The 57,265-nt window shown below is 68.2% G+C and carries 49 protein-coding genes and 1 pseudogene (1 of these 50 cut by a window edge); 29 read left to right on the forward strand and 21 right to left on the reverse strand.

The window, feature by feature from the left end; genetic code table 11:
* The first annotated feature begins 405 nt into the window (after positions 1–405).
* On the forward strand, positions 406–2,001 hold the full coding sequence (locus BDO18943_RS32265) for an ABC transporter substrate-binding protein (RefSeq protein WP_175025473.1): 1,596 nt from the start codon (positions 406–408) through the stop codon (positions 1,999–2,001).
* Between the two features lie 199 nt (positions 2,002–2,200).
* The gene (locus tag BDO18943_RS32270; protein ID WP_175025474.1) at positions 2,201–3,847 is read left to right on the forward strand and encodes an ABC-F family ATP-binding cassette domain-containing protein; all 1,647 of its coding nucleotides are present in this window, start codon (positions 2,201–2,203) and stop codon (positions 3,845–3,847) included.
* A gap of 16 nt (positions 3,848–3,863) precedes the next feature.
* Here the strand turns inward: BDO18943_RS32270 and BDO18943_RS32275 are convergent, their stop codons facing one another.
* The gene (locus tag BDO18943_RS32275) at positions 3,864–4,943 is read right to left on the reverse strand and encodes an MBL fold metallo-hydrolase (RefSeq protein WP_175025475.1); all 1,080 of its coding nucleotides are present in this window, start codon (positions 4,941–4,943) and stop codon (positions 3,864–3,866) included.
* A gap of 304 nt (positions 4,944–5,247) precedes the next feature.
* Between BDO18943_RS32275 and aceK the strand changes: the two genes are divergently transcribed.
* From aceK to bioB, 9 genes are all read left to right on the forward strand, one after another.
* Positions 5,248–7,065 carry a bifunctional isocitrate dehydrogenase kinase/phosphatase gene (gene aceK, locus BDO18943_RS32280; protein WP_175025476.1) on the forward strand — a complete coding sequence of 606 codons (1,818 nt, stop codon included), beginning with the start codon at positions 5,248–5,250 and terminating at the stop codon, positions 7,063–7,065.
* Between the two features lie 55 nt (positions 7,066–7,120).
* On the forward strand, positions 7,121–7,888 hold the full coding sequence (gene can / locus BDO18943_RS32285) for a carbonate dehydratase (protein ID WP_043187092.1): 768 nt from the start codon (positions 7,121–7,123) through the stop codon (positions 7,886–7,888).
* Between the two features lie 109 nt (positions 7,889–7,997).
* A complete protein-coding gene (locus tag BDO18943_RS32290) occupies positions 7,998–8,675 on the forward strand; it encodes an SDR family oxidoreductase (protein ID WP_175025477.1) in 678 nt (225 codons plus the stop codon).
* A 37-nt stretch (positions 8,676–8,712) separates the two neighbouring features.
* Positions 8,713–9,150 carry a YchJ family protein gene (locus BDO18943_RS32295; protein ID WP_175025478.1) on the forward strand — a complete coding sequence of 146 codons (438 nt, stop codon included), beginning with the start codon at positions 8,713–8,715 and terminating at the stop codon, positions 9,148–9,150.
* A 106-nt stretch (positions 9,151–9,256) separates the two neighbouring features.
* A complete protein-coding gene (locus tag BDO18943_RS32300; protein ID WP_175025479.1) occupies positions 9,257–10,531 on the forward strand; it encodes a dienelactone hydrolase family protein in 1,275 nt (424 codons plus the stop codon).
* Positions 10,532–11,047: 516 nt separating this feature from the next.
* The gene (gene bioA / locus BDO18943_RS32305) at positions 11,048–12,394 is read left to right on the forward strand and encodes an adenosylmethionine--8-amino-7-oxononanoate transaminase (RefSeq protein ID WP_175025480.1); all 1,347 of its coding nucleotides are present in this window, start codon (positions 11,048–11,050) and stop codon (positions 12,392–12,394) included.
* Positions 12,391–13,677, forward strand: coding sequence for an 8-amino-7-oxononanoate synthase (gene bioF / locus BDO18943_RS32310; RefSeq protein WP_175025481.1), 1,287 nt, complete (start codon positions 12,391–12,393; stop codon positions 13,675–13,677). The genes bioA and bioF overlap by 4 nt, the downstream gene beginning before the upstream one ends.
* Positions 13,674–14,393 carry a dethiobiotin synthase gene (gene bioD / locus BDO18943_RS32315; protein ID WP_175025482.1) on the forward strand — a complete coding sequence of 240 codons (720 nt, stop codon included), beginning with the start codon at positions 13,674–13,676 and terminating at the stop codon, positions 14,391–14,393. Before bioF ends, bioD begins: the two co-directional genes overlap by 4 nt.
* A 55-nt stretch (positions 14,394–14,448) precedes the next feature.
* Positions 14,449–15,468 carry a biotin synthase BioB gene (bioB, locus tag BDO18943_RS32320; protein WP_175025483.1) on the forward strand — a complete coding sequence of 340 codons (1,020 nt, stop codon included), beginning with the start codon at positions 14,449–14,451 and terminating at the stop codon, positions 15,466–15,468.
* A 51-nt stretch (positions 15,469–15,519) separates the two neighbouring features.
* On the opposite strand, the gene BDO18943_RS32325 is transcribed toward bioB, so the two are convergent.
* The 5 genes from BDO18943_RS32325 to BDO18943_RS32345 form a co-directional block, all read right to left on the reverse strand.
* The gene (locus BDO18943_RS32325; RefSeq protein ID WP_175025484.1) at positions 15,520–16,608 is read right to left on the reverse strand and encodes a suppressor of fused domain protein; all 1,089 of its coding nucleotides are present in this window, start codon (positions 16,606–16,608) and stop codon (positions 15,520–15,522) included.
* A 74-nt stretch (positions 16,609–16,682) separates the two neighbouring features.
* Complete coding sequence (locus BDO18943_RS32330) at positions 16,683–17,408, reverse strand: copper homeostasis protein CutC (RefSeq protein ID WP_175025485.1); 726 nt, start codon at positions 17,406–17,408, stop codon at positions 16,683–16,685.
* Positions 17,409–17,502: 94 nt separating this feature from the next.
* Positions 17,503–17,907: a hypothetical protein gene (locus tag BDO18943_RS32335; RefSeq protein ID WP_175025486.1), complete on the reverse strand. Its 405-nt coding sequence runs from the start codon at positions 17,905–17,907 to the stop codon at positions 17,503–17,505.
* Complete coding sequence (locus BDO18943_RS32340; protein WP_175025487.1) at positions 17,904–18,287, reverse strand: hypothetical protein; 384 nt, start codon at positions 18,285–18,287, stop codon at positions 17,904–17,906. Before BDO18943_RS32340 ends, BDO18943_RS32335 begins: the two co-directional genes overlap by 4 nt.
* Before the next feature lie 156 nt (positions 18,288–18,443).
* Positions 18,444–19,730, reverse strand: a complete 1,287-nt coding sequence (locus BDO18943_RS32345) for a sensor domain-containing phosphodiesterase (RefSeq protein WP_043187059.1) — start codon at positions 19,728–19,730, stop codon at positions 18,444–18,446.
* 296 nt (positions 19,731–20,026) lie between these two features.
* Between BDO18943_RS32345 and BDO18943_RS32350 the strand changes: the two genes are divergently transcribed.
* Complete coding sequence (locus BDO18943_RS32350; protein ID WP_175025488.1) at positions 20,027–21,694, forward strand: Na+/H+ antiporter; 1,668 nt, start codon at positions 20,027–20,029, stop codon at positions 21,692–21,694.
* A gap of 89 nt (positions 21,695–21,783) precedes the next feature.
* Here the strand turns inward: BDO18943_RS32350 and BDO18943_RS32355 are convergent, their stop codons facing one another.
* The 3 genes from BDO18943_RS32355 to BDO18943_RS32365 all read right to left on the reverse strand — a co-directional run bounded on the left by BDO18943_RS32355 (position 21,784) and on the right by BDO18943_RS32365 (position 28,866).
* Positions 21,784–25,356 (reverse strand): indolepyruvate ferredoxin oxidoreductase family protein, encoded by a 3,573-nt coding sequence (locus BDO18943_RS32355; RefSeq protein ID WP_175025489.1) that lies wholly within the window; start codon positions 25,354–25,356, stop codon positions 21,784–21,786.
* 1,093 nt (positions 25,357–26,449) lie between these two features.
* Entirely contained in the window at positions 26,450–26,914 is a 465-nt protein-coding gene (locus BDO18943_RS32360; RefSeq protein ID WP_235996247.1) for a GNAT family N-acetyltransferase, read from the reverse strand.
* A gap of 1,094 nt (positions 26,915–28,008) precedes the next feature.
* Entirely contained in the window at positions 28,009–28,866 is an 858-nt protein-coding gene (locus tag BDO18943_RS32365) for a hypothetical protein (RefSeq protein ID WP_175025490.1), read from the reverse strand.
* Between the two features lie 589 nt (positions 28,867–29,455).
* On the opposite strand from BDO18943_RS32365, the gene BDO18943_RS32370 reads away from it, so the two are divergent.
* Positions 29,456–30,070 carry a glutathione S-transferase family protein gene (locus BDO18943_RS32370; protein ID WP_043187053.1) on the forward strand — a complete coding sequence of 205 codons (615 nt, stop codon included), beginning with the start codon at positions 29,456–29,458 and terminating at the stop codon, positions 30,068–30,070.
* A gap of 31 nt (positions 30,071–30,101) precedes the next feature.
* Here BDO18943_RS32370 and BDO18943_RS32375 read toward each other — a convergent pair whose 3' ends face one another.
* Positions 30,102–31,067: an ion channel gene (locus BDO18943_RS32375; RefSeq protein WP_175025491.1), complete on the reverse strand. Its 966-nt coding sequence runs from the start codon at positions 31,065–31,067 to the stop codon at positions 30,102–30,104.
* Between the two features lie 194 nt (positions 31,068–31,261).
* A complete protein-coding gene (locus BDO18943_RS32380) occupies positions 31,262–32,281 on the reverse strand; it encodes a sulfate ABC transporter substrate-binding protein (RefSeq protein ID WP_175025492.1) in 1,020 nt (339 codons plus the stop codon).
* A 451-nt stretch (positions 32,282–32,732) separates the two neighbouring features.
* Here BDO18943_RS32380 and dapA point away from each other — a divergent pair, with 451 nt between their 5' ends.
* Positions 32,733–33,626: a 4-hydroxy-tetrahydrodipicolinate synthase gene (gene dapA / locus BDO18943_RS32385; RefSeq protein WP_175025493.1), complete on the forward strand. Its 894-nt coding sequence runs from the start codon at positions 32,733–32,735 to the stop codon at positions 33,624–33,626.
* 21 nt (positions 33,627–33,647) lie between these two features.
* Here the strand turns inward: dapA and BDO18943_RS32390 are convergent, their stop codons facing one another.
* The 3 genes from BDO18943_RS32390 to BDO18943_RS32400 all read right to left on the reverse strand — a co-directional run bounded on the left by BDO18943_RS32390 (position 33,648) and on the right by BDO18943_RS32400 (position 35,403).
* Positions 33,648–34,028 carry a type II toxin-antitoxin system VapC family toxin gene (locus BDO18943_RS32390; RefSeq protein ID WP_175025494.1) on the reverse strand — a complete coding sequence of 127 codons (381 nt, stop codon included), beginning with the start codon at positions 34,026–34,028 and terminating at the stop codon, positions 33,648–33,650.
* Positions 34,028–34,267 carry a type II toxin-antitoxin system Phd/YefM family antitoxin gene (locus BDO18943_RS32395; protein WP_175025495.1) on the reverse strand — a complete coding sequence of 80 codons (240 nt, stop codon included), beginning with the start codon at positions 34,265–34,267 and terminating at the stop codon, positions 34,028–34,030. The genes BDO18943_RS32390 and BDO18943_RS32395 overlap by 1 nt, the downstream gene beginning before the upstream one ends.
* Before the next feature lie 83 nt (positions 34,268–34,350).
* Positions 34,351–35,403 carry a LysR substrate-binding domain-containing protein gene (locus tag BDO18943_RS32400; RefSeq protein ID WP_175025496.1) on the reverse strand — a complete coding sequence of 351 codons (1,053 nt, stop codon included), beginning with the start codon at positions 35,401–35,403 and terminating at the stop codon, positions 34,351–34,353.
* A 106-nt stretch (positions 35,404–35,509) separates the two neighbouring features.
* Here BDO18943_RS32400 and BDO18943_RS32405 point away from each other — a divergent pair, with 106 nt between their 5' ends.
* Positions 35,510–36,784, forward strand: coding sequence for an MFS transporter (locus BDO18943_RS32405; RefSeq protein WP_175025497.1), 1,275 nt, complete (start codon positions 35,510–35,512; stop codon positions 36,782–36,784).
* A gap of 55 nt (positions 36,785–36,839) precedes the next feature.
* On the opposite strand, the gene BDO18943_RS32410 is transcribed toward BDO18943_RS32405, so the two are convergent.
* Positions 36,840–37,478: a glutathione S-transferase family protein gene (locus BDO18943_RS32410; RefSeq protein ID WP_175025498.1), complete on the reverse strand. Its 639-nt coding sequence runs from the start codon at positions 37,476–37,478 to the stop codon at positions 36,840–36,842.
* Positions 37,479–37,590: 112 nt separating this feature from the next.
* Here BDO18943_RS32410 and BDO18943_RS32415 point away from each other — a divergent pair, with 112 nt between their 5' ends.
* The 3 genes and pseudogenes from BDO18943_RS32415 to BDO18943_RS32425 form a co-directional block, all read left to right on the forward strand.
* Positions 37,591–38,511 carry a LysR substrate-binding domain-containing protein gene (locus BDO18943_RS32415; protein ID WP_175025499.1) on the forward strand — a complete coding sequence of 307 codons (921 nt, stop codon included), beginning with the start codon at positions 37,591–37,593 and terminating at the stop codon, positions 38,509–38,511.
* A 266-nt stretch (positions 38,512–38,777) separates the two neighbouring features.
* Complete coding sequence (locus BDO18943_RS32420) at positions 38,778–39,062, forward strand: hypothetical protein (protein ID WP_043187035.1); 285 nt, start codon at positions 38,778–38,780, stop codon at positions 39,060–39,062.
* 47 nt (positions 39,063–39,109) lie between these two features.
* Positions 39,110–39,388, forward strand: a pseudogene (locus BDO18943_RS32425) (phospholipase domain-containing protein); the annotation flags it as partial.
* Positions 39,389–39,447: 59 nt separating this feature from the next.
* Here BDO18943_RS32425 and BDO18943_RS32430 read toward each other — a convergent pair.
* A complete protein-coding gene (locus tag BDO18943_RS32430) occupies positions 39,448–40,071 on the reverse strand; it encodes an RBBP9/YdeN family alpha/beta hydrolase (RefSeq protein WP_175025500.1) in 624 nt (207 codons plus the stop codon).
* Between the two features lie 362 nt (positions 40,072–40,433).
* Here BDO18943_RS32430 and BDO18943_RS32435 point away from each other — a divergent pair, with 362 nt between their 5' ends.
* The 4 genes from BDO18943_RS32435 to BDO18943_RS32450 are packed head-to-tail and all read left to right on the forward strand — an operon-like array spanning position 40,434 to position 43,070.
* Positions 40,434–41,375 (forward strand): 2-hydroxyacid dehydrogenase, encoded by a 942-nt coding sequence (locus tag BDO18943_RS32435; protein WP_175025501.1) that lies wholly within the window; start codon positions 40,434–40,436, stop codon positions 41,373–41,375.
* A gap of 26 nt (positions 41,376–41,401) precedes the next feature.
* A complete protein-coding gene (locus BDO18943_RS32440) occupies positions 41,402–42,334 on the forward strand; it encodes a hydroxymethylglutaryl-CoA lyase (RefSeq protein ID WP_089451378.1) in 933 nt (310 codons plus the stop codon).
* Between the two features lie 26 nt (positions 42,335–42,360).
* Entirely contained in the window at positions 42,361–42,867 is a 507-nt protein-coding gene (locus tag BDO18943_RS32445; RefSeq protein ID WP_043187025.1) for a YbaK/EbsC family protein, read from the forward strand.
* The gene (locus BDO18943_RS32450) at positions 42,864–43,070 is read left to right on the forward strand and encodes a DUF1289 domain-containing protein (protein WP_175025502.1); all 207 of its coding nucleotides are present in this window, start codon (positions 42,864–42,866) and stop codon (positions 43,068–43,070) included. Before BDO18943_RS32445 ends, BDO18943_RS32450 begins: the two co-directional genes overlap by 4 nt.
* A 219-nt stretch (positions 43,071–43,289) precedes the next feature.
* Here the strand turns inward: BDO18943_RS32450 and BDO18943_RS32455 are convergent, their stop codons facing one another.
* Positions 43,290–44,192 (reverse strand): DMT family transporter, encoded by a 903-nt coding sequence (locus tag BDO18943_RS32455; RefSeq protein WP_175025503.1) that lies wholly within the window; start codon positions 44,190–44,192, stop codon positions 43,290–43,292.
* A gap of 112 nt (positions 44,193–44,304) precedes the next feature.
* Here BDO18943_RS32455 and BDO18943_RS32460 point away from each other — a divergent pair, with 112 nt between their 5' ends.
* Complete coding sequence (locus BDO18943_RS32460; RefSeq protein ID WP_043187021.1) at positions 44,305–44,796, forward strand: Lrp/AsnC family transcriptional regulator; 492 nt, start codon at positions 44,305–44,307, stop codon at positions 44,794–44,796.
* Positions 44,797–44,829: 33 nt separating this feature from the next.
* Here BDO18943_RS32460 and BDO18943_RS32465 read toward each other — a convergent pair whose 3' ends face one another.
* Positions 44,830–45,726 (reverse strand): alpha/beta fold hydrolase, encoded by an 897-nt coding sequence (locus BDO18943_RS32465; RefSeq protein ID WP_175025504.1) that lies wholly within the window; start codon positions 45,724–45,726, stop codon positions 44,830–44,832.
* Positions 45,727–45,992: 266 nt separating this feature from the next.
* Between BDO18943_RS32465 and BDO18943_RS32470 the strand changes: the two genes are divergently transcribed.
* Entirely contained in the window at positions 45,993–46,952 is a 960-nt protein-coding gene (locus BDO18943_RS32470) for an NAD(P)H-dependent flavin oxidoreductase (RefSeq protein ID WP_043187018.1), read from the forward strand.
* A gap of 113 nt (positions 46,953–47,065) precedes the next feature.
* Here BDO18943_RS32470 and BDO18943_RS32475 read toward each other — a convergent pair whose 3' ends face one another.
* The 3 genes from BDO18943_RS32475 to BDO18943_RS32485 form a co-directional block, all read right to left on the reverse strand.
* Positions 47,066–48,028 (reverse strand): LysR family transcriptional regulator, encoded by a 963-nt coding sequence (locus tag BDO18943_RS32475; protein ID WP_175025505.1) that lies wholly within the window; start codon positions 48,026–48,028, stop codon positions 47,066–47,068.
* Between the two features lie 180 nt (positions 48,029–48,208).
* Complete coding sequence (locus BDO18943_RS32480; RefSeq protein WP_043187014.1) at positions 48,209–49,285, reverse strand: porin; 1,077 nt, start codon at positions 49,283–49,285, stop codon at positions 48,209–48,211.
* Positions 49,286–49,630: 345 nt separating this feature from the next.
* Positions 49,631–50,113 carry a hypothetical protein gene (locus BDO18943_RS32485; RefSeq protein WP_043187012.1) on the reverse strand — a complete coding sequence of 161 codons (483 nt, stop codon included), beginning with the start codon at positions 50,111–50,113 and terminating at the stop codon, positions 49,631–49,633.
* A gap of 346 nt (positions 50,114–50,459) precedes the next feature.
* On the opposite strand from BDO18943_RS32485, the gene BDO18943_RS32490 reads away from it, so the two are divergent.
* The 5 genes from BDO18943_RS32490 to BDO18943_RS32510 all read left to right on the forward strand — a co-directional run.
* Entirely contained in the window at positions 50,460–51,491 is a 1,032-nt protein-coding gene (locus BDO18943_RS32490) for a bile acid:sodium symporter family protein (protein ID WP_011353419.1), read from the forward strand.
* A 389-nt stretch (positions 51,492–51,880) separates the two neighbouring features.
* Complete coding sequence (locus BDO18943_RS32495; protein WP_175025506.1) at positions 51,881–53,719, forward strand: EAL domain-containing protein; 1,839 nt, start codon at positions 51,881–51,883, stop codon at positions 53,717–53,719.
* A 362-nt stretch (positions 53,720–54,081) separates the two neighbouring features.
* The gene (locus BDO18943_RS32500) at positions 54,082–55,101 is read left to right on the forward strand and encodes a LacI family DNA-binding transcriptional regulator (RefSeq protein WP_175025507.1); all 1,020 of its coding nucleotides are present in this window, start codon (positions 54,082–54,084) and stop codon (positions 55,099–55,101) included.
* On the forward strand, positions 55,098–56,378 hold the full coding sequence (locus BDO18943_RS32505) for an AGE family epimerase/isomerase (protein ID WP_175025508.1): 1,281 nt from the start codon (positions 55,098–55,100) through the stop codon (positions 56,376–56,378). The genes BDO18943_RS32500 and BDO18943_RS32505 overlap by 4 nt, the downstream gene beginning before the upstream one ends.
* Positions 56,375–57,265, forward strand: partial view of a carbohydrate kinase family protein gene (locus BDO18943_RS32510; protein WP_175025509.1) — the 5' portion only. It continues 18 nt past the right edge of the window; the window shows 891 of its 909 coding nt (coding positions 1–891); it begins with the start codon at positions 56,375–56,377; the stop codon falls past the right edge of the window. Before BDO18943_RS32505 ends, BDO18943_RS32510 begins: the two co-directional genes overlap by 4 nt.

A 57,265-nucleotide genomic window follows, 5' to 3' on the forward strand; every position in this document is an offset into this window, starting at 1 on the left:
TCCGCTTCTCCGCTTCTCCGCTTCTCCGCTTCTCCGCTTCTCCGCTTCTCCGCTTCTCCGCTTCTCCGCTTCTCCGCTTCTCCGCACCGACGCCTGGCCGCTTCGACGCTTCGATTCGCGACACACCCGCACCGCTCCCGCGCCGTCCTCGACGCGCCGCCGTCCTGCTTGCCCAGCGCCAGCTCTCCGCCGTCCGCAGCCTCCTCCGCCCCGCCCGTCGCCCCAACACCCGTTCCGTCGCGAACGCAGCCGTTTTTCGGTCAATTCGCCGCGTTCAGGCGCCTTTTTTCACGCGTCGCGCGCTTTGACGGTATGCTATTCGCCAGCCGCGCCGGCCCTGTCCGCTTCCGGGCCGCGCCCGCATCCCGTCACCCAGCAAAAAACACAAGCCACGTGGGAGATCCTATGCAGGTCAAGCTGTTCGCCGCGGCCGCGCTCGCCGCCGCCCTCGCCGTCCCCGGCCTCGTCGCCGCCAAGCCGCTCACCGTCTGCACGGAATCGAGCCCGGACGGCTTCGACGTCGTGCAGTACAACTCGCTCGTCACGACCAACGCATCGGCCGACGTGATCTTCAACACGCTCGTGTCGTACGACGAAGCCGCGAAGAAAGTCGCGCCCGCGCTCGCCGACAAATGGGACGCGAGCGCCGACGGCCTCACCTACACGTTCCACCTGCGCCCGAACGTCGCGTTCCAGACCACCGAATACTTCAAGCCGACCCGAGCGCTCAACGTGGACGACGTCGTGTTCACGTTCAGCCGGATGCTCGACGATGCGAACCCGTGGCACAAGGTGGCCGGCGCGAGCGGTTTCCCGCACGCGCAGTCGATGGGCCTCGTGAAGCTCGTGAAGTCGGTCACGAAGGTCGACGACAGCACCGTGAAGTTCGTGCTGAACGAGCCGAACGCGACCTTCGTGCCGATCCTGACGATGGGCTTCGCGTCGATCTACTCGGCCGAATACGCGGACCAGCTGCTGAAGGCCGGCAAGCAGGCCGACCTGAACGCGAAGCCGGTCGGCACGGGCCCGTTCGTGCTGAAGAGCTACACGAAGGACGCGCTGATCCGCTACGACGTGAACCCGACCTACTGGGGCACGAAGCCGAAGGTCGACCGGCTGATCTATGCGATCACGCCCGACCCGTCGGTGCGCCTGCAGAAAGTGAAGGCCGGCGAATGCCAGATCGCGCTGTCGCCGAAACCGCAGGACGTGCTCGCGGCGAAGGGCGAAAGCGCGCTGAAGGTCGTGCAGACGCCCGCGTTCATGACCGCGTTCGTCGCGCTGAACACGCAGAAGAAGCCGCTCGACAACGACAAGGTGCGCGAAGCGCTGAACCTCGCGTTCGACCGCGCGACCTACCTGAAGGTCGTGTTCGACAACACCGCGACGGCCGCGAACAACCCGTATCCGCCGAACACGTGGAGCTACGCGAAGGACGTCGCGCCGTATGCGTACGATCCCGCGAAAGCGAAGCAGCTGCTCGCACAAGCCGGCTTCCCGAACGGCTTCTCGACGACGATCTGGACGCGCCCGACCGGCAGCGTGCTGAACCCGAATCCGAAGGTCGGCGCGGAGCTGCTGCAGGCCGACCTCGCGAAGATCGGCGTGAAGGCCGAGGTCAAGGTGATCGAATGGGGCGAGCTGATCAAGCAGGCGAAGCTCGGCCAGCATGACATGCTGTTCATGGGCTGGGCCGGCGACAACGGCGATCCGGACAACTACCTGTCGCCGCTGTTCAGCTGCAACGCGGTGAAATCGGGCATCAACTTCGCGCGCTTCTGCGACGCGCAGCTCGACAAGCTGATCGCCGACGGCAAGTCGACCGCCGACCAGGCCAAGCGCGCGAAGCTGTACGAAGCGGCGCAGAAGATCATCCACGACCAGGCGCTGTGGATTCCGCTCGGCTATCCGACCGCGGCTGCGCTCACGCGCACGAACGTGAGCGGCTATCACGTGAGCCCGTTCGGGCGGCAGAACTTCACGACCGTCGCCGTGCAGTAACGCGACCCTCGCGCGTGGCGCGCAAGCGACGGTGCGTCGGGCCGTCGCTTGCGGCCCGCGCGCCGCGCTTGCTACACTGCGCGCTCATTCCTCATACCGGACGCCAGCCAAAGTGAACAACTAAGCCTTCCCAAAATGTTTTCGCCGCCGTGCCACGCACGCCGCGCGCGAAGGTCTTCACGCATTTTTGGAGGTGCTTATGGCTGCTGCCACGCCCACCGGCGCGCTCGTCGCGCTTCATCACGTTTCCTTCCGCTTCAACGACGGCGTCACGCTGTTCGATTCGCTCGACCTTTCGATCGACCGCACGCCGACCGGCATCGTCGGCCGCAACGGCATCGGCAAGAGCCAGCTCGCGCAACTGATCGCGGGGCGCTGCGCACCGAGTTCGGGAACGATCGACCGGCACACGCCAGTCGTCTACGTCGCGCAGCAGCATGACGACGACGCTGCGTCGGCCGGCCCGCGAACCGTCGCGCAGATCGCCGCGCTCGACGCGCCGCTCGGCGCACTCGCGCGTCTCGCCGACGGCCGCGCGGAACCGCACGACTTCGACCTGATCGGCGATCGCTGGGATCTCGCGGAGCGGCTGCGCACCGCGCTCGACGCAGCCGGCCTGCACGACGTACAACCCGATACGCCCGCGCACGCACTGAGCGGCGGGCAGCTTGCGCGCGTCGCGCTGATCGGCGCGCTGCTGTCCGGCGCGGGCCTGCTCGTGCTCGACGAACCGACCAACCATCTCGACACGCCGGGCCGCGCGTGGCTGCGCGCGGCGCTCGACGGATGGCGCGGCGGCCTCGTCATCGTGAGCCATGATCGTGCGCTGCTCGCCGACGTGCAGCGCATCGTCGAGCTGACGCCGCAAGGCGTGCGCTCGTTCGGCGGCAACTACGCGCTCTACCGCGCGCAGCGCGACGCGGAACAGGATGCCGCGCAGTCTGCGCTCGACAACGCGCGTGCCGAACGTGGGCGCGTCAGGCGCAGGCTCGAACAGGAACACGACACGATCCAGCGTCACGCGGCTGCGTCGCTGCGCGATGCGAAGACGGCCAACCTGTCATCGATGGCAAAACAGAGCCGCAAGGGCGCGGCGCGCAGCATCATGGGCACGGTGCGGCGCCACCAGAACGAATTCAAGGCGACGCTCGACGAACGCGTGCAGGAAGCGGCCGCGCGCGTCGAAGCCGATGCGCCCGTGCTCGTGTCGCTGCCGGGCACCGAGGTCAGCGCACGCCGCCAGCTGTTCACGCTCGAAGGTGCGCAACTGCCGTGGCGCATCGCCAACGATGCCGACGCGATCACGTGGTCGGCCAGCGGCCCGGTACGCGTCGCATTGACCGGCCCGAACGGCTGCGGCAAATCGACGTTGCTGCGAATGCTCGCGGGCGAGCTTGCGCCGCGTTCAGGCGCATGCACGACACACGTGAGCGCCGCGTATCTCGACCAGCGGCTCGCGCTGCTCGATCCCGACCGCTCGATCGTCGAGCAACTCGGGCTGCTCGATACGCCGCTCGCCGAAGGCGACCTGCGCAGCCGTCTCGCGCTGCTGCAGCTCGACGCGGCACGCGCCACGCAGCCGGCGCGGCAACTGAGCGGCGGCGAACGGCTGAAGGCCGCGCTCGCGTGCGCGTTGTGGCGCGGCACGCCCGCGCAACTGCTGCTGCTCGACGAGCCGACCAACCATCTCGATCTCGAATCGGTGCGTGCGATCGAAGCCGCACTGGCCGGCTTCCCCGGTGCGATCGTGGTCGCGTCGCACGACACCGCGTTTCTCGCGGCGCTCGACCCGACGCACACGATGCAATGGCATCGCGACGGGTGGCGCTACGAACCCGTCGCATGAGGAGAACGACGCGGTATCAGCCGGCGGTGCGGAACCGCAGCACGCCGTCGTCGCCCTGCTCGCGCACGAGCTCGCCCGCGAGCCACAGCAGGTTCAGGTGCGCGAGCGCCTCGCCGAGCGCGAACGTCATCTGGTGGATGTCGAGTTCGCGGCGGCGGAACATGATCGGCACGATGTCCGCCGCGCTCATCGGCTTTTCCGCGCACGCGACGCGCACTTCGGCCAGGCGCGCGTCGTGGTGCTCGCGCAGTTGCGTGATGCGCGTGCGCACGCCGCGGAACGGCTTGCCGTGCGACGGCAGCACCAGCGTATCGGGCGCCATCGTCTCGTAGCGGCCGAGCGACTGCAGGTACAGCGCGAGCGGGTTCGCTTCCGGCTCGAGGTCGAACACGGACACGTTCGTCGAGATGCGCGGCAGCACCATGTCGCCGGAGATCAGCACGCCGTCCGCTTCGCTGTGCAGCGCGCAATGTTCAGGTGAATGGCCGAAGCCGGTCACGACGCGCCACGTGCGCGCGCCGATCGTCACCGCATCGCCTTCACGCAGGCGCCGGTAGCGCGGCGGCACGGCCGGCACGAGATCCGAGTAGTAGTTGCGGCGGTTGCGCAGCTTGTCGAGCGCAGCCGGATCGGTCAGCCCGTGGCGGGCGAAATGATCGGCCGCCGCCGCGCCGCCCGCGTTCGAACCGTTGCCGGCCGCCATCAGGCAGCCGAACATGTACTCGCCGAGCGTCATCCACAGGCGCACGTTCCAGCGGCCCTTGTCGCCGCCCTCGCACAGCCAGTTCGCGAGGCCGAAGTGATCGGGGTGGCAGTGCGTGACGAGCACGCGCAGCACGGGCAGGCCGTCGAGATGCGTGTCGAAGATCTGCTCCCAGTGCGTGCGGATCGCATCCGACGCGATCCCGCAGTCGACGATCGTCCAGCCGGCCTGCCCGTCGATCTCGTCGCGCAGCAACCAGAGGTTGATGTGATCAAGCGAGAACGGCAACGGCATGCGCAGCCAGCGCACGCCGGGCGCGACCTCGAACGTGTCGCCCGCGGCGGGCAGCGTGTCGGCGAAGGGATAGTCGAGTTGGTGTTCCAGTGCGTTCATCGGTGGGGCGTCTCGTCGTTATCGGTGCGGATGCGCGCCGGCGGCAGGCCGCGGCGGGCGGTGCGTCGATTCTATCGCCGTCGCGCGAAACGCGTGCCCGGCGGCGGCCGGCCCGTCAAAAAAAGTTCGTGCCAGAATCGGTTCCGTACCCGTATCTTTACGCGAAGATGCACCGAACGGTATCCAACGGCGGACAACCCGCCGCCTGCCCGCCGGCTGCGGATCGCCGCAAAGCCCTTGAACCGCCCGCTTGGGCGCTAAAATGGCGAGTGCTTACAGCCCCTCCCGAACGAGCCTGCACGCGATGAATCACTTCCCCAAACTGCTGTCTTCGCAGATCGGTTTCGACGTCGCGCAGACGATGCTCGAAAACTTCGACCGTCACTACCGGATCTTCCGCGAGGCGGCCGACGAAGCGAAGACGCTGTACGAGCACGGCGACTGGCACGGGCTGCAGCGGCTCGCACGCGAGCGGATCACGTCGTACGACGATCGCGTGAAGGAATGCGTCGAGGTGCTGGAAGACGAATACGACGCGGAGAACATCGACGACGAAGTGTGGCAGCAGATCAAGCTGCACTACATCGGCCTGCTCACGTCGCACCGCCAGCCCGAGTGCGCGGAGACCTTCTTCAATTCGGTGTGCTGCAAGATCCTGCACCGCTCGTACTTCAGCAACGATTTCATCTTCGTGCGCCCGGCGATCTCGACCGAGTATCTCGAGAACGACGAGCCGGCCGCGAAGCCGACCTACCGCGCGTACTATCCGGGCACCGACGGGCTCGCGGCCACGCTCGAGCGCATCGTCACGAACTTCCAGCTCGAGCCGCCGTTCGACGATCTCCCGCGCGACATCGCATGCGTGATGCAGGCGATCCACGACGAATTCGGCCACTTCGACGAAGCGCCGAATTTCCAGATCCACGTGCTGTCGTCGCTGTTCTTCCGCAACAAGAGCGCGTACATCGTCGGCCGCATCATCAACGCCGACCGCGTGCTGCCGTTCGCGGTGCCGATCCGCCACGTGCGCCCGGGCGTACTCTCGCTCGACACCGTGCTGCTGCGCCGCGACCAGCTGATGATCATCTTCGGCTTCTCGCACTCGTATTTCCTGGTCGACATGGGCGTGCCGTCCGCGTACGTCGACTTCCTGTGCACGATCATGCCCGGCAAGCCGAAGGCCGAGATCTACACGTCGGTCGGCCTGCAGAAGCAGGGCAAGAACCTGTTCTACCGCGACCTGCTGCACCATCTGTCGCATTCGAGCGACCGCTTCATCATCGCGCCCGGGATCAAGGGCCTCGTGATGCTCGTGTTCACGCTGCCGTCGTTCCCGTACGTGTTCAAGATCATCAAGGATCACTTCCCGCCGCCGAAGGAAACGACGCGCGCGCAGATCATGGAGAAGTACCAGCTCGTGAAGCGCCACGACCGCCTCGGGCGGATGGCCGACACGCTCGAGTATTCGAGCGTCGCGCTGCCGCTCGCGCGGCTCGACCACGCGCTCGTGCGCGAGCTGGAAAAGGAAGTGCCGTCGCTGCTCGAATACGAGGACGGCAATCTCGTGATCGAGCACCTGTACATCGAGCGCCGGATGACGCCGCTCAACCTGTACCTGCAGAACGGCACCGATACCGACATCGAGCACGGCGTGAAGGAGTACGGCAACGCGGTGAAGGAGCTGATGAAGGCGAACATCTTCCCCGGCGACATGCTGTACAAGAACTTCGGCGTCACGCGCCACGGCCGCGTCGTGTTCTACGACTACGACGAGATCGAATACCTGACCGACTGCAACGTGCGCCGCGTGCCGGCGCCGCGCAACGAGGAAGACGAACTGTCCGGCGAACCGTGGTATACCGTCGGCCCGCACGACATCTTTCCGGAGACCTACGGGCCGTTCCTGCTCGGCGACCCGCGCGTGCGCGACGTCTTCATGAAGCATCACGCGGACTTTTTCGATCCCGCGCTGTGGCAGGCCAGCAAGGACAAGCTGATCCAGGGCGAATTGCCCGACTTTTATCCGTACGACACCGCGCTGCGCTTTTGCATGCGCTACCCCGCGCGCTTCGGCGCAGCGGACCAGAACGACGGCGCAGACGACGCGCAGCGCGCCGCCTGACGTCGACTACACCGAACCGATCGCGACCCGATTTCCGCCAACGGAATCCACACCGATGAACACCCAAGACAATCCGCTTTCACACCTGTTCGACAACAACGACGCCTGGGTCAAACGCAAGCTCGCGGACGATCCGGAGTTCTTCACGCGTCTCGCCGACCAGCAGGCGCCGGAATATCTGTGGATCGGCTGCTCGGATTCGCGCGTGCCCGCGAACCAGATCATCGGCCTGCCGCCGGGCGAAGTGTTCGTCCACCGCAATATCGCGAACGTCGTCGTGCACAGCGACCTGAACTGCCTGTCGGTGATCCAGTTCGCGGTCGACATCCTGCGCGTGAAGCACATCATGGTCGTCGGCCACTACGGCTGCTCGGGCGTGAACGCGGCGCTGCACAACCGGCGCGTCGGCCTCGCCGACAACTGGCTGCATCACGTGCAGGACGTGCGCGAACGCCACGCCGCCCTGCTCGACGAATGGCCGGTGGGCGAAGCGCGCTACCGCCGCCTGATCGAGCTGAACGCGATCGAGCAGGTCGTCAACGTGTGCCGCACGACGATCGTCAACGACGCCTGGGCGCGCGGCCAGGCGCTCACCGTGCACGGGCTCGTGTACGGCGTGCATGACGGCCGGATGCGCAACCTCGGGATGGCCGTATCGAACTTCGATGCGCTCCACGAGACCTACAAGCGCTGCGTGGCCGCGCTCACCGCACGCGGCGAACATGCGCCCTACAACGACATGGTCGCCGCGGACGCCGCGCAGCTCGACGACGTCGCGCAAGCCGTCGCCGACACGCTGAAGCCGTGCGGGGACGCGAAGTAACGCCGCGGCCTCCGCGGCGGCGACCGCGCCGGCGCAGCCGCGCGGTCCATCGAACGGATCGGATACCGGCGCGGCCGCCCCGGCGGCGCCAAGCACAGGAGCGACGGGCATGAAAACCGCATTGATCGTCGGCGCATCGCGCGGCCTTGGCCGCGAATTCGTCCGGCAATATCGGCGCGACGGCTGGAACGTGATCGCCACCGCGCGCGACGACGCATCGCTCGACGCGCTGCGCGCGCTCGGCGCGCACGCGCATGCGCTCGACATCACGCAGCCCGAGCAGATCGCGGCGCTCGGCTGGAAGCTCGACGGCGAGCGGCTCGATGCGGCCGTGCTGGTGTCGGGTGTCTACGGGCCGCGCACCGAGGGCGTCGAGACGATCACCGCCGAGGATTTCGACGCGGTGATGCATACGAACGTGCGCGGGCCGATGCAGTTGCTGCCGATCGTGCTGCCGCTCGTCGAGGACGCACGCGGCGTGCTGGCCGTCGTGTCGAGCCGGATGGGCAGCATCGCCGAGGCGACCGGCACGACCGGCTGGCTGTACCGCGCGAGCAAGGCCGCGCTGAACGACGCGCTGCGCATCGCGTCGCTGCAGACGCGCCACGCCGCATGTATCTCGCTCCATCCCGGCTGGGTGCGCACCGACATGGGCGGCGCGCAGGCCGCGATCGATCCGGAAGTCAGCGTGACCGGCATGCGCCGCGTGATCGCCGAATCCGGCGCGGACGTGTCGCAGGCAAACGGCCGTTTCTTCCAGTACGACGGTATCGAGCTGAGCTGGTAGGCAGCCGACAACCTTGCGTCGTTAATTCCCGTTTCGCATGATTCTGAACCGACCTGACGCGTGCCCGTGCGGCGGCGCGTCCCCCGCTCCCGCCGGCAAAGCGCCGGCGCCCCGCTATGCGGCCTGCTGCGGCCGCTTCATCGACGGCGGCGAAGCCGCGCCGACCGCGCTCGAGTTGATGCGTTCGCGGTACAGCGCGTATGTGCTCGGCGCGACCGACTACCTGCGCGCGACCTGGGCCGCGCGCACCTGTCCGCACGATCTCGACACCGACCCCGAAGCGCCCGACGCGCCGCGCTGGCTCGGCCTCGCGGTCAAACGCCATGCGCCGCTCGACGAACGGCACGCGGAGGTCGAATTCGTGGCCCGCTACAAGGTCGGCGGACGCGCTTACCGGCTCCACGAGACGAGCCGTTTCGAGCGCGACGAGCATGGTTTCTGGCGCTACGTCGACGGCGAAGTAAGTGAACGTTGACAAATAGTTGCTGTGTCAGACGCCGGGTAATTCCCGCATTGCACAACCCCATTTTGTCCGGCTACGATGACCTCGAATTGGTCAAGTTGCATGGCAGGGCTTACGAATGGCGTTCAGCAAGGTATTGGTGGGATGGATGGCGGCCTGTGCGCTGTCGGCCGCTCAGGCCGGTACGCTGCCGAGCGCCAATACGGGGTCGGGTGCCGGCGTCAGCGGGTCGCTCGCCCACGCCGAACGCTTCGACTACGGCAATTCGAACCTGCCGCAGGTCGCCGCCGACCTGAACGAACAGATCCTCCGCATTCCGGCCGACGCATCGGGCAACGTCACGCTCGAGGCAACGCTCTTCAAGCCGAACGGCCCCGGCCCGTTCCCGCTCGTCGTCTTCAACCACGGCAAGAACACCGGCGATCTTCATCAGCAGCCGCGCAGCCGGCCGCTCGCGTTCGCGCGCGAATTCGTGCGCCGCGGCTATGCCGTGATCGCGCCGAACCGCCAGGGCTTCGCAGGTTCGGGCGGCACGTACCAGCAGGAAGGCTGCAACGTCGGCAAGAACGGCCTCGCGCAGGCGGCTGACGTCGACGCGACGGTGCGCTACATGTCGCGCCAGTCGTATGTCGATGCGTCGCGCATCGTCGTCGCCGGCACGTCGCACGGCGGCCTCGTATCGGTCGCGTACGGCACCGAAGCCGCACCGGGCGTGCGCGGCATCATCAACTTCTCCGGCGGGCTGCGCCAGGATCTCTGCGACGGCTGGCAGAAAAACCTCGTCGACGCGTTCGACCAGTACGGCGCGCACACGGCCGTGCGGTCGCTGTGGCTGTACGGCGACAACGACTCGGTGTGGACGCCCGGGCTCGTCGCGCAGATGCACGACGCGTACGTGTCGCACGGCACGCAGGCCCGGTTCATCGATTTCGGCCGCTACAAGGACGACGCGCACCGGCTGATCGTCGACCGCGACGGCGTGCCCGTGTGGTGGCCGGCCGTCAACGCGTTCCTCGCGCAGTTGAACCTGCCGACCTCGGTGCGCTACGCGGTCGCAAACCCGCACGAGCCGAAGGCGAGCGGCTATGCGTCGATCGACTCGGTCAACGCGGTGCCGTTTGTCGACGAAGCCGGCCGTGAAGGCTATCGCCGCTTCCTGAACCAGCATCCGAGCCGCGCGTTCGCGGTGTCGTCGGAAGGCGCATGGTCGTGGGCCGAAGGCGGCGACGATCCGATGGCGCTCGCGCTCGACAACTGCTCGAAGCAGGGCGCGGGTTCGTGCCGGCTGTATGCGGTCAACGACCGGGTCGTGTGGAACAACGCGACACAGACGGCCGACAACGACGACAGCAACGCAAGCGACACCGGTACGCCGGCGCTGGCTTCGCGTTGACGAGCGGCGGCCTGCGCCGCCGTTTTTCGTTTTCTCCTCCCCCCCTTTTTTTCACTTCTTCGCAGACGCGCTGCTCGTAGCGTTCGCGGCCGACGTCGCGCACGCGGCACGCACCGCATGCCGGCGTGAACACGCCTTCTAGCTGCGCCTCGCTCCGGGTGCCCTTCGTCACCTGCATGCAATCTTTCTTTCCGATCGCATGGGGGCCACATCGTCCCGCACCGCCCTTTCCCCTATCGCTCCCCGATTTCTCCCCCTGCCGCACCGCCCGACGCACGATTTTTTTCAGTTGGGGGGGCTCACTCGAACGTCGTCATCTGCGGTCATTTCGGGACATCTGAACCGTACCGTCCAGAGCCGCTCCGATCTGCGCCGAACTCCCGTCCGACAAGGCTCTGCGGCGTTTGTAACCGGTAGTGCAACGGGCCGCGGAACACGCTAATCTCAGCGCGTTTCGTGTCCCGCCGCGCGGCATCCCGTCGATGCCGCGCGGCCGTTTTATCCCCCGGAGCCGCCTTGAGTACGCCAGCCACCGACGACTGGGTCGCGCGCAGCCTGCGCGCGGTCTGGCATCCCTGCACCCAGATGAAGCACCACGAGCGCCTGCCGCTCATCCCCGTCGCGCGCGGCGCGGGCCTGTGGCTGTACGACCGTGACGGCCGCCGCTACTTCGATGCGATCAGCTCGTGGTGGGTCAACCTGTTCGGCCATGCGAACCCGGACATCAACGCGGCTCTGAAAGACCAGCTCGACACGCTCGAGCACGCGATGCTCGCCGGCTGCACGCACGAACCCGCGATCAAGCTCGCGGAGCGACTGCACGCGCTCACCGCGCGCACGCTCGGCCATGCGTTCTTCGCGTCGGACGGTGCGTCGGCGGTCGAGATCGCGCTGAAGATGAGCTTCCACGCGTGGCGCAACCGCGGCCGCGCGAACAAGCAGGAATTCGTCTGTGTCGCGAACAGCTATCACGGCGAGACGATCGGCGCGCTCGGCGTGACCGACGTCGCGCTGTTCAAGGACGCGTACGACCCGCTGATTCGCCATGCGCATGTCGTCGCATCCCCCGACGCGCGCGGCGCGCTGCCGGGCGAAACGGCTGCCGACGTCGCGAGCCGCGCGCTCGCGGACGTGCGGCGCCTGTTCGTCGAACGCGGCGACCGGATCGCCGCGCTGATCGTCGAGCCGCTCGTGCAGTGCGCGGCCGGCATGGCGATGCACGATCCGTCGTACGTGCGCGGGCTGCGCGCGCTGTGCGACGAATTCGGCGTGCACCTGATCGCCGACGAAATTGCAGTCGGCTGCGGCCGCACCGGCACCTTCTTCGCGTGCGAGCAGGCCGGTGTCTGGCCCGATTTCCTGTGTCTGTCGAAAGGCATCAGCGGCGGCTACCTGCCGCTGTCGCTCGTGCTCACGCGCGACGACGTGTTCGCCGCGTTCTACGACGACGACACGACGCGCGGCTTCCTGCACTCGCATTCGTACACCGGCAACCCGCTCGCATGCCGCGCGGCGGTCGCGACGCTCGACCTGTTCGCGCGCGACGACGTGCTCGCGAGCAACGCCCGCAAATCGGCGACGCTGCGCACGGCGCTCGCGCCGCTCGATGCACACCCGCAAGTACGCCACCTGCGCGAGCGCGGCACGCTGTTCGCGTTCGACGTCGCACTCGACGGCGACGCGGCACGCAGCTTCTCGCGTCGCTTCTTCGAACGCGCGCTGGAACGCGAGCTGCTGCTGCGCCCGATCGGCACGACCGTGTACCTGATGCCGCCGTACGTGATGAGCGACGACGACATCGCATGGCTCGCACAAAGCACGCGCGACACGCTCGATGCGACGCTCGCGGAGATCGCACGATGACGAACCGCCTGCTCGACACCCTGCAACGCGGCCTCGCCGATCTCGACGCGCAAGGGCTGCGCCGCGTGCGCCGCACCGCCGATACCGCGTGCGATGCCCGCATGACCGTCGACGGCCGCGAGATCGTCGGCTTCGCGAGCAACGACTATCTCGGCCTCGCCGCGCATCCGGCGCTCGTCGCCGCGTTCGCCGAAGGCGCGCAGCGCTACGGCTCCGGCAGCGGCGGCTCGCACCTGCTGGGCGGCCATTCGCGTGCGCACGCGACGCTCGAGGACGAACTCGCGGCCTTCTCGGGCGGCTTCTCCGACGCACCGCGCGCGCTGTACTTCAGCACCGGCTACATGGCGAACCTCGCCGCGATGACGGCACTGACCGGCAAGAGCGCGACGATCTTCTCCGACGCGCTGAACCATGCGTCGCTGATCGACGGCATGCGGCTGTCGCGCGCGAACGTCCAGGTCTATCCGCATGCGGACACCGCCGCGCTCGCCGCGTTGCTCGACGCATCGGACGCCGAAACGAAGCTGATCGTCAGCGACACCGTGTTCAGCATGGATGGCGACCTCGCCCCGCTCGCCGAACTCGTCGCGCTGGCCGAACGCCACGGCGCGTGGCTCGTCGTCGACGATGCGCACGGCTTCGGCGTGCTCGGTCCGCAGGGCCGCGGCGCGCTCGCGGCCGCCGCCCTGCGTTCGCCGCATCTCGTGTACGTCGGCACGCTCGGCAAGGCGGCCGGCGTCGCGGGCGCATTCGTGATCGCGCACGAGACCGTGATCGAATGGATGATCCAGCGCGCGCGCAGCTACATCTTCACGACGGCCGCGCCGCCGGCCGTCGCGCACGCGGTATCGGCCAGCCTGAAGGTGATCGCGGGCGACGAAGGCGACGCGCGACGCGCGCATCTCGCCGCGCTGATCGAGCGCACGCGCGCGCTGCTGCACAAGACGCGCTGGCAGCCGGTCGATTCGCACACGGCCGTGCAGCCGCTCGTGATCGGCAGCAACGACGCGACGCTCGCGGCAATGCGGGCGCTCGACGCGCACGGCCTGTGGGTGCCCGCGATCCGGCCGCCGACGGTGCCCGTCGGCACGTCGCGGCTGCGCGTGTCGCTGTCGGCCGCACATTCGTTCGACGATCTCGCGCGGCTCGAAGCCGCGCTGATCGAAGCCAGCGACGCGCAGGCCGCGCAGGAAACAGAACAGCCCCCACGCTCACTTCGTTCGCTGCCCCCCGAGGGGGCTGCAGCCTCCCTTGGGGCGGCCCGGCGGGAGACTGCAGCTTGACCGCCCCGCTCTCGCTGTTCGTCACCGGCACCGACACCGAAATCGGCAAGACCTTCGTGTCGGCCGCGCTGCTGCACGGCTTCGCGCGGCACAGCCTGCGCGCCGCCGCGCTGAAGCCCGTCGCGGCCGGCGCGTATGAACGCGACGGCGTGTGGCGCAACGAAGACGCCGACCAGCTCGACGCGGCCGCGAACGTCGTGCTGCCGCCCGAGCTGCGCACGCCGTTCCTGCTGAAAGCACCGGCCGCGCCGCATATCGTCGCCGCGCAGGAAGGCGTGACGCTCGACATCGACACGATCGTCGCGTGCCATCGCGAAGCGCTGACGCGCGCGGAGATCGTCGTCGTCGAAGGCGCCGGCGGCTTTCGCGTGCCGATGAACGACACGCAGGACATGGCCGATCTCGCGGTCGCGCTCGGCGTGCCGGTCGTGCTCGTGGTCGGCGTGCGGCTCGGCTGCATCAGCCATGCGCTGCTCACCGCCGACGCGATCGCCGCGCGTGGCCTCAAGCTCGCCGGCTGGGTCGCGAACCACGTCGATCCAGCCATGTCGTTCCCCGACGAGAACGTCGCGACGATGCACGACTGGCTCGCCCGCGAACACGGCGCACCGCTGCTCGGCCGCATTCCGCACATGAGCCCGGCCGCCCCCGAATCCGCCGCGGCGATGCTCGACATCGCCGCGCTCGTCGATACGCTGCGCGCCGCGCAGCATTGACCCAACAGAACCCGATCCCCCGATCCCTCATCCCCGTCCAGGACAGGAAAACGATATGACCCAAGCCCAGACCGCCACCGTGCAACCCGACGCGATTCCCGTGGCCGCTCCGGCCTCGCAGCGCTGGCGCGTCGCCGACGTCGTCGCGCTGTTCGAGCTGCCGTTCAACGACCTGATCTTCCGCGCGCAGCAGGTGCACCGCGAACACTTCGACGCGAACGCGGTGCAGCTGTCGACGCTGCTGTCGATCAAGACGGGCGGCTGCGAGGAAGATTGCGGCTACTGCTCGCAATCGTCGCACCACGACACGGGCCTGAAGGCCGAAAAGCTGATGGACGTCGACGCGGTGCTCGACGCCGCGCGCGCCGCGAAGGCGAACGGCGCAAGCCGCTTCTGCATGGGCGCCGCGTGGCGCAACCCGAAGGAGCGCCACATGCCGGCGCTGACCGAGATGGTGCGCGGCGTGAAGGAACTTGGTCTCGAGACCTGCATGACGCTCGGCATGCTGGAAGACGAACAGGCGCAGGAACTCGCGAACGCGGGCCTCGACTACTACAACCACAACCTCGACACGTCGCCGGAGTTCTACGGCCAGGTGATCTCGACGCGCACCTACCAGGATCGCCTCGACACGCTCGACCGCGTGCGTGACGCAGGCATCAACGTGTGCTGCGGCGGCATCATCGGGATGGGCGAATCGCGCCGCGAACGCGCGGGCCTGATCTCGCAGCTCGCGAACCTGAACCCGTATCCGGATTCGGTGCCGATCAACAACCTCGTCGCGATCGAAGGCACGCCGCTCGAAGGCACCGCGGCGCTCGACCCGTTCGAATTCGTGCGCACGATCGCGGTTGCCCGCATCACGATGCCGAAGGCCGTCGTGCGCCTGTCGGCTGGCCGCGAGCAACTCGACGACGGGCTGCAGGCGATGTGTTTCCTGGCCGGCGCGAACTCGATGTTCTACGGCGACCAGCTGCTGACGACGAGCAACCCGCAGTCGCAGAAGGACCGCGCGCTGTTCGAGCGCCTCGGGATCCGCTCGAGCGACGCGGACGCGATGTCGGCGAACGCGTAAGCGGCAGCACCGCGTAACTACGAAAAAGCCGGGGCATGCCCCGGCTTTTTTTCATCCGATCGTCTGCACCGCGTTGCCCTGCGCGTCGCGGATCACGGTCTTCTCGACCCGCCAGCGCACACCGTCGAGCCCGTCGACCGCATACTCGCCGGCACGCGGCTGCAACGTGCGCGCCAGCGCCTGCACCGTCGCATCGGTGAGCCGCAGCGTCAGCCTGCCGTCTTCGTCGGCGATGGTGTTCGCGTCGCCGCGCTCGAAACGCACCGCGGTGTCGCGGCCGACCAGCCGCAACGGCCGGTCGAACGGCAGTCGCAGCGGCAGCAGCGCGACGAGTTCGTCGACCTGCCGCGCACCCACCGTGATCTCGACGAGCGGCGCGCGCAACAGCCGCTTGCGCGTCTCCCATCCAAGCACGTCGGTGAACAGCGAGCCGCTCGACGAGCCATCGCGCCGGGTGCCCTCGTCGACCTGCGCGCGCACGTCCGCGCGCTCGAGCAACGACGCGCGGCCGAGATCGGTCACCCACAGCGGCATATGCGGCAGCAGCGTGTCGAGCAGCGCGCGCGTGCGCCAGCGCTTCGCGGCACGCTCCTCGTCGAGTGTCAGCCCGACGATCTGCAGGAACGCCAGGTGGCCGTGCGGCGTATCGATCGCCGGCAGCTCCGGATCGAACGCAAAACCCATCGAGCAAAGCTGCGTATCGGTATCGAGCGCGATCGGGCCGTTGGCCGTCATCCAGTGGCCGTCGTCGAACGCGTTGCCGCTCTGGAACACGTAGCGCGCAAGATTCTGCAGGAAGCTGAACACCCAGTTCGGCGGCTCTTCGTCGGTGGCGCCGCAGGCGACGCGCATCGTCAGCTCGAAGCCGAAGCCGCTGACGGCCGGATCGTCCGACTCCTTCACATACAGCTCGGAGAGCCCGTACGTGACGAAATGCCAGTGCGGCACGGGTTCCGCGCGCTTCCACACGCTGATCCCGTCGAGCGGATCGCGGCCGCCAAGCCGCCACTTGAGCAGCGTGCCGTAGTGCTTCGGCTCCTGCCCCGGATAGACGCGCGCGAGCGCGCCGTCGATCGCGTCCCAGCCCGGCGCGCTGCCGTCGGCTGCGCCGTCCTGCGTGTCGTGCGTTGCGTCCGTCATGTGCTCCCCCGAATGGCGTCCTGGTGTGCCATACCGGCGCGCACGTCGGCTGTGGCCACCGTACGACGTGTGCGTTACACGTGCGCCGCCGCGCCGTCGACCGCCGCGCGCACGCGCTCGACGAGTTGTTGATCGACCGGTGCCAGCACCTCGCCGCGCGGCCGCACGCCCGAACCGAAGTGCACCGCGCGCACGCCGGTGGCGCGGACGAAATCGCCGACCGCGTCGACCGTGAGCCCCGAGCCGGCCAGCACCGTACAGGTCGAGCCGGCGGCCTGCCGCACCAGCCGCGTGATCGTCGCGGACGCGTCGAGCACCGACGGATGGCCGCCGGACGTCAGCACCGATGTGACGGCCGGCACGCGCAGCAGCGCGCCGAATGCGGCATCGAGGTCGCGCGACACGTCGAACGCGCGGTGGAAGGTCAGCGCACGGCCGTCCGCCGCGGCCGCGATGCGGGCCAGCGCGTCGAGATCGACGTCGCCGCGCGCGTCGAGCGCGCCGAACACGACGCCGTTCGCACCGGCAGCGACGGCCCCACGTACGTCGCGTTCGATCACGCGCAGGTCGTCGGCGTCGTACACGAACGACCGGCTGTGCGGTCGCACGATCACGTTGACGGGAATCGGCACGGCGGCCACGACGGCTTCGATCAGACCGACGCTCGGCGTCAGCCCGCCTTCGGTGATCGCGGTCACGAGTTCGAGGCGGTCAGCGCCCGCGCGGGCGGCGGCCTTCGCGTCGCCGACGGTCGTGGCGATCACTTCGAGGAGGACGGAAGAGGCGGCGTTTCGGTTCATGGGCGGCCCGCAAATCGTCAGGACAATTCGCGCATCCTAGCCGAGCCGCGTGACGGGCGCCAGCATGCCGGCCGCCGCGCCATGAGTCGCGCCGTCAGCCGCGCCGCGCGAGCCACACGCCGACGAGCGCGGACAGGCCGGTCACCACGGCGCCGGGCGCGAACCAGAACATCCGCGCGTTCACGTCCACGCCCTGCTGCTGCATCACGTCGACGATCCCCGGCGCCATCAGGAGCGTCACCCAGCCGATCATCCCGAACGCGGTGGTCGCGGTCGCGATGAGCAGCGCAATGCCCGCGCCGCGCGCGCGTGGCCGGAACGCGCCGGCAAACGCGCCCACGGCCAGGAGCACGGCCGACAACACGCACAGCACGGTGACGAACACGAGCATCGCCCCCGTATGGCCGAGCTTCAGGAACGCCATCGTCTGCGCCGTGATCACGCACATGCCCGCGATCGTGAACAGCACGATCGCCAGCGCGTTGCGCACGACGCTCATGCGTTCGCCTGGAAATACGCGGTCGCGGGGCGCCGGAACATCAGGTAGACGAACAGCGCAAACAGCAGGACGCCCGGAATCAGCACCGCGTACATCGACGCCGGCATGTTGACGAACGAGAACACGAAGCTGAACACGGACGTCGCGATGTAGGTCTTGCGCGACCATTCGCGCCCCTTGAGGATCGCGATGCCGACCACGATGTTCACGACTTCGAGGATCACGCTGATGCCGAGCGTCGCCCAGACCGGCAGCAGGTAGTGCGACAGCAGCGCCTGGGTGGTCGGCATGCCGATGGTGAAGGGCGTATAGACGCACGTGATCGCGTTGGTCACGATGATGATCCACGCGAGAATGGTCAGCGAAATCGGTCTTTTCATTGTGTTTTCCTTGTTATTCGCCGCCATGGTGGCCCCCGGGACGGCGCGCTCGCGGTCACGATGGCCGCGGTCGGGCCATTGTCGGGGAAGCACGCGGCGAACGCAACGACCGCCCCGCGCCGCCCGCCCCGCCCGCCGCCTGCGGTGCGTGCGCGGCTAACCCGCGTCCGCTGCGTCGTCGCCCCAGTCGATATCGCCGCACAGCACGCGCTGCGTATCGCCGACGCGCACGGCCACCGACAGCGTCACGCACGGCTGCGCCTCGTTGATCGACAGGTACGGCCGCGTGACCTGCACGCGCCCCGGCTCGGCGATCGCCGAGCGGAAATACGGCCGGCGCAGCCAGTTCGCGCCCTGCGCGTCCGCGAGCGGCGAGAAGCGCGCCTCGGCGAGCGCGCGGTCGGCGCGCAGCACGACGTTGCGGCCCGACTGGCGGCCGTGCGCGTCGAGCAGGAAGCAGCGCGCGGCGGCATCCAGCGCGAGGAAGTTCCAGCACACCTCGTCGAGCGGCTCGCCGGCCGCCAGGCGCTCGGCCGCGCGTTCGAACGCGCGCAGGTACGGCGCGAGCCGCTGCGCATCGCGCCGCTCGCGCGCGTCGGTCTGCTGCCGAAAACGCTCGGTCAGCTCACCGATGCAGCCCGTCGCGGCCGCGCTGTCGGGCAGCCCCGGCGCCGGCCGGCCGAAGTAGTAGCCCTGCACGAAATCGGCCTCGCACGACAGCGCGATCTGCGCCTCGTGCTCGGTCTCGATGCCCTCCACCAGCACCAGCTTGCCGGCTTCGTGCAGCAGCGTCACGAGCCCGTGCAGGATCGCGGTGAGCCCGGTACGGTGCGCCGCGTGCGACAGCATGATCCGGTCGAGCTTCACGATGTCCGGGTTCAGTTGCCAGATCCGCTCGAGGTTCGAATGGCCCGCGCCGAAATCGTCGAGCGCGATCAGGAAGCCGTGCGTGCGGAATTCGCGCACGGCCTCGGCAAGCCGCTCGACGTCTTCCGCGCGCTGTTCGAGCACTTCGAGCACGATGCGGCGCGGCGGCATGCCGAGCCGCTTCAGGTTCGCAAGCAGCGCGGCCGCCTGGAACGGATCGGTGAGCACGCCCGGATGGACATTGAGGAACAGCCACTCGCGCTCGGCGCCGAGCAGCGCGAAGTTCTCGAGATGCAGCGCCTGCGCGAGCCGGTCGAGCTGCAGCAGTTCGCCCTGGCGCGCAGCCTCGCCGAACACGTCGAGCGGCGACACGGCGCGGTCGAGCGCATCGTGCGCGCGCAGCAGCGCCTCGTAGCCCACCGCACGCTGGTGCGACAGGCTGAAAATCGGCTGGAATACGGTCGTGAGCGTCAGGTCGCGGTGCTGCGTCGCCAGACGTTCGAGGCCGGAACTCACCTCCCGCTCGAACCGGTACGGCGATGCGGCGGCCGGACGCTCCTGTTGCACGATCGTCATGCCTTCCTCCTGGTGTTGCCTTCGAACGCGGCGCCCGACGAAGCGAACGGCGCGTGCAATGTCATGGTTGGACCCTCGGTTGCCCGGTCAGCGCCGGACGGCTGCCCCACCTCAAGCAAGCTCCGTGCAAGGCACGGGCAACCCGCGTGCCGCGGTGATGCACGGGGCTGCCGCACCACCGCGGCGCACGTCGCGCGCACCATTTTCGTGCATACGCACCGGCCGCTCGAACGCATCCGTCACGTCATCACGCTACACTCCGTACGATCGTTTCATTCCCCGTATTCGCCGTATCGATGGAAATCGTCTTCACCGTCCTGATCCTGCTGCTGACCGTCGCGCTGTCCGGCGCCATCACGCGCATCCTGCCGTTCCAACTGCCGTTGCCGCTGATGCAGATCGCGTTCGGCGCGATGCTCGCATGGCCGAAGCTGAACCTGCACGTCACGTTCGATCCCGAAATCTTCATGCTGCTGTTCATTCCGCCGCTGCTGTTCGCGGACGGCTGGCGGATTCCGAAGCGCGAGCTGTACTTGCAGCGCCGCGCGATCCTGATGCTCGCATTCGGGCTCGTGTTCATGACGGTACTCGCAGTGGGCTACTTCGCGCACTGGCTGATACCCGAGTTGCCGCTGCCGATCGCGTTCGCGCTCGCGGCCGTGCTGTCGCCGACCGATGCGGTCGCGCTGTCCGGCATCGCCGGCCGTGGCCGGATCCCGCCGCAGCTGATGCACATCCTCGAAGGCGAGGCGCTGATGAACGACGCGTCGGGCCTCGTCGCGCTGAAATTCGCGATCGCGGCCGCGCTGACCGGCATGTTCTCGCTGCGCGACGCGTCGATCACGTTCGTGATCGTCGCCGCGGGCGGGCTCGCGACGGGCGCGATCGTGTCGTGGGCGTTCAGCGCGCTGTCGACGCGCTTCCTGAACGCCGAGCAGGAAGGCGATCCGGCCCCCGGTATCGTGATGACGCTGCTCGTGCCGTTCGCGGCCTACCTGTTCGCCGAGCACCTCGACCTGTCGGGCGTGCTGGCGGCCGTGTCGGCCGGGATGATGATGAATTACACGAGTTTCTCGCGCAAAAGCACCGTCGCGTCGCGCGTGCGCGCCGAAAGCACGTGGGCGATGATCGAGTTCGTGTTCAACGGCATGGTGTTCATCATGCTCGGGCTGCAGCTGCCGCACATCATCGGCCGCACGCTCGTCGACGCGCACCACACGAGCGACGCGCTCGTCGGCCGGATGATCTTCAACGTCTGCGCGATGATGCTCGCGCTGTATGCGATCCGCTTCCTGTGGGTCTGGCTGCTGCGCTGGTTCGCGAGCCGCCGCGCGGCGCGCCAGGGCCTCGCGGGCACGATGGCCGGCGTGCGCACGATCGCGGTGATGACGGTCGGCGGCGTGCGCGGCGCGGTCACGCTCGCGGGCGTGCTGTCGATTCCGGTCGCGCTGTCCGACGGCGTGCCGCTGCCGGGCCGCGACACGGCGATCTTCGTCGCGTCGGCCGTGATCCTCGGCTCGCTCGTCGTCGCGGTGATCGGCCTGCCGCTGCTGCTGCGCGGCGTGCGCTCGGCGCGCAGCCCGCTCGGCGACGAGGAACGCGCCGCGCGCGCGGCCGCCGCGCAGGCCGCGATCCGCGCGATCGACTCGTCGCACGACGCGATCTCGGTCGATCTCGACGAATCGGGCGCCGCACGCTGTGCCGACATCTCCGCACGCGTGATGGACCAGTACCGCCGCCGCCTCGCGACGCTCGCCGAGGACGGCCCCACGCCGCGCGCGGAAGCGAAGCAGGCCGAAACGATGGAACTGCAGATGCGGATCGCGGCCGTGCGCGCGGAACGCTCCGCGCTGTACCGGCTGCGCAGCGAAAGCAAGATTTCCGACGAGACGCTGACGAAGCTGCTCCGCGAGATCGACCTGTCGGAGACTGCGCTGTCGACGCGCAAGAAAGGCCTTCTCTAAAGGGCAAGCTGCCGCTTCGGCGCAGCAGCAGCCCCATAAAAAACGGCGACGCACCAGCGTCGCCGTTTTCACATCCGCCCTCGTTCGCGTTACTTCGCGACGACGACCGGAATCCCCTTCAGCATCCCCGCGCCCTTCATCTCGTCGAGCGCATGCTGCACGGCCGCGCTCGTCGCCGCTTCGATGCCGAGCTGCAGCGCGAGCTCGCGCTCCGCGCGCTTCACGCCGGCCAGGTTGCGCACCTTCACGTGACCGAAGCCGCGCACGCGTGCGTGCAGGTCGGCCAGTTGCGTGACCTGCGCCGCATTGCCGGCCGTCGTGGCGGCGAGCGCACGCGCGAGCGTCGTCTCGTAGTCGTCGGCCAGCGCACGCTCCATCCTGCGCTCGACGGTGCGGCCGAACGGATCTAGCCACGTGCCGCGCAGGCTGCGCACGCGCGCCAGCATGCCGAACACCGGCCACATCCACTGGCCGAACACGCGCTTCTTCGGCGCGCTGCCGTCGCGCCCGGCCTTCGCGACCGTGGGCGGCGCCAGGTTGAACTTCACGCGATACGTCTGCCCCGGTACGCCTTCGAACTGCGCTTCGAGCGCGGTGCGGAACGCGTCGTCCGTGTACAGCCGCGCGACCTCGTATTCATCCTTCACCGCGAGCAGCCGGTAGAACGTCGTCGCGACCGCGTGTGTCAGCGCATCGTCGCCCTTCGCGCGTGCCGCGCTGACGAGCGCACGGTAGCGTTCGACATAGCGCGCGCCGCCGTAGGCATCGAGACGCGCTTCGCGATCGGCGATCAGCTCGGCGAGCGTCTCCGGCGCTGCGTGAGTGGCCACCGCGTGACGCGCGTTCCACAACGCATCGAGGCCCGCTGCGTCGCCAGCCGCCATCCGGCCGATCGAGAACGCGAGCTTGTTCATCGGCACGGCGACGTTGTTCAGCTCGATCGCGCGCATCATCGCGGCGAGCGACACCGGCACGAGGCCGAGCTGCCACGCGTAACCGAGCATCAGGATGTTCGCGCCGATCGAATCGCCGAGGAACTTCGCGGCGAGCGCCTGCGCGTCGCAGCTCGACAGGTAGCCGTCGCCGGCCGCGTGATGCATCTTCTCGAGCAGCGCATCCGCATGCAGGTTCGCGTCGGGATTCTGCACGAACGACGCGTTCGGGATCCGGTGCGTGTTGACGACGATCCGCGAACGCTCGTGACGCACCGTCTGCAGCGCCTCCGCGCTCGCGCCGACGACCATGTCGCACGCAAGCAGCACGTCGGCCTGCTGCGTGTCGATGCGCACCTGGTTCAGCCACCGGTCGCTCGATGCGATCCGCACGAACGACAGCACCGAGCCGCCCTTCTGCGCGAAGCCCATGAAGTCGAGCACCGACGCGCTCTTGCCTTCGAGGTGCGCGGCCATGCTGATCAGCGCGCCGACCGTCACGACACCCGTGCCGCCGACACCCGTCACGAGCATGTCGAACGGCGCCGCGTCGAGATGCGTGGCCGGCACCGGCAGCGCATCGACGCGCACGGCGAGCGCCGCTTCGTCGAATGCGGCACCCGCGGCCTTCTTCAGCGCCGCGCCTTCGACCGTCACGAAGCTCGGGCAGAAGCCGTTCACGCACGAATAGTCCTTGTTGCACGACGACTGGTCGATGCGGCGCTTGCGGCCGAGCGGCGTTTCCAGCGGCTCGACCGACAGGCAGTTCGACTGCACGCCGCAATCGCCGCAGCCTTCGCACACCGCGTCGTTGATGAACAGGCGCTTGTCCGGGTCGGGGAATTCGCCCTTCTTGCGGCGGCGGCGCTTCTCGGCCGCGCAGGTCTGGTCGTAGATCAGCACGGTGACGCCCGGCGTCTCGCGCAGCTCGCGCTGCACGGTGTCGAGCTCGCTGCGGTGATGGAACGTCGTGCCCGGCGGGAACTGGCCGTGATGGCCGTCGTACTTCTCCGGTTCGTCGGACACGACGACGAAGCGCGACACGCCTTCCGCCTCGACCTGCCGCGCGATCTGCGGCACCGAGATGCTGCCGTCGACCGGCTGGCCGCCCGTCATCGCGACCGCGTCGTTGTAGAGGATCTTGTACGTGATGTTCGCTTTCGCGGCGACCGCCTGGCGGATCGCGAGGATGCCCGAGTGGAAGTAGGTGCCGTCGCCGAGGTTCTGGAACACGTGCTTCGTGTTGGTGAACATCGCATGCGCGGCCCAGTCGACGCCTTCGCCGCCCATCTGGATCAGCCCGGTCGTGTCGCGTTCCATCCATGACGCCATGAAATGGCAGCCGATGCCGGCCTGCGCGATCGAGCCTTCCGGGACCTTCGTCGACGTGTTGTGCGGGCAGCCCGAGCAGAAGTACGGCGTGCGCTTCACCGCGTCCGCCTCGTTCGACAGGATCTGCGGCGCGACGAGATCGACGACGCGCTCGCGGCGGTCGAGCGCCGGCTTGTGGCGCGCGAGCCAGTCGGCGAACACCGGCAGGATCCGCGACGGGCGCAGCTCGCCGAGCTCGGACAGCAGGCAGCCGCCGGCGGCGTCGTGCTTGCCGAGCACGCGCGGGCGTGCGCCTTCCGTGCGGTTGTACAGGTAGTCCTTGATCTGCTGCTCGATGACGGGGCCCTTCTCCTCGATCACGAGCACTTCTGAAAGCCCGTCGACGAAGGTTTCGAGCCGCGTCATTTCAAGCGGATACGACAGGCCGACCTTGTAGATCCGCACGCCGGCCGCGTCGAGGTCGGCCACCGTCAGGTCGAGGCGGCGCAGCGCTTCCATCAGGTCGAGGTGCGCCTTGCCGCAGGTCACGATGCCGACGTTCGCCTGCGCGCTCGGCGCGATCCACTTGTCGATGCTGTTGGTGCGCGCGAAATGGCGCACCGCGTCGAGCTTCGCGGCGAGGCGCGCCTCGATCGTGAGGCTCGGCAGGTCGGGCCAGCGGTTGTGCAGGCCGCCCGCCGGCGGCGTGAAGCCTTCCGGTGCCGGCCACTGCGTCTGCAGCGCGTCGAGGTCGACGGTCGAACCCGATTCGACCGTTTCCGAGATCGCCTTGAAGCCGACCCACGTGCCCGAGTAGCGCGACAGCGCCCAGCCGTACAGGCCGAATTCGAGCATGTCGGCGATGTTCGCCGGGTTCACGACCGGCATGTGCCACGCGATCATCGCGAAGTCGCTCTGGTGCGGCATCGACGACGACACGCAGCCGTGGTCGTCGCCCGCGACGACGAGCACGCCGCCATGCGGCGACGAACCGTACGCGTTGCCGTGCTTCAGCGCGTCGCCCGCGCGATCGACGCCCGGGCCCTTGCCGTACCACATCGCATACACGCCCTCGACCGTGCGCTCGGGATCGGCCTCGACGCGCTGCGTGCCGAGCACGGCCGTGCCGCCGAGTTCCTCGTTGATCGCGGGCAGGAAGCGCACGCCGCCGGCGTCGAGCAGTTTCTTCGCCTTCCACAGCTGCTGGTCGACCATGCCGAGCGGCGAACCGCGATAGCCGCTCACGAAGCCGGCGGTGTTGAGCCCCTGTTCGGCGTCGACCGTGCGCTGCATCAGCAGCAGGCGAACCAGCGCCTGCGTGCCGGTCAGGAAGATCCGGCCGCGCGTCGCGGTCAGGTTGTCGGTCAGGCGGTAGTCGGACAGGGCAGGCGTGCCGTCGACGGGCAAGCGGGCAGTCATGGGGGATGTCTCCGGATTGTGCTGTTCTGGGCTGCTCGGCAAGGCGTCAGGCGACGCTTGGGGGCCGGCAGCGAATGGCTCTATTTTTTCGCGCGGCGCCGAGAATGTTTTTTCTCATCTTGCTCGGACGGGGCCGGGGCGAGAAAAACTACGCAGGTTTTGGGGTGGTTTTGAGAGAGTTCTCGCGCTGCGCGGAATGAGTGGGGGTGTGCGGAGGTTGCGTGGCTGCGTGGGGGAAGCCGCGCGTTGGTGGAGGGTGTGGCGGGATGCCGGGGCGTCGCCCGCGGGGCGGCGAAGGGCGTCTGAGCCTTTTCTGACGGGGATTTGAGCGGATCGAGGCGGCATCCTCACCGTTCGATTGCACAGCGTTTCGAGTGGCGTGGGGAGCGGATGTCCACAACGGAATCGGGCTGGCACGTCGCTGGTCGGAACGTCCTGCTCCCCGTTCGGATGCGCGGGGCTTCGTGCCCACTTTCGAGTGGATTCTGCTTCAGCCCGGTGCGGGTACTCATCGCCGGGATGCACAGGGGTTCGAGTGGTCGCATGGGCGGGATATCCACATCGAAGCCGGCACGCGTTGCAGTTTCGGGCTGACACTCACCGTTGAATGACACAGGCGCGCGAGTGGTTGCGAGGCCTGGATATCCACATCGCAACCGGCGCGCGTTTCGACGCCGAGCCGACCATCACGGTGGAAATACACGGGCACTCGCGTGGTCGCCGAGGCCGGATATTCACCACATGACCGGCGCGGTTTCCGGCGTACGGACTCGCGCTTCTCCTCGACATGCACCGGCGTCGAATGGGCTCGGAGGTTGAACCGGCACCCTGATATTCACGCTGGAATGCGCGTTTCGGCCGATCGATCACCGACACTCACCCTCGAAATGCACAGCCCTTCGAGTCGTTTCGGGGGCGGGATATCCACACGGGAACGAGCACCGTATTCGATCACGCGCTCGCACTCACCGTCGAAATACACAGCGTTTCAAGTCTCTTCGGAGGGGAGATATCCACACCGCCTGCACCCGTTGCCCATTTACGAAGGCGCTCACGCTCACCGTTGCTGGGCGGCGTTTCGAGTCACATGCGATCAGGGCTTGAAGCCGCGTGATGTGGAAAACGTTCTGGCGAGTCGCTGTCCGTCGCTCAAAAAGCCGTGCCGCGCGTAGAAGCGGTGGGCATCCGGCCGGTGGTCGCCACTCGTCACTTCCAGCTTCACGCATCCGGCCGCGTCGAACCACCGCTCTGCAGCGGCCATCAGCGCACTGCCCACGCCGGACCCGCGATGGCGCTCATCGACGACCAGGCTGGTGATGCGTCCGAGGTAGCCTGCCGCGTGGAAAAGCGGCAGCGCGTGGAGACTGATGCTGCCGACGACCTCGCGTTGCACGACCGCCACGACGATCGCGTCCGTCGGACTCGGAAGCAACGCTTCGATCTTCGCGAGGATCAGCGACGGCGTAGCGTCGTAGCCGAGCTGGCTCAACAGTGCGGCAATGGCTGCGTGATCGGACGGCTGCGCGTCCCGGATCGCGAGGTTCGACGACGTGATCAAGTCCGGCGCTCCCGAGGGAAAAATGTTCGTCGTTGCCGAGCGTTATCGCTCCGGGTATCCGCACCGCCAACGGCCGCCCCAGGCCGCCGGCCCGGACGGGCACCCACGCTCACCGTTGAAATGCACAGCGGTTCGAGTCCCTTCCAGGGCGAGATATCCACACCTCGGCGGGTACCTCGTTCGATCGGGCATGCACCCTCACCTTCGAAATGCACAGTGCTTCGAGTCCTTTCCAGGGAGGATATCCACACCTTGGCGAACGCGTCGTTCGATGCCGCACTCACTTTCGAAATGCTCGGCACTTCGGGTCCCGACCCAAGCAGGATATTCGCACCTTCGCGAATCCCCCAGCCGATCCCGCGATCGCCACCACCTCGAAATACACGACGCTTCGCATCTCTTCAAACGCAGAATATCCACACCGCTGCGAGCGCCGCGGCCGCCCCGCCGATCACACTCACCATCGAAATGCACAGCGCTTCGAGTCCATTCCAGGGAGGATATCCACACCTTGGCGAACGCGTCGTTCGATGCCGCACTCACTTTCGAAATTCTCGGCACATCGGGTCCCGACCAAGGCAGGATATTCACACCTTAGCGAATCCCCCAACCGATCTCGCGATCGCAACCACCTCGAAATACATGACGCTTCGCGTCTCTGCAAACGCAGAATATCCACACCGCGACAAGCGCCGCGGCCGCCCCGTCGATCACACTCACCATCGAAATGCACAGCACTTCGAGTCCATTCAAGGGCGAGATATCCACACCTCAGCGAACGCCTCGTTCGACTCGGCGCGCGTACCGCCCCTCGCCATCCACAGCATGCCGAGTCGCTTGCGGGGACCGGATACTACATCGAAACGGGCGCCCCGTTCACATCGATGGTCGACATTCACCTTCGAAAAAGCACGGTTTTTCGCGTCTTGCCGGGTATCGGATGCCCGCAACAAGGGCGGCGCATCCGACCGCGGTCAACGATCCTCATCGATGAGATACACAGCGTTTCACGTCGTTTGAACACGACAGGTACGCCGTGCGCGCGAAAAACCTCGCAACTGGCAGCGCGCCGCGCCCCGTTACGCTGATGCCGCTCAATGTCCGGCGCCGGTCATCCGTCGCAAGTCCGCCAGCCAGCTTTGACTCGTATCGAGCTGATCGCCGGGCGCGCTTTCCGTCCATACGATCACGCCGTTGATGGCTCGCCCTGCCTCGGACAGTTCACCGAGCCATTCCGCATCGCCCAGAAATCCGTTCGCCGTCTGTCCGGCCTTGTAAGGCGACACGTACGCATAAATCGGCAGCGATCGGTTGATGGCCCGGTCGTTTTCGACGACCGCCCGCAGATTCGTTCGCCACAGCGCATGGTTCGGCCAGCGCTGATACATCGTCGGTGCAAAGAAATCGAATCCGCCGGCCTGATAAAGCTGCGCGCGGATGTTGCGGAATTTCGGATTGAAATCGTAGTCGTACATGCCGAGCCGGGCATTCGGATAGGCCGCTCGCGTCCAGGCGATGAACTTCTGGAACAGTGCCACCTCGTTCTCGGCCTGCGCCTCCGATCGCGCCGAATCGATCACGATCTTCTCGAAATCGAACGCGATGAATTCGTTCGATCTGAATTGCGACACATAGCCGGCCAGCACCTTCTTGAACTGGCCCTCGGTCGGTACGTGATAGCAGCGGGTTGCATCGCACGACAGCCCCCAGACGTCATAGATCGACGTGAAGGGCACCAGCCCCATCCCGTCGAGATCGGCGGCGTTCGCGTACCGGTTTCCATTGAAGGCGGTGAAGCCGTTGCCACGCGGGAATGCGACGACGGACGCTTTCGTCTGCGCAGCATTCGTCTCGTGAGCCAGCGGCTCGTTCGCGGTAACGGCCGCACAACCCGCCATCGCGATGGCAGTCGCTACCGACAGGCAGCGGGCAAGAAGCGTGCACTTCGACATGACGTTGGAACTCCGATCGTCCTGGGATCACTCGGCGGCTCACCGACTTCCTTTCGGACGGCGAGCGCCTGACATTGCTCGGCGGCGGCCGCGCCATCGCTGCGCATCTGCCGCTGCTTCATCCTGCGCATGCGCCCGTGTTCGGCGCTCGGTTTGCGAGGCATCGAATTCTCGCGGCAATCAGGATCGGTATGCAAGCAGTTCGCACGGCCGCGCTCGCCTGCGCGTCCGAACCGCTCGCCCTGCCCTCACCGTTCCAATCCACAGCATTTCGGGTTGCTTTGCGCGACGGTTTTCCACAACCTGCCGCGTCTTCGACGTCGGGCACACGGGTGATATTCCACCCGGCAAAGCCGCATGGCGGAGCACGGGCGCTCGCGCCGGGATACCGGCCGGCCCGGCGGATCGCCCGCCCGGCACGTCATTAACCCGCGTCAGCCGCATCAACCCCGCATTCACAGTATTTATGACTAGTTAACATATGACTAGTTATAGATTTCTGCCATCGACTACTCCTGTCCGAACCGTTCCCGCTCGGGTACGCTTGAACATCGATCGACACGGCACCCACCCTCTAAGCGGAGGCGCAATGAAGCTCTACTACTGGCCGAAGACCCGGGCGTTCCGGGCGTTGTGGATGCTCGAGGAACTCGGTGTCGTCTACGAGCTCGTGCCGATCGACCTGCGCTCGCACGAACAGGGGAGCGACGCGTTCATCCAGGTCAATCCGATGGCCAAGCTGCCCGCGCTCGACGACGGCAACGCGCCGTTCGCCGAATCGGGTGCCGTGCTGCTCTATCTCGCCGACTGCTGCCCGGGCGCCGGGCTCGGCATCGCGCCCGACGATCCGCTGCGCGGCCGCTTCCTGCAGTGGATGTTCTTCACGCCGACCTGCCTCGAACCGGCGATGGCCGAGAAATTCACGGGCGCGTCGGGCAATCCGGTTGCGTTCGGCTGGGGCAACATCACGCGTGTGCAGCGCGCGCTCGCGCAAGCGCTCGCCCATAGTCCGTGGCTTGTCGGCGAGCGCTTCACCGCGGCCGACCTGCTGCTCGCCAGCACGCTGAAGATCGCGTTCGACGCGCATCTGCTGCCGCATGAAGGCGTGCTGGGCGATTACGTCGCGCGTGCCGAGGACCGCGACGGGTTCCGCCGCGCGGCGGCGATCGAACAGCGCGAAGCGGCGCGCCTGCTGCATGCGTGACGCCCGCCGGCCGGCCTAGGGCCTGTTCACGCTAATAGCGGGCTTGCGCTGGCCTCGGCACGGTGGTCGCGGCTACCGCGCCCGGCGTGCCGCCTTCGTCGGTCTCGACGTCGACCGGCACCACCTCATGAAAATGCGTGTAGTCGATGTGCGTGATGCCGTCTTCTTCGTGCATCAGGTCGACATAGCGATGCCGCCAGCGGATCTCGGCGTGCTCCCACGAATGGCGCGCCTGCATCACCTGCGCGGTCGTCTCGTCCGAACCCTCGATCGTGATCAGCAACGACGCGTCGCGCGCCGCGAGCGACTCCGGCGTTTCGCCGAACAGCGGGCTCGATTCGTCGATCACGTGCATCAGGTTCCAGCCGAGCAGGAAGATCGGATGCTCGCTGCGCACCAGCGGCAGGTCGTGGATCTTGCGCAGCGTGTAGCCCTCGTGCGTGCCTTCGACGCGCATCAGCCGCAGCTTCGCCTGCGCCTCGGCGATCACGTTCTGGCGCGCGTTTGCCGCGCGCACCATCAGCGTCATCCGGCCGTTCAGCGGCCGCACGATCGCGTAGCGCGCGAACAGGATCTTCGCCTGCGGACGGGAGAAACGCGCGAACACGAGCCCGGTGGCCAACGCGATGCCCGACATCCCGATAAAGATCTCGAACGTCGCGACCAGGTGCGCATAGACGGTCTGCGGATGCATGTCGCCGTAACCGACGGTCGCGAGCGTCTCGACGCTGAAGAAGAAGGCACCGCCGAACCCGGCCGGCGACTGGTTCGCGATCGACGCATGGCCGAGCAGGTAGAGCATCGCGAAGCCGCCGTTGAGCAGCAGGAACAGCACCGCGAGCGACAGGAAGAAAACGGGCCAGCTCACCGTCAGCGCGCGGTGATAGAGGTCGCGCCAGCCGAGCGGCGGCATCCCGTAGGCGATCACCAGGCGCGTGCCCGACCAGATCTTGCGGCCACGGCCGCGGGAGGCTGAGGAGGACGAATCGACGTTCATCGCGCGGTGCCGAAAGCAGGAAGGCGATGAGCGTAGCACGCGCGACGGCGGCCGGGAATGCGGGCCGCTGCGCAACCCACGGCCCGCCGGCGACACACGAACATGCGCCGCGCACCGCCATGAAAAAAGCCGGCCGCATCAGCGGCCGGCTTCCCGTTGATCCTGCCGCGGCGCGCACGGTGCGCGCCGGCCTGTCACTTCCGGTCGACGATCACGCGATCGAACGTGCCGCCGTCCGCGAAGTGCGTCTTCTGCGCGTTCGCCCAGCTGCCGAAGACCTGCTCGACGCTGAACGTCTTCAGCGGCTTGAACTCGGCCGCATGCTTCTTCAGCACGTTCGCGTCGCGCGGGCGCAGATGATGCTGCGCGATGATCTCCTGCGCTTCCGGCGTGTACAGGTAGTCGAGATACGCCTGCGCAACCTTGCGCGTGCCTTTCTTGTCGACGACCTTGTCGACGACGGCGACCGGCGGCTCCGCGAGGATGCTCGCCGACGGATACACGGCGTCGAACTGCGCGCCCGATGCACCCGTGTCCATCAGTGCGACTTCGTTCTCGAACGTCACGAGTACGTCGCCGATGCCGCGCTGCGTGAACGTGGTCGTCGCCCCTCGGCCGCCCGAGTCGAGCACCGGCACGTTGCGGAAAATCGCCTTCTCGAAGTCGAGCGCCTGCTGGTCGGTCGCGCCCTTCTGCTTCTGGAAGCCCCACGCGGCGAGATACGCGTAGCGGCCGTTGCCCGACGTCTTCGGGTTCGCGATGATCACCTGGACACCCGGCTTCGCGAGATCGCTCCAGTCCTTGATCGCCTTCGGGTTGCCCTTGCGCACCAGGAACACCATCGTGGTCGAGTACGGCGAGCTGTTGTCCGGGAAACGTGCACGCCAGTCCTTCGGCAGCAACTGGCCGCGCTCGGCGAGCAGGTCGATGTCGTTCGGCTGGTTCATCGTCACGACGTCGGCCTGCAGCCCCTGCAGCACCGACAGCGCCTGCGCGCTCGACGCGCCGTGCGACTGCTTGATCGCCACCGTCTCGCCGGCCTTCTGCTTGTAGGCGGCCGCAAAGCTCGTGTTGATGTCCTTGTACAGCTCGCGCGTCACGTCGTACGACACGTTCAGGATCGACGTGTCCGCGTGCGCGGCCGTCGCCGCCACGACCAGCGCCGCCGCGGCGCCCGTGTGCAGCCAGCGGCCGATCCCCTTCATGCTTGCCATCGTGATATGCCCCGTTTCCAGTGGTGGTGAGTGTGCGTGACGGCACGCGTACGCGCTGTCATCGAAACGTAAGCGGGCATTCTAGCGGCCGGGCGCGACGCGCTTTCCAATCAGTCGTGGAAAGCAAATCTCGAATCCTGCTAAACGGCGGCGGACGCTCGCGCACGCATCGGATCCGGTGTTAAGATCGCCGCTCAGCCCACTTACGGTTCCTCCATGTCCGCTGCCCTGCGCTCGCTTTCGATCCTCGCCGCCGTCGCGGCAGGTACGCGCGCGGCCGGGCTGAAACTGAAAAAACGACTCCTCGACTGACGGGGACGTCGCGTCCCGTCAGGCGAATGCCGGACGGGATGCCCGCAGGTCGTTTCTTTCTCCTTGCACGCACGCCTCGCTCCGGCACTCCGCCGGCGGAACGGTTCCTTCCCACTCCGTTTCCACCATGAGGCTTTGCATGAACACACGTTTCGAAGGTATCTGGCTGCCGATCATTACGCCGTTCCACCACGGCGAGGTCGACCACGCCGCGCTCGCGCGGCTCGCGCGCCACTATGCGGCCGCGGGCATCGCGGGCTTCGTCGCAGGGGCGACGACCGGTGAGGGCGTGCTGCTCGACGCGCGCGAACAGGACGCGGTGTTCGCGACGCTGCGCGACGCGGCGCCCGGGCTGCCGATCGTCGTCGGGCTGACCGCAAGCGCGACGCACTTCGCGGCCGCCCGCGCGCGCGAACTCGCGGCACTGCGGCCCGACGGGCTGCTCGTCACGCCTCCCGTCTACGTGCGGCCGACGCAGGACGGCATCCGCCGCCACGTCGAGGCGATCGTCGAGGCGGCCGACCTGCCGGTGCTCGTCTACAACATCCCGTACCGCACCGGTGTGAACGTCGAACTGGAGACGCTGCAGGCGCTGGCGCAGGACCCGCGCGTCGCGGGCATCAAGGAATGCGGCGGCACGCTCGACCGGATGAGCCGGCTCGTGCACGACACGCCGCTCGCGATCCTGTCCGGCGACGACAACCAGAACTTCGCGGCGATGTGCGCCGGTGCGCACGGCGCGATCGCGAGCAGCGCGCACGTGCTGCCCGAATGGCATGTGCGCATCCACACGCTGCTGCGCGACGGTCGGCTCGCCGATGCGCGGCGCCTGTCGGTCGCGCTGCAGCCGCTCGTCGCGGCGCTGTTCGCGGAGCCGAACCCGGCGCCGGTGAAGGCTGTGCTGGCCGCGCAAGGGTGGTGCGAGGACGGGTTGCGGCTGCCGTTCGTGCCCGCGAGTGAAGGGTTGAGGGCGCGGCTGGCAGCCATTTGTGCGGAACTGGAAACGTCCACGCACGCTGTCGCGGCAGCGTAGCATTTCGCTTCCGAAACTGTTTCAGACTGTCAGGATTCGGGACGCACCATATTGCGCGAGGTGGCTGTCGGCCGTGACGAGCAACAGCGGTTCACACCACGCTTGCGCGACGAGCAACCGGTCGAACGGGTCGCCATGATGATGTGGCAGATGACGCACGGCAGCACCATGCGTAGCCCGGACCGGTAGCTCACGATACTTGCTCGTCTTGATCTCACCGACGAGCAAATCCACGTCGACATCCAGCTTTCCCTTCCCGGCTTTGATCGCCATTTCCCAGATGCTCGCGCTGCTGACGAACACGGCATCAGCGCAAGTGATCAGCCTGCGCGCACGCACGCTCAGTTTCGGATCGTCACCCCACATCCACAGAAAGATGAGCGTATCGACCAGCAACCGCATTACTTCCCTTCGAACTCGGCCAGCTCTTCGGCGGAAAGGGGTGCGTCGAAATCGTCGGCAATCCATATCTGCCCCTTGAGGGCGCCGAACCGATGGACGGGCTCAAGCGGCACCAGCCGGACCGACTGTTTGCCATCCTGCGCAATCACGACGCGTTCGCCGGCGATCGCGGCATCGAGCAGCCGCTGCAGATCGAGCGCGGCTTCGGGGACAGTGGCAACTTGCATGATGGGCTCCATTGAGTGATCCGCCATTGTCACGACATTCGCCCTGTTGCTCCAATAGGCCGAACGGCCGCCCGAAGCATGCCAGCCACTCGATATCACGCCGCCAGCGCCGCCCCCGCCCCCTCCGTCGCCTCCCGCACCGCCTGCTTCACGATCCGCGCGAGCCGATCGACGGTCGGCGTGGCCGACGACGTGCGCCGCAGCAGGATCAGCGGCAGGCTCGGCAGTGCCGGCAGCCCGCACGTCGCCGCATCGAGCACGCGCACCGATGCGGGCAGCCCGTAGTGCGAGCGCACCGTCAGCCCGAGGCCGGCCGCCGCCGCGGCCCATAGCCCGGCGAGGCTCGGCGTCGTGAACGCGACCCGCCACGGCACGCCTGCGCGGTCGAGCGCGCCGGTCGCCGCGCCGAAGAACCGGCATGGCCGGTCGAACACGACGAGCGGCAGCGGCTCACCCGGCGCGCGTATCGCACGGCCGCCCGTTTCGAGCGCGCCGCCTTCCGCACCCTCCTCCGCGGCACCGCCCGGCATGCCGAAGCCGCCCGCTCCCGCCGCCCCGACCCACTGCATCGGCACCTGCGCGATCGCCTCGCTGTCGATCCCCGTGCGCGCCACCAGCGCCGCCGACGCCGGATCGCCCCACACCAGCGCGAGATCGAGCTGGTTCGCGTCGAGCCGGTCGAGCAAATCGGCATTGCGCGCCACCCGCGCCTCGATCCGCACCTTCGGATGCGCGCGCGCGAACCGCCCGAGCACGTCGGGCAGGATCGCCTCGCCGAAATCCTCCTGCAGCCCGACGCGCACCCAGCCGTCGAGATTCGTGCCGCGCACCGCCGCGGCCGCCTCGTCGTTCAGCTCGATCATCCGCCGCGCATAGCGCAGCATCGCGTCGCCGGCGTCGGTCAGCGCCAGCCCGCGCCCGGCTTTCACGAACAGCGGCGTGCCGGCCTGCTCCTCGAGCTTGCGGATCTGCGCGCTCACCGCCGACGACGAGCGCGCGACGCGGTCGGCCGCCTTCGCAAAACTGCCGAGATCCACCCCCGCGACGAGGCTACGCAGCGCCGCCACGTCGAAGTTTGGCCGTGCCAGCGCGGCATCGGCCAGCGCGAGCGACTCGCCGCCGTCGCGCGGAATGTCTTGTCCGGGCATATCAACCATCCTGTTTCATCGAACGATTCATCAAGAACTTTCCGATTTTCAGGATGAATGTAGGTCGCCAGACTGTCGATGTCAATTTCCAACCGGGCCTGCCGTCATGGATACCTCGTACCTCGCCTCCCCCTCCTCGCCCGCCCGCGATGCACGTGGCCCGGCCCATCGCTGGCGCGTGCTGGCCGCCGGCGTCGCCGCGAACATGAGCTTTTCGGCCGCAGCGGCGGGCATTCCGACCACGGCGGTGTGGATGCGCACGGCCTATCACCTCGACAACGGCGCACTCGGCCTCGTGCTCGGCGCGCTCGGCTTCGGCGTCGCGCTGTCCGAGCTGCCGTGGGGGATGGCCGCCGATCGCTTCGGCGATCGCCGCGTGCTGCTCGCCGGGCTCGTCGCGACGGCCGCGATGTTCGCGCTGATGGTGTGCACGATCGTCCCGACCGCGCACGGGGTGCCGCCGCTGCTGCGCGTCGTCGCGGCGATGTGCTGCGTCGGCCTGCTCGGCGGCAGCGTGAACGGGTCGAGCGGGCGCGCGGTGATGCGCTGGTTCGGCGAGCGCGAACGCGGGCTCGCGATGAGCATCCGCCAGACGGCCGTGCCGCTCGGCGGCGGGATCGGCGCAGCGCTGCTGCCGTCGCTCGCGTCGCACCTGGGCTTTGCCGCGGTATTCGGCACGCTGATGCTGCTGTGCGCGGGATCGGCGGCGCTGACCTGGCGCTGGCTGCACGAGCCGCCCGCCGCACCGGTCACCATGGACGCCGCTGCGACACGCGCGGCGGAACAGCCGCATCGCGCAGCCCCGCGCACCCGCGGCCCGCTGACGAGCGGCCCCGTGTGGCGCATCGTGCTCGGCATCGGCACGCTGTGCGCACCGCAGTTCGCGGTGCTCACGTTCGCGACGGTGTTCCTGCACGACTTCGGCCGGCTCGGCCTCGCCGGCATCAGCGCGGCGATGGTCGTGCTGCAGCTCGGCGCGATGGTGACGCGCGTCTGGAGCGGCCGCCATACCGACCGGCACGGAAACCGGCGCGCGTACCTGCGCCGTTCGGTGCTCGTCGCGGCCGGGTCGTTCGCGCTGCTTGCGGCCGCGACGGCAGGCAGCCCGCAAGTCCCCGTCGCCGCGATCGTCGCGATTCTCGTGTTCGCCGGCATCTGCGTGTCGGCGTGGCACGGCGTCGCGTACACGGAGCTCGCGACGCTGGCGGGCGCGAACCACGCGGGCACCGCGCTCGGGATGGCAAACACGATCTGCTACCTCGGACTGTTCGCCACGCCGCTCGCGATTCCACCGCTGCTCGCCGTCAGTTCGTGGAGCGTCGTGTGGCTCACGGCCGCGCTGGTCGCCGCCGCGACCTATCCGCTGTTCGCCGCGCGATAGCGGCCGTGCGATGCCCGCGGGCATCGCGGCACCCGCCGCGACACCCACGCTTGCATCAGGCCCCTTCGCGCGCCAACGCACGTCGCGCGGCCGGCCGTTCGGCCTCGCGCTGCGCATGGGCAGTCCACGCGGGATGCCGCGTCATGTCGAGCCCGATCGCGACACCCCAGCGATACAGCACGAACAGGAACGGATCGACGATCGAATGTGCGCCTGGCTCGGCCCATGGGCGGCCGTCTGCGAGCGCGGCTTCGATCGTTGCATTCGCGGCTTCGATCGTGTCTCGACCGTGCGCACTGACCTCGCCGTGCAGGGCCGGATCGCCGATGAAGCGACCCGGCCGCCACAGCGCGCCGTAGCCGACGCCATGCACCCAGCCGACCAGCCAGGCGAGCCATTCGTGACACCGTGCCTCGCGCAACGGGTCGCCGAGCGGCAGCAATTGCGCGTCCGGATAACGGCGCGCGAGATACGTGAGGATCGCCGGCGTTTCGGTCAGCACGCGCGGCTCGCCTGGAATCGCGAGCACCGGCACGCGCGCCTTCGCGTTGATCGCGAGATAGCGCGCTTCGAGGTTCTGCTGCTTCTGCACGGAGACGATCTCGACGTCGAACGGCGCGCCGGTTTCCTCCAGTGCGATGTGGGCGGCAAGCGAGCAGGCGCCTGGCGACAGATAGAGACGATATGCGTTCATGGTGGTGTGGCCCGACGGGGCTGTGGAAGACGGAACCGAGTGTAGGAACGCGTGCACGTGCGCCGCAAACGATGAATTGTCGTGCTCGGACATTAGTGTTACTAATACCCGCATGCGACGCATCCACCTTCCTCCGCTGCAGACGCTGCGCGCGTTCGAGACTGCCGTGCGGCTGCAGAGCTTCACGCGCGCGGCCGACGAACTTGCGCTCACGCAAGGTGCCGTCAGCCAGCACATCCGCGCGCTCGAGGCGCAGCTCGGCTACCCGCTCTTCACGCGCGAACGCAACGGCGCGACGCCGACGCACGCCGCGCACGCGCTCGCACTGCAGGTGCGCCAGGGCCTCAGCGTGCTGGAACGCGCATTCGAGCCGGCACTCGCCACGCGCAGCCGCCCGCGCACCGGCGACGTCACGCTGAACGTCAGCGTGCTGCCGAGCGTCGCCGAGCGCTGGCTCGCCCCGCGCCTGCCGCGCTTTTCGGCCGCGCATCCGCACATCGCGATCGTGCTGCACCCGGACGTGGCACTCGCGCCGCTGCGCAAGCGCGACCGCATCGACGTCGCGCTGCGCTACGGGCCCGGCACGTGGCCGGGCGTCGTCGCCGAGAAGCTGATGAACGAGACGATCTTTCCGGTCGCGAGCCCCGCGTACCGCAATCGCGACGGCGTCGCGCCGCGCGCGCCGGCGGATCTCGTGCGCGCGACGCTGCTGCGCCATCCCGCCCAGCCGTGGGAACCGTGGCTCCAGGCCGCGCGGCTCGGCCTCACCGAATCCGCGCGCGCGCCGCGCTTCACCGATGCGAATGCGCTGATCGACGCGACGCTGAAAGGACGCGGCGTCGCACTCGCGCGCCGCTCACTGATCGAGCCCGAACTCGCGGACGGCACGCTCGTGCGCGTGTCGACGGTGCGCGTGACCGACGTGTACGCGCACTACGTCGTGTGGCGCCCCGGCCATCCGCACGAAGCGGCGATCCGCACCTGGCTCGACTGGCTGCGCAGCGAGGTGCGGCGACGCACGCCGCGGCGCTGACGCAACGCGATCGGCTGCACACGTTCATCATGAACCGTCACGCTGCCGTGAACGTCTTCGCGCATCGCGTCGCGTGCCCGCGTAAAAGTGCCCGGCCCGCATCGTCCACCGGGAAATGTTGCACGGGCACCATTCCGTTCGGGCGACGGGTCAGGATCTCGAAAGCATTCCGCGATCACGCGCCGGTCGCAAACGATTCACCGAAACGTCGCACCGTATCGGCATACTCGAAAACGTTTCCCGATCAGCCTGCCAGGAGAGAAGTCATGCGTCGCGTTTCCGTCGTTGTCGTTCTTTGTGCCGCCGCTTTCGTCGCCGCCTGCAGCGACGACGCGCCGCACGACGCACACGCGACCGACGCGTCGCAGCAGGCCGGCGCATCGGCCGGCTCCGCCAGCGCATTCAACAACGATGCAGCCGCGAACGCCGCCGCGTCCGATGCCGCGCCGCTCGCGCCGCCCGTCGTGCACTACCCGCCCGATGACGACGACGACGCGAAGCCCACGGCGAATGCGGCCGCGTCGAGTGCCGCCGCGTCGTCGCCCGGCTGATCCCTCCGCTTCCGTCCCCCGATCGCAGCAGAACCGAGGTGGACAACAACGGGAACCTGTACCTGAAGCTGCGCAACCCCGGCGGGGCTCGCGTCACGCTGCCGCTGACCGACAACACGTACGGCGCGCCGTCGCGGCAGGTGACGCTGCATGGCGGCGACGAGCGTGTCGAGCAGTGGACGCTCGCGTCGAGGCACCAATGGTATGACGTGACAGTGAGCGACGGCGCTGCCGGCACCTTCTCGCGCCGTTTCGCGAGCCACGTCGAGAATGGCCGGCCGAGCTATCCGGATCCGGTGCCGGTACAGCTCGTCTCCGCGGCGTAGGCACGACGGCGCAGCGTGGCGCGGCCCAGACGAGCCGTGCGCGCCGCCCGCCCGGCTGGTCAGATCGCGTGCGCGAGCGCGCGGTCGACGAGCGTGGCTTCGAAGCCGTCGTCCGCGTCGCGAAAGCGCAGCGGTGCCGCGCAGTGGACGAGCGTGTCGATGAAGTACTTCGCGCGCGGCCACGGCCCGAAGCCGGCCGCCGTGTTGATGTGCCCGGCGTCGCCGAGGTTCACGAACGCGCTGCCGAGGTGCTGCGCGAGCGTGCGCGCATCGGCGAGCGGCATCCACGGATCGGTCTCGCTGCCGATCACGATCGACGGCACGGCGAGCCGGCGCGCGTCGAACGGCCCGGCAAACGTGAATTTCTTCGGACTGGCGGGCGCGACGAGCAGCACGCCAGCGACATTGCCCGCGTGCGGCCACTGTGCAAGCGCATGCGCAGCCGCGAGGCAGCCGAAGCTGTGCGCGGCCAGCACGAACGGGCCGCGTTCGCGGTCGAGCAACGCGCGCACCGATTGCGCCCAGCGCGCGAGATCGGGCGCGTCCCAGTCGTGCTGCTCGACGCGCAGCGAGCGCGGGAACTGCCGTTCGAGCCAGGTCTGCCAGTGAGCGCCTTCGCTGCCGTGCAGGCCCGGAACGGTGACGAGCCGCGGCGGCCACGCCGATTTGCTGCATGCGCGCATGATTGCCCTCGCTTGCTTGAAGACGGGATTCGATTGTGGCGCGGCGCCCGCGGCCACCGAACCAATATTTTGTGCTTTGCTTTTGCGTGGGCCGGCCATCCGGGGGCCGGCCATCCGGGACGGCATCCGGGAGCGGCCGCCCACGCCGGTCGCCCGCCCCGCAGTACCGGCGCGCGATGCGCCGCGAAACCGTAGAATGTGGGCTTCCCGTCAGCTTCACACGGAACCGGGGCCGGGCGCCGACGCGCCGGGCGCCCGGTCGTCAGGAGACGCCCGATGTCCGCTACGCCCGCCGGCGCGCTGCGCCCGGCTCCTCTCGCCATTCCCGTGACGCGCCTCGCCGGCGCGCGCATCGTCATCCAATGAAGATCCTGTTCCATTCCCCGCACCAGGAAGCAGGCGCGTGGCGCGACGCGTTCGCGCATGCGCTGCCGGAAGCCCAACTGCGCGCGTGGCAGCCGGGCGACACGGCCGCCGCCAACTACGCGCTCGTCTGGCGCGCGCCGCGCGAATTCTTCACGCCGCGCGACGGCCTGCGCGCGATCTTCAACCTCGGCGCCGGCGTCGACGCGCTGCTCGCGCTCGAGCACGCGCATCCGGGCACGCTGCCGCGGCACGTACCGCTGGTGCGCCTGGAAGATTCCGGCATGGCGCAGCAGATGGTCGAATACGTGACGCACGCGGTGCTGCGCTACCTGCGCCGCTTCGACGAATACGACGCGCTGCAGCGCGAGCGCCGCTGGCGGCCGCTCGAACCGCACGCGCGCGCCAGCTTCACCGTCGCCGTGCTCGGCCTCGGCGTGCTCGGCGCGCAGGTCGCGCAAGCGCTCGCCGCGCTCGGCCTGCCCGTGCGCGGCTACAGCCGCAGCGCGAAGCAGCTCGACGGCGTCACAACCTTTGCCGGAGAAGGCGCGTTCGACGCATGCATCGACGGCGCGAAGGTGCTCGTCAACCTGCTGCCGAGCACGCCCGACACCGACGGCATCCTGTCGGCGCGCACGTTCGCGCGGCTCGCGCCCGGCGCGTATGTCATCAACGTCGCGCGCGGCGCGCATCTCGTCGAAGCCGACCTGCTCGACGCGCTGTCGAGCGGCCGGGTGGCCGCCGCGACGCTCGACGTGTTCGATCGCGAGCCGCTGCCGGAAGACCATCCGTTCTGGCACGCGCCGCGCATCACGATCACCCCGCACAGCTCGGCCGAGACGCTGCGCGACGAAGCCATCGCACAGATCGCCGGCAAGATCCGCGCGCTCGAGCGCGGCGAGCGCGTCGGCGGCATCGTCGACTACGCACGCGGCTACTGAACCTACAAGCAAACCAGGAGACAACCATGACGTTCCCCACCGCCGTCAAGATCGTCGAAGTCGGCCCGCGCGACGGGCTGCAGAACGAGAAGACCTTCGTGCCGACCGACGTGAAGATCGCGCTCGTCGACCGGCTGTCGCACGCCGGCTTCCGCAATATCGAGGCCGCGTCGTTCGTGTCGCCGAAATGGGTGCCGCAGATGGCCGACGGCGCCGACGTGATGGCCGGCATCGAGCGCCGCGCGGGCACCGTGTACTCGGTGCTCACACCGAACCTGAAGGGCTTCGAGAATGCGGTCGCCGCGCGCGCCGACGAAGTCGTGATCTTCGGCGCAGCGAGCGAGGCGTTCTCGCAGCGGAACATCAACTGCAGCATCGCCGAGAGCATCGCGCGCTTCGAGCCCGTCGCGAAGGCCGCGAAGGATGCGGGCCTGCGGCTGCGCGGCAGCGTGTCGTGCACGCTCGGCTGCCCGTACCAGGGCGAAGTGCCGGTCGCATCAGTCGTCGACGTCGTCGAACGCTTCGCCGCGCTCGGCTGCGACGAGATCGACATCGCCGACACGATCGGCGTCGGCACGCCGAAGCGCACGCGCGAAGTGCTGTCGGCCGTCACGCGCGTGTTTCCGCGCGAACGCCTGTCGGGCCACTTCCACGACACCTACGGCCAGGCGCTCGCGAACATCTACGCGGCGCTGTTCGAAGGGATCGAGATCTTCCACGCGTCGGTCGCGGGCCTCGGCGGCTGCCCGTACGCGAAGGGCGCGACCGGCAACGTCGCGACCGAGGACGTGCTGTACCTGATGCAGGGCCTCGGCATCGAAACCGGCATCGATCTCGCGCAGGTCGTCGCCGCCGGCGACTTCATCTCGAACGCGATCGGCCGCGCGAACGTGTCGCGCGCCGGTCGCGCACTGCTCGCCAAGGCGCAGAGCGCGGCCGACGCCGCGAACTGCGTGTGACCCCGACTTTCCACGGATTCCTCGACATGACGACACCCGCTTCACTCGACGCCCTCCCCGATTCCGCGCGCCGCGTCGCGCTGCTGCTGCGCGAGCGCGGCCACGAGAAAGGCATCGTGATGCTCGCCGAAACCGGCAAGACTTCCGCCGAAGCCGCAGCCGGACTCGGCTGCTCGGTCGCGCAGATCGCGAAGTCGATCCTGTTTCGCCGGCAGTCGGACGGTGCGCCGGTGCTCGTAGTCGCGAGCGGCGTCAATCGCGTCGACGAGAAGAAGGTCGCCGCGCAGGTCGGCGCAGTGGGCCGCGCGGACGCGAAGTTCGTGCGCGACAACACCGGCTACGCGATCGGCGGCGTCTGCCCGATCGGCCATCTCGTCGAACCCGTCACGCTGATCGACGCCGACCTGCTCGCGCTCGACAGCCTGTGGGCGGCCGCCGGCCATCCGCACGCGGTGTTCAACCTGTCGCCGAACGAACTCGTGTCGCTGACGGGTGCGCCGGTCGCGGACGTCGCGTTGCGGGAGCCCGCATGAGCGACGTGCCGGTGCAAGTCGGCACGGTCGCGTCGCCGTGCACCGACGTCTGCCGGATCGATCCGCGCACCGACTGGTGCGCGGGTTGCCTGCGCACGCGTAACGAGATCAAGGGGTGGCGTGCGTCGGACGACGACGCGAGGCGCGCGTTGCTCGCGCGGCTCGATGCGCGGCGGCGGCTGATTGCGGGAAGCGGCGCATAAAAAAAAGCCGTTCAGCCTGACGGGCGAACGGCATCGAGATCGGAATCCTGTGAACGTGATCAACGTCACAGCCCGCATCATACGAGCGACGCGGCCGCATCGCATCGGGTGTTTCCCTACAACTTCTTACAGCGTCTTTCATGCGTGCGCGCGCGCCGCTTTCGCTCGCAATACGCGTTCCGGAAATTCGCATTCGACACGCCGAATCGTACGACCGTTTCAGTTGCCGACTGCCGTGCGACGCGCGGGCACGATGCGCCAGCCGAGATTCACGCCGGCCGCCGCGAGCAGGATCAGCAGCGCGCCGAACACCTGCGTCCACGCGAGCGTCTGCCCGAACGCAACGTGATCGACGACGATCGCGACGACCGGATAGACGAACGACAGCGCACCCGTCATCGCGGTCGGCAGCTTCTGGATCGCGCCGTACAGCAGCACATACATCAGACCCGTGTTCACGACGCCGAGCACGACGAGGTCGAACCACTGCCCGGCGGTCGCCGGCAGCGTGCCGAAGTGCGCGAACGGCGCGAGCAGCAGGACACCGAGGCCGGCCTGCAGCAGCGCGAGCAGATGCGGCGGCGTGCCCTTCAGGTGCTTCGTGACGATCGACGAGATCGCATACAGAAAGGCCGCACCGAGCGACAGCGCGACGCCTTCCAGATATTCGCCCGGCACCGCGAGCACGGCCGGCTCGACGCGCACCACGGCGACGAGCCCGACGAATGCGAGCGCGAGCCATGCCACCGTCGACGCGGTGATCCGCTCGCGGAACACGATCGCGCCGAGCGCGACCAGCATGAACGGCTGCGTGTTGTAGACGGCGGTCGCCATCGAGATCGATGCGCGCGAATAGGCGGCGAACAGCAGCAGCCAGTTCGCGACGATCGCGACGCTGCCGAGCGTCGCAAGCGCGAGCATCCGCGGCGAGAACAGCGCGCGACGCAGGAAGCCGAACGCCGCGCAGACGATCGCAAGCGTCGCGGCACCGAACAGGCAACGGAAGAACACGACGTTCGTCAGCGGCTGCTGCGACGACATCACGAGCCAGCCGATCGTGCCGGACATCATCATCGCGACGACCATCTCGGCGGCGCCGCGGCGAATTTCATTCGAAGCCATCGTGAACTCCGTTCAGAAGAGTGGATGACTTCGATTCTAGAAACTTGCCTTCACGACAACCACGGCTAAACTGAAGTGAATCAACCGATTCACCTTCGAAAGCAAAGCGATCATGCCGAAACGCCTTTCCCCGCCCGCGGTCGCGTCGCTCGACGCGATCGACCGCGCGATCCTCGCGGCGCTGGCCGACGACGCGCGCATCGCCACCAGCGAACTCGCCCGGCAGATCGGGCTGTCGGCGCCCGCGACCGCCGACCGCGTGCGGCGGCTCGAAGCGCAAGGCGTGATTGCCGCGTTCACCGTCGAGCTCGATCCGCGCGCACTGGGCTACACGCTGCAGGCGATCGTCCGCGTGAAGCCGCTGCCCGGCCAATTGCATCTCGTCGAAGAGATGCTGCGGCGGATTCCCGAATTCGTCGAATGCGACAAGGTCACCGGCGACGACTGCTTCATCTGCCGGCTCTACCTGCGCACGATCGAGCACCTCGACGGCATCCTGTCGAAAGTGACGGAGCGGGCCGAGACGAGCACCGCGATCGTGAAATCGACACCGGTGCCGCGCCGGCTGCCGCCGCTCGTCGAGGACGACGGCGCGCACCGCTGAGCAGCGGGCGGCACGCGCCGCCCGCACGCGCGCTTATGCCGCCGGGTCGCGCGCCTCGAAAAACGCGAGCAGCTCGTCGATCAGCGCGACGGGCGCCTCTTCCGGAATGTAGTGCCCGCAGTCGAGCGCGCGGCCGCTGACGTCGCGCGCGACACGACGCCATTCGTCGAGCGGATCGAAGCAGCGGCCGACGATCCCGTTCTCGCCCCACAGCACGCGCAGCGGGCACGCGACCTTGTTGCCGCGCTCGAGATCCGCACGGTCGTGCTCGAGATCGATCGTCGCGGACGCGCGGTAGTCCTCGCACATCGCATGCACGGCGCCCGGCTGCGCGAGCGCGGCCCGGTACGCGGCGAGCGCCTCGGGCGCGAACGGCGCGAGCCCGGCTGACCGGTTGCCCATCACGCGCTCGATGTACGCATCGGTATGCGCGCCGACCAGCGTCTCCGGCAGCGGCGCCGGCTGGATCAGGAAGAACCAGTGGAAATACGCGGTCGCGAACGCACGATCGGTTTTCTCGTACATCGCGAGCGTCGGCGCGATGTCGAGCAGCATCATCCGCTCGACGGCGTCCGGATGATCGAGCGCGAGCCGGTGCGCGACCCGCGCGCCGCGATCGTGCGCACACACGTGGAAGTGGTCGAAACCGAAATGCCGCATCACGGCGACCTGGTCGGCCGCCATCGCACGTTTCGAATACGGCGCATGCTGCGCGTCGCTCGGCGGCTTGCCCGATGCGCCGCAACCGCGCAGGTCGGTGGCGATCACCGTGAAATGATTCGCGAGCGTCGCGGCAACGCGATGCCAGATCATGTGGGTTTGCGGATGTCCGTGCAGCAACAGGAGCGGCGGACCCGCGCCTCCTTTGACACCGAAGATGTCGGTGTCCTGCACCGTCACGCGAAACGGTGCAAACGCCTCAAACGACATGGTTTGTTTCTCGTTGGTTTGTTATGGCGGTTATTTTAGGAGCGCTTGCGCGTCTGCACAGCGCGGTACCCCCCAGAATCCGTAGAAAGAGAACACTCACTCGATTGCCGCCACACCGTGCAGTTTGTTAAGCTCGCGTAGAATCGCACGATCGTTCGTATTAATAAGAACGACCTCGTTTCGCAGCTACACTCGAATTACGGTTCGACCGCAAAGCATGGCGTCGGCGCGACCGCGCGACCGCCCCTGGAGACTGGAGACATCACATGGCATTGCCCACCGTCCTGCAAAACCTGACGCTGCCCGTCATCGCGTCGCCGATGTTCATCGTCAGCTACCCCGAACTCGTGCTCGCGCAATGCAAGGCGGGCATCGTCGGTTCATTCCCCGCGCTCAACGCCCGCCCGGCCGAACTGCTCGACGAGTGGCTCACGCAGATCCAGTCCGAGCTCGCCGACCACCAGGCAAAAAATCCCGACGCGGTGATCGGCCCGATCGCGGTCAACCAGATCGTCCATCAGTCGAATGCGCGGCTCGAGCACGACGTGCGCGTGTGCGTCGAGCACAAGGTGCCGATCTTCATCACGAGCCTGCGCGCGCCGGCGCGCGAGATCGTCGACGCGGTGCACAGCTACGGCGGCATCGTGCTGCACGACGTGATCAACCTGCGTCACGCGCAGAAGGCGCTCGAAGCCGGCGTCGACGGGCTGATCCTCGTCGCGGCCGGCGCAGGCGGCCACGCAGGCACGACGTCGCCGTTCGCGCTCGTCGGCGAAGTCCGCAAGATCTTCGACGGTCCGATCGTGCTGTCCGGCTCGATCGCGAACGGCGGCTCGATCCTCGCCGCGCAGGCGATGGGCGCCGATTTCGCGTACATGGGCACGCGCTTCATCGCGACCCAGGAAGCGCACGCGATCGACGACTACAAGCACGCGATCGTGAACGCGAAATCGTCGGACATCATCTACACGAACCTGTTCACGGGCGTGCACGGCAACTACATCCGCGAGAGCATCGAGAAGGCCGGCCTCGATCCGGACGCACTGCCGGAATCCGACAAGACCAAGATGAATTTCGGCAGCGACAAGACGAAGGCGTGGAAGGACATCTGGGGCGCCGGCCAGGGCGTCGGCCTGATGGACGACCTGCCGAGCGTGGGTGCGCTCGTCGAGCGCCTGAAGCGCGAGTACGACGACGCGAAGGCACGGCTCGGCATTCCGCGCTGACGGATGCGGCGGCCATGACGGCCGCCACCGGCCCACATACCGTCAGACAAAAAAAAGCGCGAACCGCAGCGGTTCGCGCTTTTTCATTGCCCCGCCGCAGCGGGAAAGACGGTTCAGACCGCGCGCTTCATCCGCGTCATCGGCAGCACGCGCAGGTGCGATTCGATCGACGGGCACAGCGACTGCCCTTCGAAACGCGCCGCCAGGAAGTCGACGAACGAACGCACCTTCGCGGACACGTGACGCCGGCTCGCGTAGACCGCATAGATCGGCGCCTCGTGCGGCGGCACCGCATCGAGCAGCACCGGCACGAGCCGGCCGGACTCGATGTCGTCGCCGACCACCTCGGTGCCGAGCAGCGCGATGCCCGCGCCCGCGAGCACGGCCGCACGCAGCCCTTCGAGGTGATTCACGATCAGGTTGCCGTTGAGGTTCACGCGCGATGCGGCGGCCGCGTCGATCACCAGCGAGTCGAGCATCGTCGAATTCGAGTCGCGCCGCAGGTAGTTGTGGTGCGCGAGATCGGCGATCGTCGCGGGCGTGCCGTGTTTCTCGAGATACTCGGGCGACGCGACCAGCAGGATGTGCGCGGTCGCGATCTGCCGCGCGACCAGCGACGACGATTTCAAGCCGTTCGGCGCCGCGCGCACCGCGACGTCGTAGCCTTCCTCGATCAGGTCAACCACGCGATCGGACAGCGTCATGTCGACGGTCACGTCCGGGAACCGGCCCGCATAATCGGTGACGGCCTGCATCACGTGCCGCAGCCCGAACGCGGACAGCGACGTCACGCGCAGCCTGCCTTGCGGCACCACGCTTGCGGCGCCGACGGCCTGCCCGGCTTCGTCGAGTTCCGACAGCGCCTGCACGAGGCGCTCATAGTATTCGCGTCCCGCCTCGGTGGGGGCGACGCGTCGTGTCGTGCGATGCAGCAGCCGCGCACCGAGCTGTTGCTCGAGATGCATCACGTGCTTGCTCGCCATCGCAGCCGACATCTGCATGCGCTCGGCCGCGCCGACGAAGCTGCCCACTTCGACGACGTAGCGAAACACATTCATGCTGACGAGGGTATCCATCGAACTAGCTCGTAATGACGGGGGAATGGTCCAATTACGAGATAGGGTAACAAAGGCGAGGAAACAGAAAGGTCAACAAAGGCAAAACGGCGCCGCGGGTGGCGGCGCCGTTTTGGCGGAAAAACATGTAGCGCGGACGCGATTTTCGCGCGCGACCGGCGCACCGGTCGCGTGTGCGCGTCAGAACTTCGCGCGGATGCCGGCGCCGAACGTGTTGCCGGACGACAGGCCGCTGATGTGGTCGTTCATGTACGCAGCGTAGACGTCCGTGCGCTTGGACAGCGGATAGTCGTAGCCGACGGCCCAGGTCTGGCGCGTCTGGTCGAGGCCGCCCGCGTCGCGCGAGTACGCGTACGACGCCATCGCGTTGCCCACGCCGAGCGGCACCGACACGCCGCCTTGCGCGGTATTCACGTGCCAGCTGCCCGCGACCTGGTCATTCTTCGTATACATGTACTGGCCGAACAGCTTCACGTACTTCAGGTCGTAGGTCGCGCCGACTTGCGCGATGCCCTGGCTCTTCATGCCGGCCACCAGCGCGCTCAGGTCACGCGGGCCGTTGTTGAAGTTCACGTACTGGTAGACCGCGGTCGCCGCGAACGGGCCGTTCGCATAGTTGAACTGCGCGCTCCACTTCTTCGAGCCGTTGTCGCCGGCCTGGTTGCCGAGCGCGTACATCGCGCCGAAATTCAGGCCACCGAACGACGGCGACGTATATGACAGCGCGTTGTTCCAGCCCGAATCGCCGACGGCACCCTGGTCGCTCGGATAGGTCGGGAACGTGCCGAGGCCGAGGAACACGTGGTACACCATCGGCGAGAAGGTGTACGAGTCGTAGAACGGGTTGAACAGGATCGTCGACAGGAACAGGTGCGTCGTCAGGCGACCGGCCGTCACCGTGCCGTACGGCGAATCGATGCCGACGTACGCGTTGCGCGCGAAGAAGGTGTCGCCCTGGAAGCGGCCGAACTGGCCGTTCTGCGCGCGGAAGAAGCTTTCCAGCGTGAAGATCGCCTTGTAGCCGTTGCCGAGATCCTCGGCGCCGTGCATGCCCCAGTACGACGTCGACATCCCGCCGCCGCTCACGTTCCACGCGCGGTTGCCGCCCGGGAACTTGGTTGCGCCGACCCATTCGTCGACCTGACCATAGAGCGACACGCTCGACTGTGCATGGACGGGAGCGGTTGCCGCCACGCAGGCGGCCGCGGCGATCAGCTTGACGGACGTGCGCGATGCACGGCGAGCGAATGCTTTCATTAGATCTCCAGATCTTGTCGAATTGTCGAGAAGTGGCGCGAGCGTTGTTTTTTGGAGCCGAGTGCTTGCGTCGTATGGGGCGCAGCCATCTTTACGGATCATTCGTCCGGTCAAAATTGCGCACACTTATTGCTGGTATAGCGGCAGCATTAACTTCGCGGAACGGATACATGGCCGGAAACCCGTCGGCGGCCCGGCCTGAACGCGGTCGCACGGCGGGCCGGCGGCGTGGCACACGCGATCCGGGCGCGAAAGATAGCGCAATGCGGCGGGAAAATCAGCGGAAATCTGTGCGCGACTGTGGCGAATTCGCATCAGCCGGCGGAGGGACGAGCGCGCGGGCGCTCAGTTTCGGTAGAACGGGGAGAAAAACGGCGAGTGCGCAGGCTCTTCCTGCGAGCGGGGCGGCGGCATCGGACGGCCGCCGCGCTCCTCGTTGTAGCGCGCGACGTCGGCGCGGATCGAACCGGCGCGCAGCGGCACGTTGCCGCCGCCCGGCGGGCGCGGCATCTGACGCGCGTCGGCGCTGATCGGGCGATACGGGCTCTGCGCGGCGTAATGGCCATACGACGGCGTCGGCCGCAGCCCCCAGCGGGAGCCGTAGCCGCTCACGCCGCCGGCGCGTGCACCAGGAGGAGGCGCGACGCGGCGCCAGACGGGCGCACCGCCAGCCGGCTGACCGTACGCGCGCATGTCGCCGCCACCGAAGCCGTGGCCGCCGAACGCATGACCGCCGTGGGGCGGTTGCGCGAGCGCGAGCGGCATCAGCAGCGCGCCGAGCACGCCTGCCACCCATCGTCCGATCTTCCGTTTCACCCGTTCCGTCATCGTTCAGAGCCAGTCCATGCCCGCCGCCGGCCGCTTTTGGCCGACGCTAGGCTTTCAGCAGTAATTTATGAGCGGGCCGAAAGCGTGTCGAGCCAAAAAGTGTTATGTCGCCGGCATCGGTGTAACACCATGTTACTGCTAGGTTTTTTCACTTCCGCCCGCGGCCGGGACAGAACATTCTTCTGCCGTTTTGCGCATGGCCGGGCCGATACCGTGGGCGTTGTTGCATGAGATTGATTCATCAATCGATTCCCACAATGAATTTGTGTAGTGAATTGCCAACCGGGACAATGGCGCCATCCGCGCGCGCGACGCGCGCCTCCGTCGTTTCCGAATCGAGTTCCTGATGGCCCGTCCCCGTTTTCTTCCCGACAATTTCACGCTCGCGCTCGTCGGCACCGTCGTGCTCGCGAGCCTCTTGCCGTGCCGCGGCCCGGCCGCGCACGCGTTCAACTGGGCGACCAACATCGCCGTCGGCCTGCTGTTCTTCCTGCACGGCGCGAAGCTGTCGCGCGAAGCCGTCGTCGCGGGGGCGACCCACTGGCGGCTGCACGCGGTCGTGCTGCTCAGCACGTTCGCGCTGTTCCCGCTGCTCGGCCTCGCGCTGAAACCCGTGCTGCAGCCGCTCGTCACGCCGACGCTGTATGCGGGCGTGCTGTTCCTGTGCACGCTGCCGTCGACGGTCCAGTCGTCGATCGCGTTCACGTCGATCGCGAAGGGCAACGTGCCGGCCGCCGTGTGCGCGGCATCCGCGTCGAGCCTGCTCGGCATCTTCGTCACGCCGGCGCTCGTCGGGCTGATGATCACGTCGCAGTCGGCGGCTGCCGCGTCGCCGTGGAGCACCGTCGGCAGCATCGTGATGCAACTGCTCGTGCCGTTCATCGCCGGCCAGCTGCTGCGGCCCGTGATCGGCGGCTGGATCGACCGCAACCGCGGCGTGCTGCGCTTCGTCGACCAGGGTTCGATCCTGCTCGTCGTCTACGTCGCCTTCAGCGAGGCCGTCAACGAAGGCCTGTGGCACCAGATCCCGCCGCGCGCGCTCGGCGGCCTGCTCGTCGTCAACCTCGTGCTGCTCGCGATCGCGCTGTTGCTGACTGCGTTCGTCAGCAAGCGGCTCGGCTTCAACCGCGCCGACCAGATCACGATCATCTTCTGCGGATCGAAGAAGAGCCTCGCGGCCGGTGTGCCGATGGCGAAGGTAATCTTCTCGGCGAACGCGGTCGGCGCGATCGTGCTGCCGCTGATGCTGTTCCACCAGATCCAGCTGATGGCGTGCGCGGCGCTCGCGCAGCGCTGGGGGGCGCGCGACATGAGCGGCGAGCACGACGAGGGCGACGCGACATCGGCGCCCGGCGCGCTGAGCGCAGGCAAGCGCTGACGATCAGGGCGGCGGGATGGCTCTGGGTGGCCTTCCCGCCTTTCCGCCCTCCGCCTTCCCGCCCTCCGCCTTCCCGCCTTCCCGCCTTCCCGCCTTCCCGCCTTCCCGCCTTCCCGCCTTCCCGCCTTCCCGCCTTCCCGCCTCGCGCCTCGCGCCTCGCGCCTCGCGCCTCGCGCCTCGCGCTTCCCGCTTCCCGCTTCCCGCTTCCCGCCTTTCCGACCAACTGCCCACCTGCCCTCCTGCCTTCCCGCCCTCCTGCGGTACCGCCCTCCCAACTGCACACCGACGCGATGCACCAGCAACGCCCATCGCGTCACGAAATCTTCATTCAATTCCCCGCGAGCGGTGCCGTTAAGTCGGGCGTCCTGTCGATTCGGCTGCTCTCGCCCATGCCCGCGCCCCACTCCGACTCCGCTGCCGCCCGCACCACGCGCCTGATCGCGGATCGCGCGCTCGCCGCCGTCTTCCAGCCGATCGTCGATCTCGGGTCGGGGACGGTCGTCGGATACGAGGGCCTGATACGCGGCCCGCGCGGCACCGACCTCGAGCCGCCCGCCGCGCTGTTCGCGCTGGCCGCGCGCGAAGGCGAGACCCTCGCGCTCGAACAGGCCGCCGCGCTCACCTGCCTCGACGCGTTCGCGGCGCTCGGCTGCGACGGCAAGCTGTTCCTCAATTTCAGCGCGGGCACGATCCTGCAACTCGCGCGCGAACGCGAGCGCATCCGCCAGCTGCTCGGCCGCGCGCGGGTCGCCGCCGAGCGCATCGTGATCGAGCTGACCGAGCAGAACGCGACGACCGACATCACGCATATCGGGCCGGCGGTCGCCTCGCTGCGCGACACCGGCATCCAGTTCGCGCTCGACGACTACGGCACCGCGAACGCGAGCATGAACCTGTGGCTGCGCCTGCATCCGGACGTCGTGAAGATCGACCGCTTCTTCATCCACGACATCGCCCGCGACCCGCTGAAATTCGAGGCCGTGAAGGCCATGCAGCACTTCGCGCAGGCGAGCGGCGCGCAACTGATCGCGGAAGGCATCGAGAACGAATGCGACCTGATCGTCGTGCGCGACATGGGCATCTGCTGCGTGCAGGGTTTCCTGCTCGGCCGGCCGAACGCGCAGCCGTCGCGGGTCGTCGCGCCGGCCGCGCGCGATGCGATCCGCGCGCCGCACATCGCGGTGTTTCCCGGCGCGACGCGCTCGGTGCGGCCGGCCGGCACGATCGCCGGGAAGATGCTGGTTCCGGCGCCGGCACTGCCGCGCGACGCGACCAGCAACGACGTGCTCGACCTGTTCAACCGGATGCCCGACCTGCACGCGGTCGCGCTCGTCGAACGCGGGCGGCCCGTCGCGCTGGTGAATCGCCGCGGCTTCATCGACCGCTTCGCGCTGCCGTACCACCGCGAGGTGTTCGGCAAGAAGCCGTGCCTGCAGTTCGCGAACGACTCGCCGCTGATGATCGACAACGCGACGACGTTCGAGCAGCTCGCGATGCTGCTCGCGAGCCACGACCAGCGCTATCTCGCGGACGGCTTCGTGATCACCGAACACGGCCGCTACGTCGGGCTCGGCACCGGCGAGAGCCTCGTGCGCGCGGTGACCGAGATGCGCATCGAAGCCGCGCGCTACGCGAATCCGCTGACGTTCCTGCCCGGCAACATCCCGATCAGCGCGCACATCGACCGCCTGCTCCAGCGCGACGCCGGCTTTCACGCGTGCTACGTCGACCTGAACCAGTTCAAGCCGTTCAACGACCAGTACGGCTACTGGCAGGGCGACGAGGTGCTGAAGTTCGCGGCGACGGTACTGGCCGGCGTGTGCGACCCGCAGCGCGACTTTCTCGGGCACGTCGGCGGCGACGATTTCCTCGTGCTGTTCCAGCGCGCCGACTGGCGCGAACGCGCCGCCGACGCGATCGCGCGCTTCAACGACGGCGCGCAGCTCTTCTACACGCAGGCCGACCGGCAGGCAGGCGGGTTGCGCGGCGAGGACCGCCACGGCAATCCGGCATTCTTCGGCTTCGTGACGATGGCGATCGGCGTGGTCGGCGTGCCGGCCGGCGCGCATGGCGCGAAGCGCTACGGCAGCGACGAGATCGCATCGGTCGCCGCGCTCGCGAAGCGGCGCGCGAAACAGCAGCCGGACGGGCTCGCGGTGGTCGATCTCGATGCCGGCCGTGCCGCGCTGCGCCATCGCGGCGAACCGCCGGCGGTGGCAATACGCTGAACGGCGGCGGCCGTCGTTTACGGAACACGGCGCCCCGGTGCGGCGGTAGCGAACTATCGCCGGTCAAGCAGCCAGACCGTTAGTTGCATGCCACCTTCCCGGCGGCCGGCGAAGGCAGTCGGGCACTGCCCGCGCGAATGCGTGAAGCCGGCCCGCTTGCCCCCTTCCCGCTCGCCAGATGTCCGCACGCCCACCTTGCCTTTTTCGTGTTTTGTTTAGTATTTTTAGTAACGGCGTTTTCGCAGATTAGCGCTTAAAAAGCCAGAATTTGCGGGTATTCCCCGGCTATCCGGCCCGAATTCCGCGATATGTTTTACTATACAATCGCTTTCAACCTAAACAAACCGGATCCCGAACGAACGATGGGTACCACCATTCGCGATGTGGCGCGGGCGGCAGAGGTCTCGATCGGCACCGTCTCCCGCGCGCTGAAAAACCAGCCGGGCCTGTCCGAAGCCACGCGTGCGCGCATCGTCGAGATCGCGCAGCAGCTCGGCTACGATCCCGCGCAGCTGCGGCCACGCATCCGCCGGCTCACCTTCCTGCTGCATCGCCAGCACAACCGCTTTCCGGCCAGCCCGTTCTTCTCGCACGTGCTGCACGGCGTCGAGGACGCGTGCCGTGAGCGCGGCATCGTGCCGACGCTGCTCACGGTCGGGCCGAACGACGACGTGCTGCGCCAGATGCGCCCGCACGCGCCCGACGCAATCGCGGTGGCCGGCTTCATCGAGCCGGAGACGATCGAGGCGCTCGCCGCGACCGGCCGGCCGCTCGTGCTGATCGACCTGTGGGCGCCCGGGCTGCGCTCGGTCAACATCGACAACGCGACGGGCGCGGCGCTCGCGATGCGCCACCTGCTCGCCACCGGCCGCACGCGGATCGCGTTCATCGGCGGCTCGCCCGCGCACTACAGCATCGCGCAGCGCGCGATCGGCTACCGCCGCGCGTTCTTCGAGGCCGGGCGGCTGTTCGATCCTGCGTACGAAGTGACGATCGACGCGGGGCTCGATCCCGACACCGGCGCCGCGCGTGCGATGGAGCAATTGCTCGACGCGCCGGGCCCGCGCCCGGAGGCCGTCTTCGCGTACAACGACGCAGCCGCGCTCGCCGCGCAGCGCGTCTGCATCGCACGCGGGCTGCGCATTCCCGACGACATCGCGATCGTCGGCTTCGACAACATCCCGGCCGCCGCGCACGCGAGCCCGCCGCTCACGACGCTCGCGGTCGACAAGGAGGCGCTCGGCCGCCGCGGCGTCGAGCTGCTGCTCGCCGACGCGCCCGAGCGCACCGAGATCTCCCTGCCCGTCGAGCTGATCGTGCGGGCCAGCAGCCAGCCCGCCGGCTCCCCGGCACTCGATACCGCCACGGTCACCGAATCATGAACATGCCCCCGGTCCAACCCTGCACGGCCGCGCCGGCCGCCCACACGCAAGCCGCGCCGTTCGTCGCGAGTTTCCGCGATCCGTCGTTCCTGCTGTCGCACATCGAAGACACACTGCGCTTCTACGCGACGAACGCGTTCGACCCGACGGGCGGCTTCTACCACTACTTCCGCGACGACGGCAGCATCTACAACCGCACGTCGCGCCACCTCGTCAGCAGTTGCCGGTTCGTCTTCAACTACGCGATGGCGTACCGGCATTTCGGCGACCCGCGCCACCTGGAATACGCGCGCCACGGGCTGCGCTTCCTGCGCGACGCGCACTGGGACGACGAACTGCAGGGCTACGACTGGGAACTCGACTGGCGCGACGGCGCGAAGCGCGCGACGCTCGACGGCACGCGCCACTGCTACGGGCTCGCGTTCGTGCTGCTCGCGGCCGCGCACGCGACGATGGCCGGCATCGACGAGGCCCGCCCGCTGATCGCGGCCACCTACGAGCTGGCCGAGCACCGCTTCTGGGATGCGGCAGCCGGCCTGTACGCGGACGACGCGACGCCGAACTGGATCGTGTCGTCGTATCGCGGCCAGAACGCCAACATGCACATGACGGAGGCGCTGCTCGCCGCGTACGAGGCGACCGGCCACCTCACGTACCTCGATCGCGCGGAGAAGCTCGCGTCCCACGTCACGCAGCGCCAGGCCGCGCTGTCGGGCGGGCTCGTGTGGGAGCACTACCATGCGGACTGGTCGGTCGACTGGGACTACAACAAGGAAGACAGCTCGAACATCTTCCGTCCGTGGGGCTTCCAGCCCGGACACCAGACCGAATGGGCAAAGCTGCTGCTGCTCCTCGAGCGGCACCGCCCGCTCGACTGGCTCGTGCCGCGCGCGGCCGAGCTGTTCGACGCCGCACTCACGCACGCGTGGGACGCCGATCACGGCGGGCTGAACTACGGCTTCGGCCCCGACTTCACGATCTGCGACCACAACAAGTACTTCTGGGTGCAGGCGGAAACGTTCGCGGCGGCCGCGATGCTCGGCGCGCGCACCGGCAGCGAGCGCTTCTGGGACTGGTACGACGAGATCTGGCGCTATAGCTGGGCGCACTTCGTCGATCACCGCTACGGCGCGTGGTACCGGATCCTCACCTGCGACAACCGCAAGTACAGCGACGAGAAGAGCCCGGCCGGCAAGACCGACTATCACACGATGGGCGCGTGCTACGACGTGCTGGCGACCCTCGCCCGCACTCAACGCAGCGAGCCGACGCAATGAGTGGCGGCACGTTTCCGGCTTTCGTGTCGGCGGGCGACATCCTGACCGACATGGTGCGCGCGGGCGACGCGCAATGGACGTCGGTGCCGGGCGGCGCCGGCTGGAACGTCGCGCGCGCGGTCGCGCGGCTCGGCGTGCCGAGCGCGCTCGCGGGTTCGATCGGCGAAGACTGCTTCTCCGACGTGCTGTGGCGCACGAGCGAAGCGGCCGGGCTCGACCTGCGCTTCCTGCAGCGCGTCGCACGGCCGCCGCTGCTCGCGATCGTCCACGAGACACGCCCGCCCGCGTACTTCTTCATCGGCGAAGCGAGCGCCGACCTCGCGTTCGATCCGGCACGGCTGCCGGCCGGCTGGACCGACCACGTGAAATGGGCGCATTTCGGCTGCATCAGCCTGGTGCGCGAACCGCTCGCCGGCACGCTGGCCGCGCTCGCGGCCGACCTGCACGCGCGCGGCGTGAAGATCAGCTTCGACCCGAACGTCCGGAACCTGATGACGGCCGCGTACCGGCCGACGCTGGAGAAAATGGCCGCACTCGCCGACCTGATCAAGGTGTCCGACGAAGACCTGCGGCACCTGTTCGGCGGCGACGGCCCCGACGCGATCGGCGCGGTGCGCGCGCTGAACCCGCGCGCGGCCGTGCTCGTCACGCGCGGCGCGCAGGCGGCGACGCTCTACGTGGACGGCGACGTGCATGAAGCCAGCCCGCCGCGCGTCGAAGTAGCCGACACCGTCGGCGCGGGCGACGCGTCGATCGGCGGCATGCTGTTCAGCCTGATGGCCGCGCCGCAGCGATCGTGGCGCGAGCATCTCGTGTTCGCGCTGGCGGCGGGCGCCGCCGCGTGCCGGCATACGGGCGCGCACGCGCCGACGCTCGACGAGGTCGTC

The organism is Burkholderia aenigmatica, assembly GCF_902499175.1.
Lineage (GTDB): Bacteria > Pseudomonadota > Gammaproteobacteria > Burkholderiales > Burkholderiaceae > Burkholderia > Burkholderia aenigmatica.

Coding starts and splice junctions, on each gene's coding strand:
- BDO18943_RS32265 (WP_175025473.1), top strand. CDS start 406: ATGCAGGTCAAGCTGTTCGCCGCGGCCGCGCTCGCCGCCGCCCTCGCC.
- BDO18943_RS32270 (WP_175025474.1), top strand. CDS start 2,201: ATGGCTGCTGCCACGCCCACCGGCGCGCTCGTCGCGCTTCATCACGTT.
- BDO18943_RS32275 (WP_175025475.1), bottom strand. CDS start 4,943: ATGAACGCACTGGAACACCAACTCGACTATCCCTTCGCCGACACGCTG.
- aceK (WP_175025476.1), top strand. CDS start 5,248: ATGAATCACTTCCCCAAACTGCTGTCTTCGCAGATCGGTTTCGACGTC.
- can (WP_043187092.1), top strand. CDS start 7,121: ATGAACACCCAAGACAATCCGCTTTCACACCTGTTCGACAACAACGAC.
- BDO18943_RS32290 (WP_175025477.1), top strand. CDS start 7,998: ATGAAAACCGCATTGATCGTCGGCGCATCGCGCGGCCTTGGCCGCGAA.
- BDO18943_RS32295 (WP_175025478.1), top strand. CDS start 8,713: ATGATTCTGAACCGACCTGACGCGTGCCCGTGCGGCGGCGCGTCCCCC.
- BDO18943_RS32300 (WP_175025479.1), top strand. CDS start 9,257: ATGGCGTTCAGCAAGGTATTGGTGGGATGGATGGCGGCCTGTGCGCTG.
- bioF (WP_175025481.1), top strand. CDS start 12,391: ATGACGAACCGCCTGCTCGACACCCTGCAACGCGGCCTCGCCGATCTC.
- bioB (WP_175025483.1), top strand. CDS start 14,449: ATGACCCAAGCCCAGACCGCCACCGTGCAACCCGACGCGATTCCCGTG.
- BDO18943_RS32325 (WP_175025484.1), bottom strand. CDS start 16,608: ATGACGGACGCAACGCACGACACGCAGGACGGCGCAGCCGACGGCAGC.
- BDO18943_RS32330 (WP_175025485.1), bottom strand. CDS start 17,408: ATGAACCGAAACGCCGCCTCTTCCGTCCTCCTCGAAGTGATCGCCACG.
- BDO18943_RS32335 (WP_175025486.1), bottom strand. CDS start 17,907: ATGAGCGTCGTGCGCAACGCGCTGGCGATCGTGCTGTTCACGATCGCG.
- BDO18943_RS32340 (WP_175025487.1), bottom strand. CDS start 18,287: ATGAAAAGACCGATTTCGCTGACCATTCTCGCGTGGATCATCATCGTG.
- BDO18943_RS32345 (WP_043187059.1), bottom strand. CDS start 19,730: ATGACGATCGTGCAACAGGAGCGTCCGGCCGCCGCATCGCCGTACCGG.
- BDO18943_RS32350 (WP_175025488.1), top strand. CDS start 20,027: ATGGAAATCGTCTTCACCGTCCTGATCCTGCTGCTGACCGTCGCGCTG.
- BDO18943_RS32355 (WP_175025489.1), bottom strand. CDS start 25,356: ATGACTGCCCGCTTGCCCGTCGACGGCACGCCTGCCCTGTCCGACTAC.
- BDO18943_RS32365 (WP_175025490.1), bottom strand. CDS start 28,866: ATGTCGAAGTGCACGCTTCTTGCCCGCTGCCTGTCGGTAGCGACTGCC.
- BDO18943_RS32370 (WP_043187053.1), top strand. CDS start 29,456: ATGAAGCTCTACTACTGGCCGAAGACCCGGGCGTTCCGGGCGTTGTGG.
- BDO18943_RS32375 (WP_175025491.1), bottom strand. CDS start 31,067: ATGAACGTCGATTCGTCCTCCTCAGCCTCCCGCGGCCGTGGCCGCAAG.
- BDO18943_RS32380 (WP_175025492.1), bottom strand. CDS start 32,281: ATGGCAAGCATGAAGGGGATCGGCCGCTGGCTGCACACGGGCGCCGCG.
- dapA (WP_175025493.1), top strand. CDS start 32,733: ATGAACACACGTTTCGAAGGTATCTGGCTGCCGATCATTACGCCGTTC.
- BDO18943_RS32390 (WP_175025494.1), bottom strand. CDS start 34,028: ATGCGGTTGCTGGTCGATACGCTCATCTTTCTGTGGATGTGGGGTGAC.
- BDO18943_RS32395 (WP_175025495.1), bottom strand. CDS start 34,267: ATGGAGCCCATCATGCAAGTTGCCACTGTCCCCGAAGCCGCGCTCGAT.
- BDO18943_RS32400 (WP_175025496.1), bottom strand. CDS start 35,403: ATGCCCGGACAAGACATTCCGCGCGACGGCGGCGAGTCGCTCGCGCTG.
- BDO18943_RS32405 (WP_175025497.1), top strand. CDS start 35,510: ATGGATACCTCGTACCTCGCCTCCCCCTCCTCGCCCGCCCGCGATGCA.
- BDO18943_RS32410 (WP_175025498.1), bottom strand. CDS start 37,478: ATGAACGCATATCGTCTCTATCTGTCGCCAGGCGCCTGCTCGCTTGCC.
- BDO18943_RS32415 (WP_175025499.1), top strand. CDS start 37,591: ATGCGACGCATCCACCTTCCTCCGCTGCAGACGCTGCGCGCGTTCGAG.
- BDO18943_RS32420 (WP_043187035.1), top strand. CDS start 38,778: ATGCGTCGCGTTTCCGTCGTTGTCGTTCTTTGTGCCGCCGCTTTCGTC.
- BDO18943_RS32430 (WP_175025500.1), bottom strand. CDS start 40,071: ATGCGCGCATGCAGCAAATCGGCGTGGCCGCCGCGGCTCGTCACCGTT.
- BDO18943_RS32435 (WP_175025501.1), top strand. CDS start 40,434: ATGAAGATCCTGTTCCATTCCCCGCACCAGGAAGCAGGCGCGTGGCGC.
- BDO18943_RS32440 (WP_089451378.1), top strand. CDS start 41,402: ATGACGTTCCCCACCGCCGTCAAGATCGTCGAAGTCGGCCCGCGCGAC.
- BDO18943_RS32445 (WP_043187025.1), top strand. CDS start 42,361: ATGACGACACCCGCTTCACTCGACGCCCTCCCCGATTCCGCGCGCCGC.
- BDO18943_RS32450 (WP_175025502.1), top strand. CDS start 42,864: ATGAGCGACGTGCCGGTGCAAGTCGGCACGGTCGCGTCGCCGTGCACC.
- BDO18943_RS32455 (WP_175025503.1), bottom strand. CDS start 44,192: ATGGCTTCGAATGAAATTCGCCGCGGCGCCGCCGAGATGGTCGTCGCG.
- BDO18943_RS32460 (WP_043187021.1), top strand. CDS start 44,305: ATGCCGAAACGCCTTTCCCCGCCCGCGGTCGCGTCGCTCGACGCGATC.
- BDO18943_RS32465 (WP_175025504.1), bottom strand. CDS start 45,726: ATGTCGTTTGAGGCGTTTGCACCGTTTCGCGTGACGGTGCAGGACACC.
- BDO18943_RS32470 (WP_043187018.1), top strand. CDS start 45,993: ATGGCATTGCCCACCGTCCTGCAAAACCTGACGCTGCCCGTCATCGCG.
- BDO18943_RS32475 (WP_175025505.1), bottom strand. CDS start 48,028: ATGGATACCCTCGTCAGCATGAATGTGTTTCGCTACGTCGTCGAAGTG.
- BDO18943_RS32480 (WP_043187014.1), bottom strand. CDS start 49,285: ATGAAAGCATTCGCTCGCCGTGCATCGCGCACGTCCGTCAAGCTGATC.
- BDO18943_RS32485 (WP_043187012.1), bottom strand. CDS start 50,113: ATGACGGAACGGGTGAAACGGAAGATCGGACGATGGGTGGCAGGCGTG.
- BDO18943_RS32490 (WP_011353419.1), top strand. CDS start 50,460: ATGGCCCGTCCCCGTTTTCTTCCCGACAATTTCACGCTCGCGCTCGTC.
- BDO18943_RS32495 (WP_175025506.1), top strand. CDS start 51,881: ATGCCCGCGCCCCACTCCGACTCCGCTGCCGCCCGCACCACGCGCCTG.
- BDO18943_RS32500 (WP_175025507.1), top strand. CDS start 54,082: ATGGGTACCACCATTCGCGATGTGGCGCGGGCGGCAGAGGTCTCGATC.
- BDO18943_RS32505 (WP_175025508.1), top strand. CDS start 55,098: ATGAACATGCCCCCGGTCCAACCCTGCACGGCCGCGCCGGCCGCCCAC.